This is a genomic window from Qipengyuania sp. (assembly GCF_048550555.1).
Classification (GTDB): domain Bacteria; phylum Pseudomonadota; class Alphaproteobacteria; order Sphingomonadales; family Sphingomonadaceae; genus Qipengyuania.
In genome coordinates, this window is sequence record NZ_JBLYYF010000046.1 from 1 (window position 1) to 56,956 (window position 56,956).

50 protein-coding genes, 1 tRNA gene and 1 pseudogene (1 of these 52 cut by a window edge) are annotated in these 56,956 nt (G+C 64.4%); 28 read left to right on the plus strand and 24 right to left on the minus strand.

Annotation, left to right across the window (positions count from 1 at the left end):
- Window positions 1–1,353: pseudogene (locus ACN4E0_RS12865) on the minus strand (exoprotein); the annotation flags it as partial.
- A 99-nt stretch (window positions 1,354–1,452) separates the two neighbouring features.
- Here ACN4E0_RS12865 and radC point away from each other — a divergent pair.
- Window positions 1,453–2,124 (plus strand): RadC family protein, encoded by a 672-nt coding sequence (gene radC / locus ACN4E0_RS12870; RefSeq protein WP_419568430.1) that lies wholly within the window; start codon window positions 1,453–1,455, stop codon window positions 2,122–2,124.
- Between the two features lie 9 nt (window positions 2,125–2,133).
- Here the strand turns inward: radC and ACN4E0_RS12875 are convergent, their stop codons facing one another.
- The gene (locus ACN4E0_RS12875; RefSeq protein ID WP_419568431.1) at window positions 2,134–4,917 is read right to left on the minus strand and encodes a DUF3857 domain-containing protein; all 2,784 of its coding nucleotides are present in this window, start codon (window positions 4,915–4,917) and stop codon (window positions 2,134–2,136) included.
- Between the two features lie 209 nt (window positions 4,918–5,126).
- On the opposite strand from ACN4E0_RS12875, the gene purB reads away from it, so the two are divergent.
- From purB to ACN4E0_RS12925, 10 genes are all read left to right on the plus strand, one after another.
- The gene (gene purB, locus ACN4E0_RS12880; protein ID WP_419568433.1) at window positions 5,127–6,437 is read left to right on the plus strand and encodes an adenylosuccinate lyase; all 1,311 of its coding nucleotides are present in this window, start codon (window positions 5,127–5,129) and stop codon (window positions 6,435–6,437) included.
- A gap of 60 nt (window positions 6,438–6,497) precedes the next feature.
- Window positions 6,498–6,845: a DUF1049 domain-containing protein gene (locus ACN4E0_RS12885; RefSeq protein ID WP_419568435.1), complete on the plus strand. Its 348-nt coding sequence runs from the start codon at window positions 6,498–6,500 to the stop codon at window positions 6,843–6,845.
- Window positions 6,842–7,516 (plus strand): orotidine-5'-phosphate decarboxylase, encoded by a 675-nt coding sequence (gene pyrF, locus ACN4E0_RS12890; RefSeq protein WP_419568437.1) that lies wholly within the window; start codon window positions 6,842–6,844, stop codon window positions 7,514–7,516. The genes ACN4E0_RS12885 and pyrF overlap by 4 nt, the downstream gene beginning before the upstream one ends.
- Window positions 7,513–8,022, plus strand: coding sequence for a GNAT family N-acetyltransferase (locus tag ACN4E0_RS12895; RefSeq protein ID WP_419568439.1), 510 nt, complete (start codon window positions 7,513–7,515; stop codon window positions 8,020–8,022). Before pyrF ends, ACN4E0_RS12895 begins: the two co-directional genes overlap by 4 nt.
- Window positions 8,023–8,033: 11 nt before the next feature.
- Window positions 8,034–8,678, plus strand: coding sequence for a phosphoribosylanthranilate isomerase (locus tag ACN4E0_RS12900; protein WP_419568441.1), 645 nt, complete (start codon window positions 8,034–8,036; stop codon window positions 8,676–8,678).
- 75 nt (window positions 8,679–8,753) lie between these two features.
- Complete coding sequence (gene trpB, locus ACN4E0_RS12905) at window positions 8,754–9,971, plus strand: tryptophan synthase subunit beta (RefSeq protein ID WP_419568443.1); 1,218 nt, start codon at window positions 8,754–8,756, stop codon at window positions 9,969–9,971.
- Window positions 9,968–10,168 (plus strand): hypothetical protein, encoded by a 201-nt coding sequence (locus tag ACN4E0_RS12910; RefSeq protein ID WP_419568445.1) that lies wholly within the window; start codon window positions 9,968–9,970, stop codon window positions 10,166–10,168. Before trpB ends, ACN4E0_RS12910 begins: the two co-directional genes overlap by 4 nt.
- Window positions 10,165–10,944, plus strand: a complete 780-nt coding sequence (trpA, locus tag ACN4E0_RS12915) for a tryptophan synthase subunit alpha (RefSeq protein ID WP_419568447.1) — start codon at window positions 10,165–10,167, stop codon at window positions 10,942–10,944. The genes ACN4E0_RS12910 and trpA overlap by 4 nt, the downstream gene beginning before the upstream one ends.
- A gap of 129 nt (window positions 10,945–11,073) precedes the next feature.
- A complete protein-coding gene (gene accD / locus ACN4E0_RS12920; RefSeq protein WP_419568449.1) occupies window positions 11,074–11,922 on the plus strand; it encodes an acetyl-CoA carboxylase, carboxyltransferase subunit beta in 849 nt (282 codons plus the stop codon).
- A gap of 8 nt (window positions 11,923–11,930) precedes the next feature.
- Window positions 11,931–13,220 (plus strand): bifunctional folylpolyglutamate synthase/dihydrofolate synthase, encoded by a 1,290-nt coding sequence (locus ACN4E0_RS12925; RefSeq protein ID WP_419568451.1) that lies wholly within the window; start codon window positions 11,931–11,933, stop codon window positions 13,218–13,220.
- Here ACN4E0_RS12925 and ACN4E0_RS12930 read toward each other — a convergent pair whose 3' ends face one another.
- Complete coding sequence (locus ACN4E0_RS12930; RefSeq protein WP_419568453.1) at window positions 13,221–14,948, minus strand: AmpG family muropeptide MFS transporter; 1,728 nt, start codon at window positions 14,946–14,948, stop codon at window positions 13,221–13,223. It abuts the gene before it with no gap.
- Between the two features lie 73 nt (window positions 14,949–15,021).
- On the opposite strand from ACN4E0_RS12930, the gene ACN4E0_RS12935 reads away from it, so the two are divergent.
- Genes ACN4E0_RS12935 through rsmD form a run of 3 tightly spaced genes read left to right on the plus strand, consistent with a single transcriptional unit; the run spans window position 15,022 to window position 17,522 of the window.
- Window positions 15,022–16,185 carry an aromatic ring-hydroxylating oxygenase subunit alpha gene (locus ACN4E0_RS12935; RefSeq protein ID WP_419568454.1) on the plus strand — a complete coding sequence of 388 codons (1,164 nt, stop codon included), beginning with the start codon at window positions 15,022–15,024 and terminating at the stop codon, window positions 16,183–16,185.
- Window positions 16,186–16,203: 18 nt separating this feature from the next.
- The gene (locus tag ACN4E0_RS12940; protein ID WP_419568455.1) at window positions 16,204–16,971 is read left to right on the plus strand and encodes a pseudouridine synthase; all 768 of its coding nucleotides are present in this window, start codon (window positions 16,204–16,206) and stop codon (window positions 16,969–16,971) included.
- On the plus strand, window positions 16,968–17,522 hold the full coding sequence (gene rsmD, locus ACN4E0_RS12945) for a 16S rRNA (guanine(966)-N(2))-methyltransferase RsmD (RefSeq protein WP_419568457.1): 555 nt from the start codon (window positions 16,968–16,970) through the stop codon (window positions 17,520–17,522). Before ACN4E0_RS12940 ends, rsmD begins: the two co-directional genes overlap by 4 nt.
- 10 nt (window positions 17,523–17,532) lie before the next feature.
- On the opposite strand, the gene ACN4E0_RS12950 is transcribed toward rsmD, so the two are convergent.
- Window positions 17,533–17,940 carry a hypothetical protein gene (locus ACN4E0_RS12950; RefSeq protein WP_419568459.1) on the minus strand — a complete coding sequence of 136 codons (408 nt, stop codon included), beginning with the start codon at window positions 17,938–17,940 and terminating at the stop codon, window positions 17,533–17,535.
- Between the two features lie 265 nt (window positions 17,941–18,205).
- The gene (locus ACN4E0_RS12955; RefSeq protein WP_419568460.1) at window positions 18,206–18,796 is read right to left on the minus strand and encodes a hypothetical protein; all 591 of its coding nucleotides are present in this window, start codon (window positions 18,794–18,796) and stop codon (window positions 18,206–18,208) included.
- A 125-nt stretch (window positions 18,797–18,921) separates the two neighbouring features.
- On the opposite strand from ACN4E0_RS12955, the gene ACN4E0_RS12960 reads away from it, so the two are divergent.
- Both ACN4E0_RS12960 and ACN4E0_RS12965 read left to right on the plus strand, forming a co-directional pair.
- The gene (locus tag ACN4E0_RS12960) at window positions 18,922–21,234 is read left to right on the plus strand and encodes an ATP-dependent helicase (RefSeq protein WP_419568462.1); all 2,313 of its coding nucleotides are present in this window, start codon (window positions 18,922–18,924) and stop codon (window positions 21,232–21,234) included.
- 283 nt (window positions 21,235–21,517) lie between these two features.
- Window positions 21,518–23,050, plus strand: a complete 1,533-nt coding sequence (locus ACN4E0_RS12965; protein ID WP_419568464.1) for a M20/M25/M40 family metallo-hydrolase — start codon at window positions 21,518–21,520, stop codon at window positions 23,048–23,050.
- On the opposite strand, the gene ACN4E0_RS12970 is transcribed toward ACN4E0_RS12965, so the two are convergent.
- The 3 genes from ACN4E0_RS12970 to ACN4E0_RS12980 form a co-directional block, all read right to left on the minus strand.
- A complete protein-coding gene (locus tag ACN4E0_RS12970) occupies window positions 23,022–23,858 on the minus strand; it encodes a sterol desaturase family protein (protein WP_419568466.1) in 837 nt (278 codons plus the stop codon). The two genes, ACN4E0_RS12965 and ACN4E0_RS12970, sit on opposite strands and share 29 nt — an antisense overlap.
- A gap of 42 nt (window positions 23,859–23,900) precedes the next feature.
- Entirely contained in the window at window positions 23,901–25,241 is a 1,341-nt protein-coding gene (locus ACN4E0_RS12975) for a DEAD/DEAH box helicase (RefSeq protein ID WP_419568467.1), read from the minus strand.
- A gap of 119 nt (window positions 25,242–25,360) precedes the next feature.
- Window positions 25,361–25,930, minus strand: a complete 570-nt coding sequence (locus ACN4E0_RS12980) for a hypothetical protein (protein WP_419568469.1) — start codon at window positions 25,928–25,930, stop codon at window positions 25,361–25,363.
- A gap of 158 nt (window positions 25,931–26,088) precedes the next feature.
- On the opposite strand from ACN4E0_RS12980, the gene ACN4E0_RS12985 reads away from it, so the two are divergent.
- From ACN4E0_RS12985 to ACN4E0_RS13005, 5 genes are all read left to right on the plus strand, one after another.
- The gene (locus ACN4E0_RS12985; protein ID WP_419568470.1) at window positions 26,089–27,537 is read left to right on the plus strand and encodes an FAD-binding oxidoreductase; all 1,449 of its coding nucleotides are present in this window, start codon (window positions 26,089–26,091) and stop codon (window positions 27,535–27,537) included.
- A gap of 66 nt (window positions 27,538–27,603) precedes the next feature.
- The gene (locus ACN4E0_RS12990) at window positions 27,604–28,392 is read left to right on the plus strand and encodes a SapC family protein (protein ID WP_419568472.1); all 789 of its coding nucleotides are present in this window, start codon (window positions 27,604–27,606) and stop codon (window positions 28,390–28,392) included.
- Window positions 28,376–29,422 (plus strand): PDZ domain-containing protein, encoded by a 1,047-nt coding sequence (locus tag ACN4E0_RS12995; protein ID WP_419568473.1) that lies wholly within the window; start codon window positions 28,376–28,378, stop codon window positions 29,420–29,422. Before ACN4E0_RS12990 ends, ACN4E0_RS12995 begins: the two co-directional genes overlap by 17 nt.
- A gap of 56 nt (window positions 29,423–29,478) precedes the next feature.
- Window positions 29,479–30,516 carry a mannose-1-phosphate guanylyltransferase gene (locus tag ACN4E0_RS13000; protein ID WP_419568475.1) on the plus strand — a complete coding sequence of 346 codons (1,038 nt, stop codon included), beginning with the start codon at window positions 29,479–29,481 and terminating at the stop codon, window positions 30,514–30,516.
- Window positions 30,513–31,316, plus strand: coding sequence for a class I mannose-6-phosphate isomerase (locus ACN4E0_RS13005; protein ID WP_419568477.1), 804 nt, complete (start codon window positions 30,513–30,515; stop codon window positions 31,314–31,316). The genes ACN4E0_RS13000 and ACN4E0_RS13005 overlap by 4 nt, the downstream gene beginning before the upstream one ends.
- Before the next feature lie 203 nt (window positions 31,317–31,519).
- Here ACN4E0_RS13005 and ACN4E0_RS13010 read toward each other — a convergent pair whose 3' ends face one another.
- The gene (locus tag ACN4E0_RS13010; protein ID WP_419568479.1) at window positions 31,520–32,470 is read right to left on the minus strand and encodes an N-formylglutamate amidohydrolase; all 951 of its coding nucleotides are present in this window, start codon (window positions 32,468–32,470) and stop codon (window positions 31,520–31,522) included.
- Window positions 32,471–32,653: 183 nt separating this feature from the next.
- On the opposite strand from ACN4E0_RS13010, the gene cpdR reads away from it, so the two are divergent.
- Together cpdR and ACN4E0_RS13020 are read left to right on the plus strand one after the other, a co-directional pair.
- Complete coding sequence (cpdR, locus tag ACN4E0_RS13015; RefSeq protein ID WP_419568481.1) at window positions 32,654–33,046, plus strand: cell cycle two-component system response regulator CpdR; 393 nt, start codon at window positions 32,654–32,656, stop codon at window positions 33,044–33,046.
- Window positions 33,047–33,124: 78 nt separating this feature from the next.
- Window positions 33,125–33,199 (plus strand) — tRNA-Val (locus tag ACN4E0_RS13020).
- A gap of 63 nt (window positions 33,200–33,262) precedes the next feature.
- On the opposite strand, the gene ACN4E0_RS13025 is transcribed toward ACN4E0_RS13020, so the two are convergent.
- Together ACN4E0_RS13025 and ACN4E0_RS13030 are read right to left on the minus strand one after the other, a co-directional pair.
- Window positions 33,263–34,369: a DUF1972 domain-containing protein gene (locus tag ACN4E0_RS13025; protein WP_419568482.1), complete on the minus strand. Its 1,107-nt coding sequence runs from the start codon at window positions 34,367–34,369 to the stop codon at window positions 33,263–33,265.
- A gap of 4 nt (window positions 34,370–34,373) precedes the next feature.
- On the minus strand, window positions 34,374–35,666 hold the full coding sequence (locus tag ACN4E0_RS13030; protein ID WP_419568484.1) for a glycosyltransferase family 4 protein: 1,293 nt from the start codon (window positions 35,664–35,666) through the stop codon (window positions 34,374–34,376).
- Window positions 35,667–35,981: 315 nt separating this feature from the next.
- On the opposite strand from ACN4E0_RS13030, the gene ACN4E0_RS13035 reads away from it, so the two are divergent.
- Window positions 35,982–37,271, plus strand: coding sequence for an O-antigen ligase family protein (locus ACN4E0_RS13035; RefSeq protein ID WP_419568486.1), 1,290 nt, complete (start codon window positions 35,982–35,984; stop codon window positions 37,269–37,271).
- A gap of 75 nt (window positions 37,272–37,346) precedes the next feature.
- On the opposite strand, the gene ACN4E0_RS13040 is transcribed toward ACN4E0_RS13035, so the two are convergent.
- From ACN4E0_RS13040 to ACN4E0_RS13100, 13 genes are all read right to left on the minus strand, one after another.
- Entirely contained in the window at window positions 37,347–38,372 is a 1,026-nt protein-coding gene (locus tag ACN4E0_RS13040) for a sulfotransferase family protein (RefSeq protein ID WP_419568488.1), read from the minus strand.
- Between the two features lie 36 nt (window positions 38,373–38,408).
- Window positions 38,409–39,755, minus strand: a complete 1,347-nt coding sequence (locus ACN4E0_RS13045; protein ID WP_419568490.1) for a lipopolysaccharide biosynthesis protein — start codon at window positions 39,753–39,755, stop codon at window positions 38,409–38,411.
- Window positions 39,752–40,768 carry a sulfotransferase family protein gene (locus tag ACN4E0_RS13050; protein ID WP_419568491.1) on the minus strand — a complete coding sequence of 339 codons (1,017 nt, stop codon included), beginning with the start codon at window positions 40,766–40,768 and terminating at the stop codon, window positions 39,752–39,754. The genes ACN4E0_RS13045 and ACN4E0_RS13050 overlap by 4 nt, the downstream gene beginning before the upstream one ends.
- A gap of 17 nt (window positions 40,769–40,785) precedes the next feature.
- Window positions 40,786–41,658, minus strand: a complete 873-nt coding sequence (gene rfbA / locus ACN4E0_RS13055) for a glucose-1-phosphate thymidylyltransferase RfbA (protein WP_419568493.1) — start codon at window positions 41,656–41,658, stop codon at window positions 40,786–40,788.
- Window positions 41,655–42,500, minus strand: a complete 846-nt coding sequence (gene rfbD, locus ACN4E0_RS13060) for a dTDP-4-dehydrorhamnose reductase (RefSeq protein ID WP_419568495.1) — start codon at window positions 42,498–42,500, stop codon at window positions 41,655–41,657. The genes rfbA and rfbD overlap by 4 nt, the downstream gene beginning before the upstream one ends.
- The gene (rfbB, locus tag ACN4E0_RS13065) at window positions 42,497–43,540 is read right to left on the minus strand and encodes a dTDP-glucose 4,6-dehydratase (RefSeq protein ID WP_419568497.1); all 1,044 of its coding nucleotides are present in this window, start codon (window positions 43,538–43,540) and stop codon (window positions 42,497–42,499) included. Before rfbB ends, rfbD begins: the two co-directional genes overlap by 4 nt.
- Window positions 43,541–43,543: 3 nt before the next feature.
- Window positions 43,544–44,101, minus strand: a complete 558-nt coding sequence (gene rfbC, locus ACN4E0_RS13070) for a dTDP-4-dehydrorhamnose 3,5-epimerase (RefSeq protein ID WP_419568499.1) — start codon at window positions 44,099–44,101, stop codon at window positions 43,544–43,546.
- Window positions 44,098–45,336, minus strand: a complete 1,239-nt coding sequence (locus ACN4E0_RS13075; protein WP_419568501.1) for a hypothetical protein — start codon at window positions 45,334–45,336, stop codon at window positions 44,098–44,100. Before ACN4E0_RS13075 ends, rfbC begins: the two co-directional genes overlap by 4 nt.
- Window positions 45,333–47,552, minus strand: coding sequence for a GumC family protein (locus ACN4E0_RS13080; RefSeq protein ID WP_419568503.1), 2,220 nt, complete (start codon window positions 47,550–47,552; stop codon window positions 45,333–45,335). The genes ACN4E0_RS13075 and ACN4E0_RS13080 overlap by 4 nt, the downstream gene beginning before the upstream one ends.
- Before the next feature lie 4 nt (window positions 47,553–47,556).
- Entirely contained in the window at window positions 47,557–48,246 is a 690-nt protein-coding gene (locus ACN4E0_RS13085; RefSeq protein ID WP_419568505.1) for a polysaccharide biosynthesis/export family protein, read from the minus strand.
- On the minus strand, window positions 48,230–49,579 hold the full coding sequence (locus tag ACN4E0_RS13090) for an O-antigen ligase family protein (protein WP_419568507.1): 1,350 nt from the start codon (window positions 49,577–49,579) through the stop codon (window positions 48,230–48,232). The genes ACN4E0_RS13085 and ACN4E0_RS13090 overlap by 17 nt, the downstream gene beginning before the upstream one ends.
- Window positions 49,580–49,659: 80 nt before the next feature.
- Window positions 49,660–49,941, minus strand: coding sequence for a hypothetical protein (locus ACN4E0_RS13095; protein WP_221600010.1), 282 nt, complete (start codon window positions 49,939–49,941; stop codon window positions 49,660–49,662).
- Between the two features lie 163 nt (window positions 49,942–50,104).
- Window positions 50,105–51,445 carry an exopolysaccharide biosynthesis polyprenyl glycosylphosphotransferase gene (locus tag ACN4E0_RS13100; protein WP_419568509.1) on the minus strand — a complete coding sequence of 447 codons (1,341 nt, stop codon included), beginning with the start codon at window positions 51,443–51,445 and terminating at the stop codon, window positions 50,105–50,107.
- Between the two features lie 301 nt (window positions 51,446–51,746).
- On the opposite strand from ACN4E0_RS13100, the gene ACN4E0_RS13105 reads away from it, so the two are divergent.
- The 4 genes from ACN4E0_RS13105 to ACN4E0_RS13120 form a co-directional block, all read left to right on the plus strand.
- Complete coding sequence (locus ACN4E0_RS13105) at window positions 51,747–52,967, plus strand: NADP-dependent isocitrate dehydrogenase (protein WP_419568511.1); 1,221 nt, start codon at window positions 51,747–51,749, stop codon at window positions 52,965–52,967.
- Between the two features lie 105 nt (window positions 52,968–53,072).
- The gene (locus ACN4E0_RS13110; protein WP_419568513.1) at window positions 53,073–54,728 is read left to right on the plus strand and encodes a GNAT family N-acetyltransferase; all 1,656 of its coding nucleotides are present in this window, start codon (window positions 53,073–53,075) and stop codon (window positions 54,726–54,728) included.
- A 50-nt stretch (window positions 54,729–54,778) separates the two neighbouring features.
- Complete coding sequence (locus ACN4E0_RS13115) at window positions 54,779–56,539, plus strand: cation:proton antiporter (protein WP_419568515.1); 1,761 nt, start codon at window positions 54,779–54,781, stop codon at window positions 56,537–56,539.
- A gap of 2 nt (window positions 56,540–56,541) precedes the next feature.
- Window positions 56,542–56,956, plus strand: the 5' portion of a protein-coding gene (locus tag ACN4E0_RS13120) for a hypothetical protein (protein ID WP_419568517.1). It continues 98 nt past the right edge of the window; the window shows 415 of its 513 coding nt (coding positions 1–415); the start codon lies at window positions 56,542–56,544; its stop codon lies off the right edge, out of view.

A 56,956-nucleotide genomic window follows, 5' to 3' on the forward strand; every position in this document is an offset into this window, starting at 1 on the left:
CGATTCGCTGCGCTCCATCCGCCCGGTGATCCGCGGCATCCCGGCTCCGCCGGTGGCGATATTACCCGAAATGCGCGGCATCTGGCCGCCCAGCGTGCCGATCTCGACGCGTGAGAGCGACACCAGCCGGGCGCCGCTCCCGCCCCGCAGTTCGGCCCGCGGAGCCAGCAGCGAGTATCCGGCGGGATCGCTCCGCCAGCGGATGTCCGCTGCGAGCGAACTACCCCGCGCTTCCGCCTGCAGCGCGGCGGCCAGCTTGCGCGTGAGCGGTGCGAGCAGCGTCCCTTCCCCGCTCCGAGCCAGCGATTCTACCGCTGCGACGGCCGATTGCCCGAGACGCAGGCCGTTGCCTTCGAGATTGCCGTCGAGCTGGATACGCTCGAAACCGTCGTTTGCCCGCAACTGGCCTTCCGCAGTCAGCACCGCTGCGAGCGCCTGGGGCGTGCGCACCCCTCGCGCCGCCAGGGTGAAGCGGGCGGTGGCAAGGCGGTCGCGCAGCTGCGCCCGGACCGTGCCGAGAAGCGCCGCCGCCGAATTGCTTCCATAACGGCTCTCGCCGCCCTCGAGCCGCGCCTCGATCGAGGGATTGGCAAGATGCGTATCCGCGCCGAGTTTCAGGTCCACCGCATAATCGGCAAGAGCCAGTTCCTGCCCCGGACAGGCAAGCGAGGCGAGCCGAAGCGGCCCGGAAAACTGCGGTTCGCCCGAAACCGTCGTGACTTTACCATAGGCGGTGGTCCGCGCCGCCGTGCATCCCGGCAGCGCGAGTTGCGGCGCTACCGCCGCGAGCGTGCCGTTCCAGCCATGGCTGACCAGTCCGGAGCCGACGAGGCTGAGCCCGACCGGGCCGTAATCGGTTTCGATCAGCCCACGCCCATCGCGAATGGCCAGCTTGAGATTGGGCAGCGTGGCGGGCTCCTCGCTTGGCCCGAACACGAGCGGATCGAGGCTCCCGAGGCTGACTTTGCCGTCGTGGAAGCTGCCGTAAAGCCGCGGTTCGACCAGCGTCACGCCGCCGATTTCAGGCATGCCGAACCGATGGCGCAAGGTCACGATGACGCGCTGAGCGGTGAAATCGGGTCTCTCGGGATCGCCGATCACGACATGGGACAGCACCTGGGTCCGTGCGCCGACGCGCTCGATCGTGTAGCTTGCCGGGACACCGCTCGCCTCGAGCTGGCGCTGGATGATGTCGTCGACGATCCGCTCGCGCGAGAGCCATGCCGCGAGGGCGGCGATGCCGAGCACGCCGACGATCGCCAGCACCACCAGCCACCGTTTGCGACGTTGCCCTACAGGCTCACCGGGACCGCCTTCGACCACCAAGCCCTTGTCGTTCGCGACCCGTTCCATCGATCCCACGCTTGCGCCTTATGCCTTCCAAAGGCAATGCAAGTGGCTGAAACGCCGTCCACGGGGGATTGGTTGCCGGGGGAAGCAAATAAATCGGCGGTGCGAGCTGGTGCCGGCCACCGCGAGCGACTGCGACAGCGGCTGCTGTCGGGCGGCGCCGAGGCGCTGGCCGATTACGAACTGCTCGAGTTCCTGCTCTTCGCCGCCATCCGGCAGGGCGACACCAAGCCGCTGGCCAAGGCGCTGATCGCCCGCTTCGGGTCGTTTTCCGCCGTGCTCGCGGCCGATCCGCAGGCGCTGCGCCAGGTCAAGGGAATGGGCGAGGCGAGCGCGGCCGCGCTCCACGCCTGCAGTCTCGCTGCGCGGCGCATGGCGCGTGGGGCGGTGCAGGACCGGCCGGTGCTCGGTAGCTGGCAGGCGCTGCTCGACTATCTCGCGATCGACATGGCGCATCTCGCTCACGAGCGTGTGCGGGTGCTCTATCTCAATGCGCAGAACCGGCTGATCCTCGACCACCTGCTCGGCGAAGGGTCGATCGACGAGGCGGCGATCCACCCGCGCGAGGTCATCCGCAAGGCCTTCGACGTCGGCGCCACCGCCCTCATCCTGGTGCACAACCATCCGAGCGGCAATCCCGAGCCGAGCCGCGCCGACATCGCGATCACCTCCCGCATTGCCGAAGCCGGCCGGCTGCTGGGGGTGACCGTCCACGATCACGTGATTATCGGCCGCGAGGGCCATGTTTCGCTCCGCGCCAAGGGACTGATCTGAGCGCCGGGATCAGCGCGCCGGACTGATCCCGTAGCGTTCGTAGCGGGCCGCGATATCGGGCGCCAGGCGCAGCGCCTCGAGGATGTCGGTCCGGCCCTCGCTCTCGCCCCGACCCAGCCGGATGATGCCGCGCAGATAGCGGCTGGCGGCCTGCGCGGGTTCCTTCTTCAGTGCGGCATCGAGGTCCGCCAGCGCTTCATCCTCGCGTCCGAGCCGATGGAACACCAGCGCCCGGCTGTCGAGCGCGGCCGCGCTGTAGCTGGCGGCCTTGACCGCGCGGTCGCACAGCTCGGCACCATCGTCGAGATGGTAGCTCCAGGTCCCCACGAACCAGCATTGCGAATTGAGCAGCGAATCGTCGCCCGGACGCTCGGCCAAGGCGTCGGCCAGCATGGCCCAGCCCTCGTCGCTGCGATCCGTGGTCCCGGCGATCTCGGCGAAGATTTGCGCCACGGTCGAACGGTCCTCACCGCTCACGTCGATCGAATCGAGCAATTCCAGCCCCTCGTCGGCCCGGCCGTCCAGCGCCAGTGCGTGCGCATAGGCGGTGGCGTCGGCAAGGTCTCCGGTAAGTTCGAAAGCGGTGCGTGTGGCCGCCACCGCCTCGTCGAACCGCCCCATGCGGGTCAGAATATCCGCGCGGCCGGTATAGGCTGCTGCCGTGCCTTCGAGCGCGATCGCCTTGTCGATATCGGCGAGCGCCGCCGGATAGTCGCGGCCGAGCGTCTTGAGTGCGCTGCGCAGCATGAGGAAATTGCCCTCGTCCGGCCACAGATCGACCAGATTGTTCGCCGGCGCGATGAGACCCTTCACACGCTGCGCAACCTCCTTGTCCGACAGCTCCCACACGCGGCGCGGCGCGGAGATGCGGATTTCGGGGTCGGCACTGTTCATCGCGCGCATCGCGGCCTTGGTGGCGGGGATATCGGCCGCGGCGATCTCGCCCGGGACATAGCTGGCCGAATCGGTCACGCGAACCACGCCGTCATCGAAGCTGAGCGAGCGCTCGAAGCGCGTTCCCGCGACCGTCCGTTCGGCAAGATCGCCCGATCCGCTGATCGTCGCGCCCTTGCCGTCGTCGGGCAGGCGATAGGTCGCTTCCTCGACCGAGGTCATCGGCCCGGTGACGCTGTAGGGAATGTCGCGCCAGGCGGCGCGTCCGCGGTCGGGGTCGAATTTCCAGTTGGTCGTTGCGGTGTAGATTTTGTGGGTCGCGGTATCGCGATCGAGGGCGAAGGCCTCGCTCAGCACGCCTTTTGCGCGCAAATGCCCGATCCCCGATTCCGGATCGTAGCTGTAGGAGGCTTCGTAGACGAAACCGTCGAACAGATCGTCGGTGAATTTCTGGGCATGACCCAGCACTTCCTTGGGGTCGGTGGCGCTGGCCTGGGCTTCCATCTGCGCCGCCAGCACACCGCGCGTTTCGACATCGAGATCGTACAGCGCCGGCAAGTCGACACCGCGGGAAAGGTCGTAGGTCACGCGCATCGTGCGATCGGCATAGCCCGGCCAGCGCTGCTCCAGCTTGACCAGTTCGGCCCCGCTGGCGCGGAGCGGCAGGGCGTAGCCGAAATTCGGCACTTCGCGGATCGTCGCGAGGCGCGAGCCCGCCGAGGTCCCGTCGAGCCAGTATTCGGTCCCGTCGATGGTCGCGCGAACCACGACATGGTCGAACGCCCCGGGCAGCGGCTTCCACAGCTGGACCGCGTCGCCCCTCTCCGAATTGACCAGCATCGCCTCGGCCTCGACATCCAGTTCGTGCAGCATGGCGAGCAGCAGCACCGACTTGGCCTTGCAATCGCCATAGCCGAGCGTCCAGGTTTCCATCGGCGACTGGGGCAGGTAATTGCCGCCGTCCATGCCGTTGAGGAGATAGTTGATCTGGTCCTGCACCGTCCGCAGCGCCAGCGCCGCGCGCTCGAGCGGGTCGGCGGTGGCGGCGCGAATGCGGTCGACCTCCCCTGCCAGCGCGCTGCCGGGCTCGATCGTGTTGTCGACGGCGTAGTGCGGCGCCATGACCGCCGCGACATCGCCCCAGGTGGCGAAGCTCCCGGCCATCAGCGCCGGCGGCACCTTGAACCGCGCCGGCGCGTCCTCGGGCATCTCTTCCAGCTTGTCGACCGGCAGGATCAGCTCGACCGTACGATAGCCCTTGGCATCGCTCACGCTCGGCTCTGGGGCCTGGCCCAGCATGGCATAGGAAATGCCCGAATCCTCGGGCCACGACATGCGCAGCCGCCCATATCCCAATCGCGTGGGCTTGGTGGTCAGCCCCTCGGTCGCCTGCATCGCGCCGGCGAGCGCTTGGTCGCGGTTGGTCGTGCTACTGGAGAAGCGCAGGATGTCTCCGACCTTGAGCCCGGGAATCTTGAACAGCGCCGTCAGCGCGCCATTGACCGTACGCCGTTCCAGCTCGGTCTCGCGCCGGATGACCTCATGACCGATGCCATCGGCAAGGAGATCGATGACCTGCCCATCGCGCACGATCTCGATCCGGTGGACCGTCAGATCACCCTTGTCGGGCAGCCAGCCGAACTGGAGCGTCCCCAGCCTGGAGAGGATCTCCGAATTGCGCACGGCGTAGGCGATATCGGTGAACCGGTGGACGGCCCCGCCGTCGAGCCGCAATTGGCGGTCGAACAGCACGATCTCCTCGCCTTCCTCGACCGCAGCGTCGAAATCGGCCGGTACGACCCATTCGGGCGCGTCGGCGAAGACGACTGCGTCGCCGGCCCATGCCGGCGCAGCGAGAATGGCGAGTGGTGCGACCGCGCCAAGATAAACGGCTCTCAAGACTAAATCCCCCAAGTGAAATCGGATACAGAGAGTAATTGGGAAGCGCGCCAACGCAAACAGAATATCGCTGGTCGTGAACAGTTCGTCGCAGCCGGATCATTTTCGACACGCTCGTTTCGCTACCGTCTGGGGGTTGCGGTTTGCCCGTCCCCCGCCTAGCGGCAGCGCCACGTTCCCGCAGCAATCGAACCGGAGTGTCGTCCGCCATGGTCCCCCGCTATGCCCGTCCCGAAATGACCGCCCTGTGGGAGCCCGAGGCGAAGTATCGCATCTGGTTCGAGATCGAGGCGCATGCGACCGAGAAGCTCGGCGAGCTGGGCGTGGTGCCGGAGAGCGCCGCCAAGGCGCTGTGGGACTGGTGGGCGACCGATCCGAAGATCGACGTCGAGGCGATCGACGCGATCGAGGCCGTAACCAAGCACGATGTGATCGCCTTCCTCACCTGGGTGGCCGAAAACGTGGGCGACGAAGCGCGCTTCATGCATCAGGGCATGACTTCCAGCGACGTGCTCGACACCACGCTGGCGGTGCAGCTCGCGCGCGCGACCGATATCCTGCTCGCCGATCTCGATGCGCTGCTCGCCGCGATCCAGCGCCGCGCCGAGGAGCACAAATACACCCCGACCATCGGCCGCAGCCACGGCATCCATGCCGAGCCGGTGACATTCGGCCTCAAGCTGGCGCAGGCCTATGCCGAATTCGATCGCTGCCGGAAGCGCCTGGTCGCCGCGCGCGAGGAAATCGCCACCTGCGCCATTTCGGGCGCGGTCGGGACCTTCGCCAATATCGACCCGCGCGTCGAGGAACACGTCGCCGAGAAGCTGGGCCTGTCGGTCGAGCCCGTCTCGACGCAGGTCATCCCGCGCGATCGCCACGCGATGTTCTTCTCGACGCTGGCGGTGATCGCCGGCTCGATCGAACGCCTCGCGGTGGAAGTGCGTCATCTCCAGCGCACCGAGGTGCTCGAGGCGGAGGAATATTTCTCGCCGGGCCAGAAGGGTTCGAGCGCGATGCCGCACAAGCGCAACCCGATCCTGACCGAAAACCTTACCGGCCAGGCGCGCATGATCCGCGCCTATGCCCTGCCCGCGCTCGAAAACGTGGCGCTGTGGCACGAACGCGATATCTCGCACAGCTCGGTCGAGCGCTTCATCGGGCCCGACGCCTGCATCACGCTCGATTTCGCGCTGGCGCGGCTGACCGGCGTGGTCGACAAGCTGCTCGTCTATCCGGAGCGCATGCAGGCGAACATGGACCGCATGGGCGGGCTGATCCATTCGCAGCGCGTGCTGCTGGCGCTGACGCAGGCGGGGGTGAGCCGCGAAGACGCTTACCGCCTCGTCCAGCGCAATGCGATGAAGGTCTGGGAATCGGACGGAAGGCTGATGCTGCTCGATCTGCTCAAGCAGGACGAGGAAGTCACCGCGGCGCTGTCGGTCGAACAGCTCGAGGAGAAGTTCGACCTCGAATACCACTTCAAGCACGTCGATACGATTTTCGCGCGGGTCTTCGGCTAGACGCGCGCCGCGCGGCGGCCTAGCATCGCACCATAGGTACAAAAAGAGGGGGTAGCCTTCATGCAGATCGTGCGCACCATCGTCTGGGTCCTGCTGCTGTTTTCGCTGCTTGCCTTCAGTTTCTTCAACTGGAAGCCGGTCGAAGTGCAGATCTGGTCCAATCTCGTGCTCGAAACCAAGCTCCCGGCGCTGGTGATCATCTCCTTCCTGCTCGGACTGGTGCCGATGTGGCTGATCCACCGCACCAGCAAGTGGCGCGCCACGCGCCGTATCAACGCGCTCGAGACCGCGACCACGCGCCTGGCCACTCCCTCGCCCGTACCCGCGACCGCCGAGCAGGAGCAGATCGCGGATTCGCCTCCCGAACCGGACAATCCGGTCGCAACCGAGCCCTCAAAACCCGCATGACCAATCCGATCTATCTCGCCCTCGACGTCCCCCACCTGCGCGACGGGCTCGACCTTGCAAAGAAGGTCAAGGGCCATGTCGGCGGGATCAAGCTGGGGCTCGAATTCTTCTGCGCGCACGGCGCGCACGGGGTCCACATGATCGGGCAGCTCGGGCTGCCGGTCTTCCTCGACCTGAAGCTCTACGACATTCCCAACACGGTCGCCGGCGCGATGCAGGCGATCCACGTGCTCGAGCCGAGCATCGTCACGGTGCACGCCAGCGGCGGACGCGCCATGCTCGAGGATGCCAAGGCGGCTGCCGGCGAGAACACCAGGGTCGTCGGCGTCACCATGCTCACCAGCATGGACGATCGCGATCTCCAGCGCACCGGGATCGAAGGCAGCGCGCACGACCATGTCATGCGGCTGGCGGAGCTTTCCCGCGAGGCGGGGCTCGACGGCATCGTCTGCTCGGGCCAGGAAGTGAAGGCGGTACACGACCAGTGGAAGGACGGGTTCTTCGTCGTTCCCGGCCTGCGTCCGGCTGGCAGCGCGTCGGGCGACCAGAAGCGCGTCGTCACCCCGCGCCAGGCGCGTGACGACGGGGCCAGCGTACTCGTGATCGGCCGTCCGATCAGCCGCGCCGAGGATCCCGCCAGGGCCGCGCGCGAGATCGAGGCGACGCTTTGACGCAAATCGCGGCGGCGAAACCCGCCGACGCCGACGCTCTCAAACTGCTGATCGAAAGCGCCTATCGCGGCGACAGCGCGCGCCAGGGCTGGAATCACGAGGCCGACATCCTCGACGACGAGCGCATCTCGCTCGCGGAAGTCGAAGCGATGCTCGCGGACCCGGCGGTCGGCCTGCTTGTCGCGCGGGACGACGACGGCAGGCTGACGGGCTGCGTCGCCGTGACGCGGAAGGACGATACCCTCGGCTATCTCGGCACTTTCTGTGTCGACCCGCAGCTGCAGTCGGCCGGTCTCGGGCGGAAGCTCCTCGATGCGGCGGAAAACGAAGCGCGGTCCTTGGGCCTGCGTGCAATGGAAATGACGGTCATCACCCAGCGCGAGGTGCTGATCGCTTGGTACGAACGGCGCGGCTATCGCAGGACCGGCGAGACACGACCATTCCCCGTACTGCGCGACCCGCCGCTCCACTTCGCGGTGCTGGAAAAGCCGCTGACCGGGGCCTAGGACACGCGGCCATGGCGACTGCCCGGATCAAGATCTGCGGGATTTCGACTCCCGACACGCTCGACGCGGTGCTCGCGGCGCGGGCTGACTATGTCGGCTTCAATTTCTTCCCGCCCAGCCCGCGCCATGTCGATCCCTCTGCGGCAGCGGCGCTCGCCGCTCGGGCGGGATCCAAGATTGGCAAGGTCGGCGTGTTCGTCGATCCCGACGACGGTCTGCTGCGGGAGGCCGTGGCTGCGGGCCGGCTCGATGCGATCCAGCTCCATGGCGAGGAAGCCCCCGAACGCTGCGCCGCGCTGCGGTCGCGGTTCGACCTGCCAGTGTGGAAGGTGATCGCGGTCAGCAATGCCGCCGACGTCGCGCGCGCCGACGCCTATCACCAGGCCGCCGATTTCATCCTGTTCGATGCCAAGACGCCGAAGGATGCCGCGCTTCCGGGCGGGATGGGCCTGCGGTTCGACTGGTCGCTGCTGGCGGGCCTGCGCATGGCCCTGCCCTGGGGCCTCGCCGGGGGGCTCTCCGCGGCCAATGTGCGCGATGCGATCGAAGCCACGGGTGCACCGCTGGTCGATACGTCGAGCGGCGTCGAAAGCGCGCCAGGCGTCAAGGATTCGGACAGGATCGCAAGCTTCTGCGCGGCCGTCCGCAGCGCCTGACGAAAGAACCGCTTCGAGACGGCTTGCCTAAGGTGTCTCGACTTCGGGCGGTGGCATCGGCATGGGAGGGCCGCGATGACCGATTCCAACCTCAATACCTTCCGCAACCAGCCCGACGAGCGCGGCCATTTCGGCGATTACGGCGGCCGCTACGTCGCCGAGACGCTGATGCCGCTCGTTCTCGAACTCGAGCGCGAATACCGCGCGGCAAAGGCCGACCCGGCATTCCAGGCGCAGTTCGACGATCTGCTCGAACACTACGTCGGCCGCCCCAGCCCGCTCTATTTCGCCGAGCGGCTGACCGAGGCGCTCGGCGGGGCGCAGGTGTGGTTGAAGCGCGACGAGCTCAATCACACCGGCGCGCACAAGATCAACAATTGCATCGGGCAGATCCTGCTCGCAATGCGCATGGGCAAAACGCGCATCATCGCCGAGACCGGCGCGGGCCAGCACGGCGTGGCCACCGCCACCGTCTGCGCGCGCTTCGGCCTGCCCTGCGTGGTGTTCATGGGCGCCGAAGACGTGCGCCGGCAGTCGCCCAACGTGTTCCGCATGAAGCTGCTCGGCGCCGAGGTCCGCCCCGTCACCAGCGGCCGCGGCACGCTCAAGGATGCGATGAACGAGGCGCTGCGCGACTGGGTCGCGAATGTCGACGACACCTTCTACATTATCGGCACCGCGGCGGGCCCGCATCCCTATCCCGAGCTGGTCCGCGACTTCCAGAGCGTGATCGGCAAGGAAGCGCGCCAGCAGATGCAGGACCGCATCGGCCGCCTGCCCGACCTGCTCGTGGCGGCGATCGGCGGCGGCTCGAACGCGCTCGGCCTGTTCCACCCTTTCCTTGACGATCCGGACGTCAAGATGCTCGGTGTCGAAGCAGCGGGCTACGGCCTCGATGGCGACCAGCATGCCGCATCGCTGCTCGGCGGCTTCCCCGGCGTGCTGCACGGCAATAAGACCTATCTGCTGCAGGACGAGGACGGCCAGATCACCGAGGGGCACTCGATCAGCGCCGGTCTCGACTATCCCGGCATCGGTCCCGAACACGCCTGGCTCAAGGATATGGGCCGGGTCGAATACACCGCCGTCACCGACGACGAGGCGCTCGAGGCCTTCCAGCTGCTCTGCCGCACCGAGGGCATCATCCCCGCATTGGAACCCAGCCACGCCATCGCGGCGGTGGCCAAGCGCGCGAAGGAGATGCCGAAGGACAGCGTGATCCTCGCGAACCTGTGCGGACGCGGCGACAAGGACATCTTCACCGTGGCGGAGAAGCTGGGAGTGGAGATGTGACGTGGACCCTGCTTCGGCGCTGCGTGCTCACAGGGCTGATCGCCATCATTCTCTCTCTGGCACTCAAGTTCATGCTCATGCTGACGCTAGGCCGACCGCTGACGTTGAACCAGGACTTTTGGATTGAAACGGTGCCGGTGATGTTTTTGGTTGGGTTCTTCATCCCGCTAGCACCGCGAAATCTCGAGAAAAAATGACCCGCCTCTCTTCCACCTTCGCCAAGCCCCACCCCTCGCTGGTCTGCTTCCTCACGGCGGGCGATGGCGACACCGCCGCCAATCTCGACGCGCTGGTCGCGGGCGGCGCCGATGTGATCGAGCTGGGCATGCCCTTCACCGATCCGATGGCCGACGGGCCTGCGATCCAGAAGGCCAATATCCGCTCGCTCGGCGCGGGCACCACCACGGCCGATGTCCTGAACATTGCGACCGGCTTCCGCCAGCGCCATCCCGACGTCCCGCTGGTGCTGATGGGCTATGCCAACCCGATGGTCCGGCGCGGCCCCGAATGGTTCGCCTCCGCCGCCAAGGACGCGGGCGTCGACGGCGTGATCTGCGTGGACATCCCGCCCGAGGAGGACGACGCGCTCGGCCCGGCCTTGCGCGATGCCGGGATCGCCCCGATCCGCCTCGCCACGCCCACCACCGACGACAAGCGCCTGCCCGCCGTGGTCGATGGCAGCCAGGGCTTCCTCTACTACGTCGCGGTCGCCGGGATCACCGGCATGCAGCAGGCGGCGATCGAATCGATCGAGGCCAATGTCACCCGCATCAAGGCCGCGACCGACATTCCCGTGGCAGTCGGCTTCGGCGTGCGCACCCCCGAGCAGGCGGGCGAGATCGCGCGCGTGGCCGATGGCGTGGTGGTCGGTTCGGCGCTGGTCGAGCTCGTGGCCGAGCATGGAGCGGAGGCGCCGGCCAAGCTTCGCGAGCTGACTTCGGCGCTGTCGCAGGCCGTTCACGCCGCCCGGTGAGACAGTAGACGGTCATTGCGAGCGTAGCGAAGCAATCCAGTCCCACGCTATCTGGATTGCCGCGTCGCCCACGGCTCCTCGCAATGACTGGGCTTTTTTTAGCCGCGAATGGAGACTAAGGCCGCAGCCATGAACTGGTTCACCCGCGTCCGCAATTCGATCACCTCGCTGTCCAAGCGCAGCACCGACAAGGATCTGTGGGTCAAGTGCCCCAGCTGCCAGCAGATGGTCTTCGCGCAGGAGTACGAGGAGAACGCCTTCGTCTGCCCACGCTGCGGCCATCACGGCCGGATCGGCGCCGACGAGCGCCTGCGCCAGCTGCTCGACGAAGGCTATGAGGTCCTCCCGATCCCCGAGGTGAAGGAAGACCCGCTCAAGTTCCGCGACACCGCGAAATACGCCGACCGCCTCAAAAAGGCGCGCGCCAAGAGCCCGCACAAGGACGCCTTCCTCGTCGGTTCGGGCGCGATCGAGGGCAAGCCCGCGGTGGTCGGCGTGCAGGATTTCAGCTTCATGGGCGGATCGATGGGCATGGCGGTGGGGACCGCCTTCTGCCAGGGCGCCGAGCGCGCGCTGACGCGCCACTGCCCCTATATCGTCGTCACCGCCGCAGGCGGCGCGCGGATGCAGGAAGGCATCCTCAGCCTGATGCAGATGCCCAAGGCGACCGTGATGACTCGCCGCCTGAAGGAAGCCAGGCTGCCCTATATCGTGGTGCTGACCGACCCGACCACGGGCGGCGTCACTGCGAGCTACGCCATGCTCGGCGATGTGCATATCGCCGAACCGGGCGCGCTGATCGGCTTCGCCGGCCAGCGCGTGATCCAGGACACCATCCGCGAACAGCTGCCCGACGGCTTCCAGCGCGCCGAGTATCTCCACAAGCACGGCATGGTCGACATGGTGGTGCATCGGCACGACCTGAAGGACACGCTGGCGACGCTGCTCGACTATCTGGCGCCCGCCAGGGCGGCCTGAGGCCCACGATGCGGGACTTCGCCCGGTCCGAGAGTCCCGCGGTGCAGGAACAGCTCGACCGGCTCGGGCGCCTCTCGGTGCCCGACGGCAGGCTCGGCCTGGACACGATCCGCGCGCTGCTCGAACGGCTCGGCAATCCGCATCACCGACTCCCGCCCGTTTTCCATGTCGCCGGGACCAACGGCAAGGGATCGACCTGCGCCTTCCTCCACGCGATGCTCGAGGCGCAGGGGTACAAGGTCCATGTCACCACCAGCCCGCATCTCGTCCGCTACAACGAGCGCATCCGCGTCGCCGGCAAGCTGATCGAGGACGAACGCCTCGCCGAATTGCTCGCGCAGGTGCTCGATGCGGGCGAAGACCTCAATCCGAGCTTCTTCGAAGTCACCATCGCCGCGGCCTTCACCGAATTCGCCCGCGTCCCGGCCGACGCCTGCGTGGTCGAGGTCGGCCTCGGTGGACGGTTCGATGCCACCAATGTGATCGAACGGCCCGCCGCCTGCGGCATCGCCGCACTCGGCATCGACCACGAACGCTTCCTCCTCGCACCCGAGGCCGGCACGCCCGAGCAACCTCTGGCCCGGATCGCCTTCGAGAAAGCCGGCATTGCAAAGCAGGGCCGCCCTCTGGTCACGCTGCATTACCCGGATGAAGCCGCCGAGGAGATCGAGAGGATCGCGAGCGACTGCGGGGCCATCCTTGCGGTGCGCGGCAGGGACTGGACCTCGGATTCGCTCGGCAATATCCTGCACTACTCCGACCCGAGCGGCGAAGTGCATCTGCCCGTGCCCTCGCTGGTCGGTGCGCATCAGGCGGAAAACGCCGCCCTGGCCGTGGCCATGCTGCGCCACCAGAGCCTGGTACGGATTTCGGAGGAAGCCATCGTGACCGGGCTGCGCACCGCGCACTGGCCCGCCCGGCTGCAGCGTCTGCACGCGGGACCGCTCACCGAGGAGCACGAGGTCTGGCTCGACGGCGGGCACAATCGCAGCGCGGGCGATGCGCTGGCGCAGCATTTCGAGGGCCAGCGGCTGCACCTCGTCATCGGCATGCTCAAAGGCAAGGACCCGGCGTCGATCATCCGCCCGCTCAAGGCGAACCTCGCCAGCGTGACCGCGGTGCCCGTGCCCGATCACGACTATCACCCGGCCAAGGCTTTCGGCCGGGGAACGCAGGCCGCCGCTTCGGTGCCCGAGGCGCTCGCAGCGATACCTGTGGGGCGCGTCCCGGTACTGGTCGCCGGCTCGCTCTATCTCGCGGGCGAGGTGCTGCGCCTCAACGGCGAATTCCCCGACTGACTATTCCGCCGGAGCCACTTCTCCAGCCTCGGGTGAGAGCACGCCGGCAGCGGCCTTGCCGCGGCGTTCGCGATACCATTCGAGGCACACCAGCACCGATGCGGCAAGCCCGATCCAGGTGGTGAGGATGAAGACATCGTAGAAGCCCTGCTTCTCGATCATCTCGCCCAGCGCGCCGCGCCCGAGCGTGCCGACGAGCAGCGTCAGCGAGGACAGCAGCGCATATTGCACCGCGCTGAATTGCTTCGACACGATCGACGATAGCCAGGCAACATAGGCCGCCCCGGCAATCCCGATGGCGAGGTTCTCGAAGCCGATGGTGATGGTCAGCCTGGCGAGGTCGGCATCGCCGATGCCGGGCACCTGCTCGATCAGATAGGTGAAGCCCACGGCATCGCTGAAAGCCTGCATATGCGCCCCGCCCAGCGCCATGTCGGCGTAGAGCAAATTGGTCAGCGCGGCGAGGATGCCGCCGATCAACAGCGTCGCCATGCGGCCGAGCACGGTCAGCATGAAGCCCCCGAGCGCCAGCCCCGCGATGATCGCGCCGACACCGAAGAACTTCGAGGCGAAGGCTACGTCGTCGTTGGTGTACTGCAGCTCGCCGAGGTAGAACGGGTAGGCGAAGGTGCCCCAGATCGCATCGCAGATGCGATAGGTCAGCACCACAGCGAGGATCAGCACCAGCGACCAGCCCATCCGGCCGACGAATTCGACCAGCGGCAGCACCAGAGCCCGATAGAGATGGTCGAGCGCGTAGGCGCCGCCGGTGGCTTGCGGCGCGTCTTCGGCGAGCAGGTGCCTGCCCTGCTTCTTCTGCCCCGCCAGCCAGCCCGCGATCAGTGCGGGCAGGATGATCGTCGCGACGATGATCCACGGCCCCCAGGTCAGCGTGAAATCGGTCGGGTTGGGCCGGTCCTCGGGCGCATTGGTCAGCGACAGGATCATGAAGGTCAGCACGGCACCGATCGCCACCGCCCACAGCAGCCCGACCGCAGCGAGCGCGCGGTTGCGGATCGCGGGCGCCAGTTCGCCCGCGCGGCGCAGCGCGCGGACCTGCTCGTCGCCCTCGCTCGCTTCGGCGCTGCCCGTCGCATTGGGCGCCCACAGGCCGACCGCGCCGACGGCGAGCAGGATCCCGCCCATCATCATGTAGGTTTCGGGCCAGCCGATGCGCGCGGCGATGATCAGGCCGAGCGCGCCGCCGACGAGCGAGGAGAGACGGTATCCCATCTGGTAGACGGTCGAGAGGATGTCGATCGTCGCCCGCTCGTCCGCGACGTCGATACGCCAGGCGTTGATCGCGATGTCCTGCGTCGCGCTGGCGAAAGCGCCGATCCCGGCGAGGAGCGAGAACATGCCGAGCTGGGTGCGCGGTTCGAGAACGCTCATGGTGATGAGGATCGCGCCGAGCAGGAGCTGCATCGGGACGATCCACTGCTTGCGCTTGCCGAGCCTGCGCAGGAGCGGCAGGTCGACCTTGTCGATCAGCGGCGACCACAGGAACTGGAAGGCATAGGCGAGCCCGATGAGCGAGAAGATGCCCATCGTCTCGAGATCGACCTCGGCCTCGGTCAGCCAGGCGAACAGCGTCCCCAGGAACAGCGCGAAGGGAAGCCCGCTGGCGAAACCGAACAGCAGCATGAAGCCGGTCTTGCGATTGCCCAGCGCCATGCCGAGCGCGCGCCAGGCTGAAATCTTTCGTGTCTCTTCCGCGACCTCGGCCATGCCCTAGCGTCCTTCCGTTTGCGCCATTTTTTTGCGACACTAGCGACGAGAGAGAGCGAGAGGAACAGCGCAAATGGGCGATGTCGACACCAAACCCACTGAACGTCGGCCAACCGACGGGATGCTGGCACTGGCCCGTGATATTGCCGCCGGGCACAAGCGCGACGCAAGCGACGTGAGCACGGTCCCCGCCAGCGTCTATGTCGACCCCGACTACTGGGCGCGCGAGAAGGCCGCGATCTACGATCGCCTGCCGCAGATCCTGTGTCCCTCGGCGCTGCTGCCCGATGCCGGGATGGCGGTGCCGCACGATGCCACCGGGCGCCCGCTGCTGATCACGCGCGATACGGAGGGGAAGGCGCATGTCTTCCTCAATGTCTGCCGCCACCGCGGCACCCGGCTGGTCGAGGGCAGCGAGGTCCACTGCACCAAGAAGCTGGTCTGCCCCTATCACGCCTGGACCTATGCGGTGGACGGGCGGTTGCTCGCCCTGCCCCGCCCCGACACCTTCCCGGGGCTCGACAAGGACGACCATGGCCTCGTCGAACTGCCCAGCCGGGAGACCGGTGGGCTGATCTGGTTCTGCCCCAAAGCCGAAACGGCGGACTTCTCGCTGGCCGAGCGGCTCGGCGAGGATTTCGACGCGCTCGGAATGGGCGACCAGGTGCTCTTCCGCCGCAAGACGCACGAGGTTGCGGGCAACTGGAAGCTCATCATGGATGCCTTCCTCGAAAGCTATCACGTCACCCGGCTCCACGCGAAGACGATCGGACCCTTCTTCAAGGACGGCGTCACCAGCGGCGACATGATCGGGCCGCACTCGCGCGCCGCGGTCGGGCGGCTCGAAGAGATGGAGGGCATCGACCTCGAGGACATGGCGGCGCTGCGCCGCGTGGTGACCTTCGCCTATCAGCTGCTGCCCGGCGCGCTCATCATTCCCAGCCCCGACTACATCAACGTGATGGTGATGATGCCGCAGGCGCATGATCGCACGCTGGTCGAGGACTTCATGCTGATCCCCGAACATCCCGCGACCGACAAGGCGCGCGACCACTGGGAACGCAGCTGGGCTCTGCTCGACGGCGGCGTTTTCGCAAGCGAGGATTTCCGCGCCGCCGAGCTCGGCCAGCAGGGCCTGGCGACGGGCGCGGTGCCGCATCTCACGCTCGGCACGATGGAGGGCGGCATCCGCCGCTATCACGAGACCGTCGAAGAAGCCTTGCGGGCGGCCAATTGAAGGCCTAGCTGCGCGGCCATGGCCGACAATCGACTACCCGAACAAGGCGACCGGATCGCCAAGCTGCTCGCGCGCGCGGGCGTCGCCAGCCGGCGCGAGATCGAGCGCATGATCGCCGACGGGCGCGTGGCGATTAACGGCAAGGTGCTCGATACGCCGGCGGTCAAGCTGACCGACCTGCGCGGCGTGACGGTCGACGGCAAACCCGTCGGCACGGTCGAGGAAACGCGCCTGTTCGCCTTTCACAAGCCCGCCGGAATGCTGACCACCGAGCACGACCCCAAGGGCCGGACGACGATCTACGCCGCGCTGCGCAACGCCCTGCCCAGGGATGCGGGGCGCGTGATGCCGGTCGGGCGCCTCGACTACAACACCGAAGGCCTGCTGCTGCTGACCAATGACGGCGAGATGAAGCGCGCGATGGAACTGCCCTCGAGCGGCGTGCCGCGGACCTATCGCGCGCGGGCATTCGGTGATGTCACCCAGGCCGTTCTCGACAAGCTGATCGAAGGCATCGAGGTCGACGGCGTGCGTTACGGCCGGATCGAGGCCGACCTCGAGCGCGGATCGGGCAAGAATCGCTGGATCGTGCTGACCCTGCGCGAGGGCAAGAACCGCGAGGTCCGCCGGGTGCTCGAACATCTCGGGCTCGAAGTGAACCGCCTGCTGCGGATCGGCTACGGCCCGTTCCACATCGGCGACCTCCCGCGCGGTCAGGCGCTCGAGATCAAGCGGGGCGATGTCATGGCGTTCAAGCGCGATCTTGCCCGCGGTGGCCGCCAGTGAGAATCGTCGCGGGCGAGTGGCGCGGCCGCAAGCTGGTCGCGCCCAAGGGCGAACTGACCCGGCCGACCGCCGACCGCACGCGCGAGACCCTGTTCAGCATGCTCGCGAGCCGGCTGGGCAGTTTCGAAGGGCTGAGCGTGGCCGACCTCTTTGCCGGATCGGGCGCACTCGGGCTCGAAGCACTGTCGCGGGGGGCGGCCTCGTGCCTGTTCGTCGAGCAGGACAGCGCGGCGATCAAGGCCATCCGAACCAATACCGAGGCCTTCGACGTGCGGGCGCGCTCCACCGTGCAGCAGGCCTCGGTAATGTCGCTCGGGCCGGCCAAGCTGCCGCATGATCTCATCCTGCTCGACCCGCCCTATGATACCGGGGCGGGGCAGGTCGCGCTCGACCGCATGCTGCGGCTTGGCTGGATCGGCCCGGCAAGCTGGATAGCGCTGGAAACCGGGGCCAAGGAGACGGTCTCGGTGAAAGGCCTCGCCATCGATGCCGAACGCAAGATCGGCAAGGCCAAGCTGACGCTCCTTCGCCTCGCCGCCGACACGGCCTGACGGGAAGCCTCTAGCCCGGGCCCGGCTCTTCCCCGAGCGCGGGCGCCTCGCTCTCCGGCGGCGGCACGGCCGCACGGCTTTCGATCATGGCCCAGGCCTCGGCCCGTCCGGCCTCGTCCATCGTCAGCAGCGTGAGCCTGTCGGTATCGCGCAGGCGGAAGAACAGCGCCTTGCGCTCGGGGGTGAGCCTCCAGAAATAGTCCTGCGCCTCGACCGGCCAGGCGTCATAGGCCTGCCGCTGATCGGCCGGCCAGCCGGCCATCTCCGCCGCGTCGGCGGCATTGCTGCCTGTCGAAGGCGCCGGTGCGGGCTCGACCTGCGCGTCCGACGCCGGATCCATGGGCGCATCCTGCGCCATGGCGGGAATGCTGATCGTGGCCAACTGGCCACCGACGATGTACCAAAATGTCTTACGCATGAGATCCTCCACGGAATCGTACATGCGTGACGAACGCGACCCTTGCGGCCCGACCCTGCCGCGTCGCAAATCCTGTGGCGAAAGCGCCATCGAGGCAAGAGGACCATGGGGCACCGTCGTGTCGCCGCCACGCTCGGGCGTGGGGCGTGGCGATTTCGCGACGAGTATGCATGCACGAAAAAGGGCGGGGCCGCCATGGCAGCCCCGCCCCCTCCAAGCGTCGCACTCACGGCTCATCGAGCGGAGCGCGAGCGGAAAGCGGATTTTACTCGCCGGGTTTCTCGGCCGGCAGCTTCCCGTCCATCTCGCTGGCGGGCTTACCCGGCCAGTATTCGAGCGGACGATTGCCGGTCTTGTTCTTGGCCCAGCTGTTGATGCAGCCATCCTGCTGATCGCCCTTGCAGACCGGAAGGTCGTCGCCCGAGGCCGACTTGTAGGCGGCCGGGGTCGTCTGCGTGACTTCCTTGCTCACGAAGCGCGGATCAGCGGTGCTGGCCGAGGCCGAGGCAGTGGTCGCGGCAGCGGCTGTTGCGTTCGGCACCTGCGCCTGAACCTGCGTCCAGGCCTGCGCACGCGCTTCGGGCGTCATCTCGTAGATCCGGACGCGCTGGTCGTCGGTGAGCAGCCACCAGCCTTCCACCTGCATCGGCGTCAGCGTCCAGTAATACTCCTGAACGGCATCGGGCCATGCGTCATAGGCGGTCTGGCGATCGGCGGGCCATGCGTCGTACATGCCCTGCTGGTCGTCGCTCATCGCATAGACCTTGCCTTCCGCGTCGACGGCCATATCCTGGGCCGCGGCGGGTACCGTAGTGAAAGCCAGTGCGGCAGCACCGGCAAGAATGATATTACGCATTGGAGAATACTCCATTTGTCGTTGTCATTGCCCGTCCTACGCTGGAAACGCCGCGTCGGTTCCGGCACCGATCGGCCTACGGGGCTTGTCTTGCGGGCACGCGTTCCCTAGCTGTTCCGTACTGCATGACCGAGCTTCCCACCCCGTCCGACGCGCCCGAAAAAGCGCAGATTCCCGCCTATGCCGCGCGTCTGAACGCACCCCAACGCGAGGCGGTGCTGACCACCGAGGGACCGGTGCTGATGCTGGCGGGCGCCGGAACGGGCAAGACGGCGGCGCTTACCGCACGGTTGGCACATCTCATCGCAATGCGGCGCGCCTGGCCGAGCGAAATCCTGTGCGTCACCTTCACCAACAAGGCTGCGCGCGAGATGCGCGAACGGGTTGGTCGGCATATCGGCGATGCGGTGGAAGGCATGCCCTGGCTCGGGACCTTCCACGCGATCGGTGCCCGCATGCTGCGCCGCCATGCCGAGCTGGTGGGGCTCGAAAGCAACTACACGATAATCGACACCGACGACCAGTTGCGTCTGCTCAAGCAGCTGATCCAGGAAAACGACCTCGACGAAAAGCGCTGGCCCGCGCGCCAGCTCGCCGGGCTGATCGATCGATGGAAGAATCGCGGGCTCAACCCGGGCGACCTCGATGCGGTCGAGAACGAGGCCTATGCCAATGGCCGCGGCGCGCAGTTCTACGAGCTCTACCAGGAGCGCCTCAAATCGCTCAACGCCTGCGATTTCGGCGATTTGCTGCTGCACATGCTCAACATCTTCCGCCAGCATCGCGACGTGCTCGAGCAATACCAGCAGCGCTTCAAATACATCCTGGTCGACGAATATCAGGATACCAACCAGGTCCAGTATCTGTGGCTGCGCCTGCTCGCCCAGACGCGCAAGAACATCTGCGTCGTCGGCGACGACGACCAGTCGATCTATTCATGGCGTGGCGCAGAAGTGGCCAATATCCTCAAGTTCGAAAAGGACTTTCCCGGCGCGGCAGTGATCAAGCTGGAGCAGAACTATCGCTCCACCCCGCAAATCCTCGCCGCCGCCTCCGGACTGATCGATGCCAATAGCGAGAGGCTCGGCAAGACGCTCTGGACCGAGCTTCCGGCGGGCGACAAGGTCCGCGTCATCGGCGTGTGGGATGCCCCCGAAGAAGCGCGCCGCGTGGGCGAGGAGATCGAACGGCTCGAAGCCGAGGGGGCACCGCTCGACCAGGTCGCCATCCTCGTGCGCGCGCAATACCAGACCCGCGAATTCGAGGACCGCTTCATCCAGATCGGCCTCAACTACCGCATCGTCGGTGGCTTCCGCTTCTACGAGCGCGCCGAAATCCGCGATGCGCTGGCGTACCTGCGGACCATCGCCCAGCCCGCCGACGATCTCGCCTTCGAGCGCATCTACAACCAGCCCAAGCGCGGCCTCGGGGCGAAGACGCTCGAGGCGATGCGCCGTCATGCCCGCCGCACGCAGGCGCCGCTCGCCGCCGCGAGCCTCGACCTGTGCGATACCGACGAACTTCCCGCGCGGGCGAAGAACAATCTGGTCGGGCTGCTCGGCCAGTTCGTCCACTGGCGCGAGCTTGCGGAAACGGTCACCCCGTCCGAACTGCTGCGTACGGTGCTCGCCGAGAGCGGCTATGACGAGATGCTCCAGAAGGAACGCAGCGCGGAAAGCGCCGGCCGGCTCGAAAACCTCACCGAACTCGCCCGTGCGATGGAGGAATATGAAACGCTGGGCGACTTCCTCGAGCATGTCAGCCTGGTGATGGACAACGACCGCGCCGATGACGGCGAGAAGGTCACCATCATGACCATGCACGCCGCCAAGGGGCTCGAGTTCGACCAGGTCTTTCTGCCCGGCTGGGAGGAAGGCGTCTTCCCAAGTCAGCGCGCGATCGACGAAGGCGGGCTCGCCAGCCTCGAGGAGGAGCGCCGCCTCGCCTATGTCGCGATCACCCGCGCCAAGCGCCGCTGCACCATCCTCCACGCCGCCAACCGGCGCATCTACGGCCAGTGGACCAGCTCGATCCCCAGCCGCTTCATCGCGGAACTGCCCGAGGAGCATGTCCGGAGCGAGACCACCATGACCGGCGGTGCCTCGCTGTGGCGCGCCAACTGGAGCGAAACCGACGATCCCTTCGCGCATGTCTCGCGCGATGCGCCCAACAGGTCCGGCGCGCGCGGGCCGGGCTGGCAACGCGCGCTGTCGACCGGTTACGACTCGACCCCCAAGCGGCTCGCCGAACCGGGTCGCAGCGCCGCCAGCTTCGCCGCCAGGCCGCGCAGCGACATCGCCGTCGGCGCGCGCGTATTCCACGACAAGTTCGGCTATGGCTGCGTCACCGACCAGGAAGGCAACAAGCTGACGATCGAGTTCGAGAAGGCGGGCGAGAAACGCGTGCTCGACAGCTTCGTGAAGCTCGCGGCGGACTGACGCGCGTCGCCGCGCCGCCGGGATTTTCCTACACGGGCGCAAGCTGGCATGATCGCGCGATGATCACTCGCCGCATCCACGCTGCCCCCACTGTGTCTTTCACGCATGGCGAAAGCCACAGCGCCAGGCCGATCCGTGCGCGCAAGGTGCTGAAATCGGGCAGGGAAATGCGAAGGCCACGGTTTTCGCGAGACGTGGCGAGCGGTCCAACAAAGGCCACACCCTCCATCTTGCGCCCATTCCCCTGCACCGTCATGATTGCCCCGTACCAAGGGGGACTATCATGAACCGACTGCTCGCTTCCGATACCAGCCGCCGCAGCCTGCTGCGCTCGTCCATGCTCCTTGGCGCCGGGGCGGCGCTGTTCCCCCGGGTCGGTTTCGCGCAAAGCGATGCCCGCGCCGCGATCCAGGCGGCAGCGACCGCTAACCGGGCGGCCGATATCAAGCGGATCCAGGACTGGATTGCGCTGCCCACCATCGCCGCGGAAAACCGCAACGTCCCCGAGGGCGCGGCCTATATGGAAGAGCTTGCGCGCGCGGCGGGCTTTACCGGGGTCAGGCAGGTGCCGACCGACGGCGTGCCCGGCGTGGTCGGCTTCATGGACAATGGCGCGCCGCAGACGCTCGGCATCTACTTCATGTACGACGTCAAGCAGTTCGATCCGGCCGAGTGGCGCTCACCCCCGCTCGAGGCTGCGATCGTCGACATGCCCGAATGGGGCAAGGCGATCATGGGCCGCGGCGCGGTCAACCAGAAAGGGCCGGAGGCGATCTTCCTCGCCGCGCTCCACGCGATGAAGGCGGCGGGCGTGACGCCGCCGGTCAATATCGCACTGATCTGCGAAGGCGAGGAGGAGATCGGCAGCCCGCACTTTCGCCAGATCGCCGAGACGCCCGACGTGCTCGCCGCGCTCAAAAAATGCGCCGGCATCTTCATTCCGGCGAGCTGGCAGGGGCCGACCGGAGCGGTGAACGTCAATCTGGGCTCGAAGGGCGTGGTCGAGCTCGAACTGGTGGCAAGCGGCGAGAGCTGGGGCCGCGGTCCCAAGGGCGATATCCATTCGAGCCAGAAGGCCGCGGTCGATTCGCCCGTCTGGCGGCTGGTCCATGCGCTCAACACGCTGGTCACGCCCGACGGCAATACGGTCGCGATCGACGGCTGGTTCGAGAACGTGCGCCCACTGACCGAGCGCGAGAAGACATTGGTCAGGCAGGCCGCTGCCGCCGGAAACGAGGAACTGACCAAGGCCAGCCTCGGCGTCACCCACTGGATCGATGATTTGTCGTTCGAGGACGCGTTGATCCGCCTCGCCGAGCAGCCGACGGTCAATATCGAGGGGCTCGTCGCAGGCTACACCGGCCCCGGCGGCAAGACGGTGCTGCCCGGGCGCGGCGTGGCCAAGCTCGACTTGCGCCTGGTGCCCAACCAGACCCGCGACGAAGCGGTCCGCAAACTGCGCGCGCATCTCGACGCGCAGGGGTTTCCCGATGTCGAGGTCAATGTTTCGGGTGGTTACGATCCGACCGAAACGGCGGAGGACAGCGCGCTCATTCGCGCCGAGCTGGCCGCCTACGAGGCGCTCGGGGTCGAGGCGAGGCTCAATCCGCGCCTTGCCGGCTCGTGGCCGGGCGCGACCTTCACCGCCCCGCCGGTGAGCATCCCCGCCGGCCATTTCGGTCTCGGGCATGGTTCGGGCGCGCATGCGCCGGACGAATATTATGTCGTGGAATCGACCAATCCCAAGGTCGCCGGGATCACCGGTGCGACCATGGGCTATGTCGAGATCATGTACCAGCTCGCGGCGCTGGCGTAGCGGCTGCCGCCTCCGCTGCCGCGCGGGGGCGGTAGCGTCGTTCGAACGGTCGCCCGAGTTCGCCGAGGAAGCCGCGCGTTCCCTCGGCGATCCCCGTCTCGCAATCGAGATAGGGCTCCGGATCGACATAGGTCCCGAAGAGCTTGTCCCACAGCGTCACGGTGTTGCCGTAATTGCTTCCCATCAGCGCCTCGTCGCGAATGTGGTGCAGGCGGTGCGCAGCGGGCGAAATCAGAACCTTGCCGAAGATTCCCAGAGTCCATGGCACGTCGGCATGGATGAAGAAGCCCCACCAGCTGCGCAGGAAGGCCGCGCCGGCGATGGCCCATTCCGGGAAGCCGAGCAGGAACAGCAGCCAGATATCGACCAGCATGCTGAGCAGCTTGCTGAGCGGATGCTTGCGATGGACCGAGAGCCAGTGCAGCGCCGTATCCGCATGGTGGGTCGCATGGATCGGCCACAGCCATCTGTGGTGCTCGGCGCGATGCCGCCAATAGACCACGAAATCGTAGACCAGGATGGCACAGAGCAGCACGGCAGTTTCGTTGAGACCGCTCCAGAAGCGGCCCAGCGCCGGAAGCGCGACGAGGCGGTCGCGAATGGCGCCTTCGGGTAGGGCGAAGAGCGGCCCGAACAGCACGGCATTGAACAGCAGCAGGCCGAGATTGGTGGTGAACTCGCCATGCACCCGCGCCAGCGCCGCGCCGATCGCCCGCCGCTTTACCAGCAGCGCCAGCAGGCCGAATGCCGTGCCGGTCATGACCAGCATGGCCAGCGTCACCTGCGCGTGATGGGCGAAGATTTCCATTGCGCCACCACATGGCGCGGACGTGGTTAGAAAGCCGTTAAATCAGGTCGCCGAAATGTCGAGGAATCCGGGACGAGGACCGTTCCATTCGCCCGCTGCGACCGGCGCATCGTCCGAGTCGCGCTTGCGCCGCGGCTCGCTTTTCGCCTTCGGCTTGCTGCGGGCCGGCTTTTCGTCCCGCGGCTCGTCCTCCTCGCGCTTCTTGTGCGCACGCTTGGGCTTTTCCTCCGCCCGCTCGGTCGGCCGTTCCACCAGTTCGACGCGGACGTCTTCCTTGCCGAACACCTTGATCTTCGCGCCCGTCAGCTTCTCGACATTGTCGATCGCCTCGGCATCTTCCTTCGCGACGAAGGTGAAGGCGCGGCCCTTGGCCCCTGCCCGGCCCGTACGGCCGATACGGTGGACGTAATCGTCCGGGTGCCAGGGCGTGTCGAAATTGAACACGTGGCTGACGCCCTTGATGTCGAGACCGCGGGCGGCGACGTCGGAGGCGACGAGGATGTTCACCTCGCCGGCCTTGAACCGCTCGAGTTCCTTGATCCGGCTCGACTGGTCCATGTCGCCGTGAATCTCGCTGCTGCGGAAGCCGTGGCTCTGCAGGCTCTTGTTGAGCTCGCGGACGGTAGTCTTGCGGTTGGCGAAGATGATCGCGGTTTCCACGTGGTCGTGGTCGAGCAGCCAGCGCAGCGTTTCCCGCTTCTTGCGGCTTTCCACCGGCACCTTGAAGGCGGTGATGTCCTTGTTCGTCGTCGCCGCGCGACTCACTTCGATCCGCTTGGGATTGTTGAGAAACTTCTTGGCCAGCTTCTCGATCGGCGGCGGCATGGTGGCCGAGAACAGCATTGTCTGGCGCGCTTCGGGAAGCTTGGAGCAGATGAACTCGATATCCGGGATGAAGCCCATGTCGAGCATGCGGTCGGCCTCGTCGATGACGAGCAGCTCGCAGCCGTTGAGCAGGATCTTGCCGCGTTCGAACAGGTCCATCAGGCGACCGGGCGTGGCGATCAGCACGTCGACGCCTTCGTTCAGCGCCTTGACCTGGTCGCCCATCTGCACGCCGCCGATAAGCAGCGCGAGCTTGAGGTCGTGGTTCTTGCCGTATTTCTCGAAATTCTCGGCGACCTGCGCCGCGAGTTCGCGCGTCGGCGCAAGGATCAGCGAGCGCGGCATCAGCGCGCGGCGACGGCCGCTTGCCAGGACGTCGATCATCGGCAGCACGAAGCTTGCGGTTTTGCCCGTGCCGGTCTGCGCGATGCCGATGATGTCCTTCATCATCAGCACAGGCGGAATCGCCTCGCGCTGGATATCGGTCGGCGTCGTGTAGCCGGCGTCGCTTACTGCCTTGAGCAAGTCTTCGGAAAGGCCGAGATCGGCGAAAGTCATGCGGTTCGAAACTGTCCCTGGAACAAAGGCCGAAGAAAAGCCGCGCGGGCGCGGCATCGGCTAGGCGCGCCCTTCGCCGGAATTGGTCGAAAAGTCAAGAAATCGGCGCGACGACCGCTTCAGTCGTCCGCGCTGCCCGCAACCAGGCGGCTCATATTGGAGATGCGGCACTTGGCCCCGGCGCGCGAAAGCAGCCGATCGCGCCCGACGCACAGCTTCCCGTCGGAGTTCTTTTCGACATAGAAGCCGAGGTAGAAATCGCGCGGGCTGCAGGCATCTTCGAGCTCGGCCGAGATGATCTGGCGGTTGCGCATATACATCAGCAGGCGCGTGCCGCGATCGGCCACGCCGACGATGTCGCCCACGCTGAGGCACTTCCCGTAAGGACGCTCGACGAGCCGCGTCGGCAGCGGCTGGCGCGGCAGGTCGGCGAGGAAATCGCGCCGCAACCGGCCGGGCTGCGGACTGATTCGCAGAATCACGCGCTGCTCGATCCGGACCTGGTTGGCGACCGGATCGCCGTTTTCGTCGAGCACGCCGAACCATAGCGGATCCTGCTCCGCCAGGGCTTGAGAACCTGCCGACCCATTCCCGCTTGCGCCTGCCTGTTCCACGTCGACGCCCGTCGCTGCGCTTTCCGGAGCGCCCAGTGCCAACAGCATGGCGATCAGGGGAGAAAGCAGGGACATTGTCTAGCTACGAACGGTCCTCGGCCGAAAGTCTGGTTACCCGCGGGAAACAAACGGAATTGCCACTTGCTCCCCGGCGCTTGAATGCGGGCTTAATTGTTCTGCGACCGATGGCAAGTGGTGGCAATCGCCGGCCGGGATGTGGCAGGATGTCCGCGATGACCGATATCGAATCCTTTCGTCGCGCCACCACCGAACTGCTCGGCGAACGCGGTTTCACCTGCGATCCCGAACTGGTCGAGCCCTGGCTCACCGACTGGCGCGGGCGCTATACCGGCAAGGCGCTGGGCATCGCCTCCCCCGCCTCGACCCGCGAAGTGGCCGATTTCGTCGGGCTCTGCGCCGAGCACCGCGTCCCGATAGTCCCGCAGGGCGGCAACAGCGGCATGTCGGGCGGCGCCACGCCCGACGAAACCGGTGCCAGCGTGGTCCTCTCGCTCCGCCGGATGGACGCCATCCGCGACTTCGATCCCGCCGCGCGGCAGATCACCTGCGATGCCGGTGTCATCCTGCAGACCCTGCACGACAGGGTCGAGGCCAAAGGCCTGCGTTTTCCGCTGACGCTGGGCGGCAAGGGTTCGGCGACCGTCGGCGGGCTCATTTCGACCAATGCCGGCGGCACGCAGGTGCTGCGGCACGGCACCATGCGCGCGCAGGTGCTCGGGATCGAAGCGGTGCTCGCCGATGGAGCGATCTTCTCGGGCCTGGTCCCGCTGAAGAAGGACAATCGCGGCTTCGACCTCAAGCAGCTGCTGATCGGCTCAGAGGGTACGCTGGGGATCGTCACTGCGGCCACGTTGCGCCTGCTCCCGGCGATCGGCGAGCGCCGGGTCGTCTGGGTTGGTCTCCAGAGCATCGCGGCGGCGCGGCGGCTCCTGCTCCATTGCGAGGAAGCCGCGGGAGACGCGCTCGAAGGGTTCGAAGTGCTTCCCGCGCATTGCCTGCAGGCGGTGCTCGCCCACCTCCCCGACGCGCGCAGCCCGCTTTCGGGAGAGCATGCCTGGCATGCGCTGGTCGAGCTGGTCGGCACGAACGACGAGGCGGAGAAGCTCGACGACCTGGTCGAAACCGTGTTTGCGAGCGCGATGGATCGCGGCCTCGTCGAGGACGCGGTGATCGCCGCCAGCGAAACGCAGGCCGAAGCCTTCTGGCAGCTGCGCGACAGCATCGCCCCGGCGGAGCGCGCCATCGGCCCGGCGATGCAGCACGACATATCGGTGCCGGTCGCCCGGATGGCCGAGTTCGTCGAAATCGTTGCGCCTCAGGTGGAAGACCGATTCCCCGGTACGCAGGCATTCGGGTTCGGGCATCTCGGCGACGGCAACATCCATTTCCACGTGCTCGCCCCGCGCGGCGCGACGCGCGGCGAATGGGAGGCAAGCGACGGCAAGGCGATCAGCGCCTATGTCCACGACCGCGTCACCGAATTCGGCGGTTCGATCAGCGCCGAACACGGAATCGGTCAGGTCAAGCGCGACGAACTCGCCCGGCTGGGCGACCCGGTGAAGCTCGCTCTGATGCGCTCCATCAAACGAACGCTCGACCCGTTGGGGATACTCAATCCGGGCAAGCTCGTGCCGCTTGCACCCCACGGCGCAACGCCGTAAAGCCCGCGCTTCGCGCGTGTGCCTCCCGGGCATATCGCCCAACCCAATCGAATTTCGGAGAGATCCATGGCCAGCGCGCCGCAGCCCAACTTGCCCCTTTTCTTCAAAGATCTGATGCCGCTCAACCGCAAGGACCACGCGAACTATCGCTCGCGTCCGATGACCAAGGCTCCCTGGCTCGCCAAGCAGCACGCAGTGCCGCTCACGGTCGACGAATTCGTCCAGGCCCAGCGCGACATGCCGATCGTCTTCTCGACCGGCCCGGACGCCGTTCCGCTCGCCCTGATGGGCCTCAACGATGGCGTGAACACCTTCGTCGACGAGGAAGGCTCCGTCACCGAGCAGATCTACATCCCGGCCTATGTCCGCCGCTATCCCTTCATGCTCGCCCGTCTCAAGCCCGACAGCGACGACCTGTCGCTGTGCTTCGATCCGACCGCCGACAACATCGGTGAGTTCGAAGACGGCCAGCCGCTGTTCCAGAACGATGAACCCAGCGACGGCACCAAGCAGATCCTCGAATTCTGCGAGCAGTTCGAGCAGGCCGGCCAGCGCACGCAGGCCTTCATGAAAGAACTGAAGGATCACGACCTGCTGATGGAAGGCGAAATCGCCATCACTCAGGAAGGCAATGATAAGCCCTTCGTCTATCGCGGCTTCCAGATGATCAATCAGGAAAAGCTGCGCGAACTGCGCGGCGACCAGTTGCGCAAATGGACCGAAAACGGCCTGCTGCCGCTGATCTGGGCGCAGATCTTCTCGATGGACATGATGCGCACCATCTTCGGCCGCCAGCTCCAGCAGGGCAAGGTTCCCCTGCCCGACGCCGCGACCGCCGGTGTCCCCACTGCCTGATCCGGTACCCAGACGCGCGCGGATCAGGACGATTCGCGCGCGCCTGGCCCTTTGCCCGCTGCTGCTGCCCGCGCTCCTGGCGGCGGCCGGTCCGGCATGGGCCGAAGGGACCATCGAGACGGCAGACCGCGCACCGGTGCCGCTCGAAATCTTTCAGCAAAGCGAAACGCGGCTATTCCAGGTCGGCTATCGCCTGGCGACCGCCAATGCCCCCTTCTGCGAACGGGCGATCCGGGTGTCCGGCCTGCTGATCCATGACGCCGACAGCTACGGCAATCCCGCCGCCGTGCGCACGCTGTTCCATCTGAGCGGTGACATCGGCGCGCAGGCCGTCGCGCCACAATCGCCGGCCGCGCGGGCGGGCATGCTCCAGAACGACACCATCCTGGCCATCGACGGCAAGGAAATCGCCGATCACTGGCCGAAGACCGACCCGCGGTGGAAGCGGTCCTTCGCCTTGCGCGACGCTATCGACGAGGCGCTGGCGCGCGGCCCGGTCGAGATCGGCTGGCAATCCGCAGGCATGCCGGCGCAAAGCGCGACGATCGAGGGGGTCCCCGCCTGTCCGACCCGCTTCGAACTGGTCGATTCCAAGGACAGCGCGGCGGCCGACGGCGACCGCGTGCTCGTGGGCGAGAAATTCCCCGGCCTCGCCTATGAGGAAGCCGACTTTGCCGCGGCCATCGCCCACGAGATGGCGCACAATATCCTGCGCCACCCGCAGACCTTCGACAAGACGGGCTGGAAACGAAAGCTGGTTCGCCTGTCCGAACGCGATGCCGATCGCCTGATGCCCTGGATACTGCAGAACGCCGGCTACGATCCGCGAGCGGCGGTCCATTTCATGCGCACCTGGGGCCCCCGGCATGGCGGATGGATCTTCCGTTCGCGCGACCACGACGGCTGGGATGAGCGCGTCGAGTTCATCGAGGCGGAACTGCCGAAGATCGAGGCCGCTCTCGACGCGAATGGCAAAGCCGACTGGAAAACGCACTTCACGCAATTGCTGCCGGTGCGTCCGACCAACTAAGCCCTGTCTCCAGGCTGCGAATCCCGATATGGCAGTGACTTGGCAGGGAGAAGAGGATGGGCCGGATCGTCCCGGTGATTTTGTGCGGTGGTAGCGGGACGCGGCTCTGGCCGCGCAGCCGGGCCGCCAAGCCCAAGCCGTTCCTGCCCCTTCTCGGCGAACGCACGCTCTATCAGGACACTCTCGCCCGCTGCTCCGATCGCGGAGAATTTGCCGCTCCCATCGTGGTGATCGGCGAAAAGCACCTCGACCATGCGCGCGCTCAGGCGGCCGACATTGCTCCCGATGCGACCTTCATCGTGGAACCCACCGGACGCAACACCGCACCTGCCGTGGCGCTGGCGGCCCATTCCGTCGATCCCGACGACGTCATGCTGGTCTGCCCGAGCGACCATTTCATCGCCGATGCCGAGGGCTTTCGCGATACCGCAGTCGCGGCAGCGAAGCTGGCGGACGCCGGCTGGCTGGTCTGCTTCGGGATTTCGGCGACAGCGCCGGAGACCGGCTACGGATATCTGCGCCGCGGCGAAGCTCTGGAAGGCGGCTATCGGGTACGGAAATTCGTCGAGAAACCCGAGCTCGAAACCGCCATGGGGTTCCTGGCTGACGGGGGATATGCCTGGAACGGCGGTATCTTCGCCCTCCCCGCGGGCCAATTCCTCGACGAACTGGCCACTCACCGCCCGGACATGGCACGCCGGGTCGAAGAGGCCCATGCCGCGGCCCAACGCTCCGGCTCCTGCCTGCGGCCCGATCACGAGGCCTTTGCGGCGATCGCAGGCGAATCGATCGACTACGCGATCATGGAAAATACCGATCGAGCCGCGATGGTCGACGCGACGTTCGGCTGGTCCGACATCGGCAACTGGAATGCGATCTACGATCACAGGAAACCCGCCGACGGGGCGAACGTCATCGCGGGACAAGGGGAAATCATCGATTCCCAAGGAACGATGATCGATAGCGACGGCCCCTTCGTGACCGTGGTCGGAGTCAGCGACGTGGTGGTGGTGGTCGATGGCGACGACGTCCTCGTCGCCTCCCGCGATGCCGCCCAGCAGGTGGGCAATGCCCGCAGAAGCCGGCACCAATGACCGAAAAGCTCTCGCGGAAATTCGTCCAGAAGGTCTGGGGCGTCGATCGCCTCCCGCCCGAATTCGGTGCCGGGCATGAAGCGCGGATCGGCGAAGTCTGGTTCAAGCCGCCCGCGCAACTCCCCGAACTGCTCGCAAAATACATTTTCACCAGCGAGCGCCTGTCGGTCCAGAACCATCCGAACGACGACCTGGCGCGCGCTCTGCGGCTGGGGCCCAGCGGCAAAAGCGAATGCTGGATCATCCTCGACAGCGAGGCCGATGCGGAAATCGCGGTGGGATTCACGCGCGAAGTCGCGATCGAGGACGCCAGAAAAGCCGCGCTGGACGGATCGATCGTCGAGCTGCTCGCCTGGCACAAGGTTTCGCAGGGCGATGTGTTCTATATTCCGCCGGGGACCGTCCACGCGATCGGGGGCGGGGTGAACCTGGTCGAAATCCAGCAGAACTCCGACATCACTTTCCGGCTGTACGACTACGGCAGGCCCCGCCCGCTCCATCTCGACGAGGCGCTCGAGGCGGCCGTCACCACGCCCTATCCCCCACACCTGCGCTCCAGGCTGGAAGACTCAGGGCCCGTCCTGGTCGAGGGCGAGCACTTCACGCTCTTCTGCATCCGCGCCGACGAGACGCCCACGATGGATGCATGCGGCCCGGCCCTCGCCCTGCCATTGACCGGCGAGCCTTCGGTCGATGGAGGGATCCTGGCGCTGGGCGAATGCGTTCTGCTCGAGAATGTCGCCGATGCGCGCTTCTCGGGTTCGGGCATCGTGCTGCTGGCCCAGCCTACCCCGCGATAGCCGACCAAACGGGCAATAGGTGCGATGGGTCACAGCGGTTTGTGTGCTGCTCTCATCTTGAAAGCCCGAGAAGCGACAACTATTTCGACATTGCCGGTCGGGCCTCCCCTCATGGCCCGCTCGGCAGATGCACGCGAGTGCATTTCCTCCCTGAACCTTGGCCACCTCGCGCTTCTTGCGCGAGGTGGTTTTTTCTTGGGCGGTTACTCCGCTGCCTGGGCGATCGGCCCGCGGCGCGCCATGGTCGCGGCCTCGGCACCCAGAGTGCGGACCAGGCCTCCCAGAAGCTTCACGATCGCGGTCAGGCGCGCGCTGGGCTGGTCGAGCCGCGCATCGAGATAGGTGCTGCGGCACACTTCGATCTGCAGCGCATGGATGCCGCGCGCGGTCTGGCCGTAGCGGTCGAGCACATAGCCCCCCGAATAGGGCCGGTTGTGCGCCACGCGGCGGCCGTGGGTGGCGAGATAGCGCAGCGCGAGGTCGACCAGCCCGGGATCGCAGGAGGCGCCGAAACGGTCGCCGATCACGAATTCCGCGGGCCGGTCCTGCGGATGGCTTCGCTTCAGCGGCGGCATCGAGTGGAGGTCGATCAGCAGCGCGACGCCCCAGCGATCGCGTAAACGCTCGAGCTCGCTTCCCAGCGCCGCGTGATAGGGGGTGTAAATGCCGGCTATCCAGGCGTCGAGTTCGGCCTTCGTCAGCGGCCTGCGCCAGATTTCCCCCATCCCCGGGATGCGCCGGGGAACGAGGCCCAAGCCACTGCGCGACCGGCGGTTCGCGAGGCTGTGCCGCACGGGCTTGGGCTTCGCGCCCTGGACCATGCCCCAGTCGATATCATCGACCGATCGATTGAGGTCGATCATCGCGCGCGGTGCCTGCGCCAGCAGGAGCGAGGCCGCATTGGCACTCGCGACCGGCGCAGCAACCGCATCGATGTGCCGGTCTTCGAGACGCAAACGCGCGTCCTCGGGTTCTCGCAGCGATGCCAGCATGTCGTCTGGATAGGAACGGCCGCAATGCGGTGCGGCGATCATCACGGGGATCGCGGATTCGCCGAACCGCCAGAGACGATACGAAGGTAAATTCAGGCCGGGGATTTTACCGCCGGACAAATGCTCGGCGCCAGCCCATGGTTCTGCCCGCGTGTGGTCCATCGCATCATCGTCGGGCGCATGCCCGCATTAATCAAGTCCGGAATCGCTCGCGCGCGCCGCCCGGTGTTTCGTATGCCCCCTGGCGGCGCGCCTTTCGCCCCCACCCCAACCGCCCTGCCATCGCGTTAACAATGATCGTTTTGGATACATGCTTTTTTAAAACCCGCGCGCTAGAGATGCGCAATGACGCAAAACCAGCCTCCGCGCATTCTGCTGGCCGAAGACGACGACGCCATGCGCGTGTACCTCGAACGTGCCCTGGCCAAGGCCGGCTACGCGGTCGATTCTGTCGATCGGGGCACCGATGCCCTTCCCCTTCTTGAAGAGGCCAATTACGATCTCCTGCTCTCGGATATCGTGATGCCCGAGATGGACGGGATCGAACTGGCCCAGCGCTGCAACGAGGTCAGCCCCGACACCAAGGTGATGTTCATTACCGGCTTCGCCGCGGTCACGCTCAAGGCCAGCCGCGAGCAGCCGCACGCGAAGGTGCTGTCGAAACCCTTCCATTTACGCGATCTCGTGCTCGAGGTGGAGCGCGTGTTGGAGGACCCGGTGAGCGCGCGCCTGTATTAAGTGCGATTAGGGCCTTGCGCGGTTTTCCAAGCCTCGCTAAAGGGCCCGCCTGCCCCGCAAGGGCGCACTCGATGGTGCGGGCGTATAGCTCAGTGGTAGAGCACTATGTTGACATCGTAGGGGTCCCAAGTTCGAACCTTGGTACGCCCACCATCGAAGCCTCTCGAGGCATGAAAAAGCCCGCCGGATCGGCGGGCTTTTTTGTTTCCTGCGAAGCTAGGCCCGTTCGGCCAGATCGATCAGGACCCGCTCATAGGCCTCGTGAATGATATCGAACCGGAACGCCTCGGCATGGCGCTTGCGTGCCCCAGCCCTCGCCTGCTCGAGCTTCGCTGAGCCATCGTCGACCGAGACGAGGATATTTTCCAACGAGACTGCGTCGCCGAAGTAGAACTGCTCCGCCCCCGCGACCCACCGATTGAATCGATTGTCATGCGCGATGACGGCATTTCCGGCCCCCAACGCCTCGACGAGCGACGGGTTCGTACCCCCCACGGTATGGCCATGGAGATAGGCGCGCGCATGGTAGCGAAGTGCCTGCACCGTCGGCAAGTCGTAGATAGCGCCCGGAAACAGGACCTGGTCGCCCCCCGCGGCCTTGACCCGGTTGTGATAGGCGTTGTCCGGATCAAACTTGCCCAGCACGACCAGCTTCATCTTGCGCGGCCTGGCGGAGAATGCCTCTACGATCTGGAGAATGGAGTTCTCGGGCTCGATGCGGGCGATCGAAACGCAATAGCCATCGGGCTCGATACCGAGGCCGGCGATGAGTTCGGCCGGTGCATCGTCGATCCTGTCCGAGCCATAGGGAATCATGACCGGCTTGCGGAGGCTGCGACGGGCGGTGTGCTTCGCGATCTCGGGGTGGTCGCAAATCGGAACGTCGCACAGGTTTGCGCCGGCGACCTCGTTGAGGAAGAACCACGCCTTGGCAGGCAGGCTCCACTTGTCGCGCTTCCACTCGATGCCGTCCATGTTCATGGCGATCTTCCGGCCACGCAGCCGTTCGGGGGAATTGAACAGCGCGGTGTTGTAACCGAGCACGAGGTCGATGCCCGGTCGCTTGAGGACGTCTCGCACGCATGCGGCGTCGAATTCCATGGTGCCTACCGCGCCAGAACGCTTGGGCACGAAGTGCACGCGATGGATGCCCTCCCACTCGTCTTCCCATTGCGACAGCCCGTTGTTGGGAGCGTCGGCCTGGCAGTAGACGAGCACAGAATGGCCTCGGTCACGCATGTAGGGTGCGAACTTCGCTGCGAAACTTTCAAAGCCACCATGCGCGGCGGGAATACCGCGGATGCCCAAGATATTCAGATGCAAGATCTTAGCCCCCGGTGGCAGGAAGAAGGACGCCCGAGGTTTCGTAAAGGTCGGAGACTGCCCGGTAGTAGGACTCCTTGTCGAAACGATCGAGCGCGAGCGCCCGGCCCGCCTGCCCGCGAACACGCAACTCGCTATCGTCGGCATCTGCGACCATGGCCAATGTCTTCGCGAGGTCTCCGGCGTCGCCCGAACGGAATAGCCAGCCGCAAGCGTCGTGTTCGGGCGGCTCGATCAGTTCCGGGATACCGCCTATCCGTGCCCCGATCGCCGGCTTTTCCAACTGGAAGGCCTCAAGCAGAGCCAACGGTGCGTTTTCATAACATTCGCTCGGCAGGACGACCGCCCGGGCCCGACCGACAAATTGCCACAACTTGTCTCCGTCCTGGCGGCCATGGAAAGCAACCGGCGCACCGATCCGGAGGGCACGCGCCCGCAATTCCTGCTCGTGGGGACCGGAGCCGACGATATCCACCGGGACGTTCGCGAGCTTCGCCGCTTCAATTAGCGTATCGATTCCCTTCTCGACCGATAAGCGTCCAAAGAACAGGATGGGCGCCTGGTACCCTTTGGCGAACACCGGGTCGATCTTGCGCGTGAAGTTCGGAATGTAGTGGATGCGCTCTGCGGGGAAGCCCCATTCCGCCAGCTTCGCTGCGTGGAAGCGGCTCGGGGCGATGACGCCCGCAAGATGCTTCGCATAGGATTTGCGACGGTCGTGCACATAGGCTTCGAGCGCGACCACGCCGCTCGCCATGCGCGATCCCTTGGTGCAGCGATTCTTCAACGCGTTGTAGTAGCGCCCACCCTTGCATTGCTCGCAAATCTCTCCCTGGCCGTTTCGCATGGTGTAAGCCGGACAAGCGATCTTCAGATCGTGTGCAGTCAGGAAGATCGGGATACCGGCCTCGGCGAGCGGTTCCAGGACGGACGGCGTCAGGTGGTGATAGATGCAGTGCACATGCGCGACGTCGATCGGGGTTTGCCTGATCATGTCGGCCGCCTTCCGCTTTGCCTCTGTATTGTAGACGCTCGCTTGCGCAATACGCAGCTTGTCCGCGAGACCCTCGGCGAATTCGTGATCGACCATTCGGGCAAAAAACGCGTCATCGTCGCACGGGAGATTGCGCGGATGGTGCATCGACAGGAAACGCGTTTCCCAGCCGTTTTCGGCGAACAATTCCGCATGGTCGAAGTAGACCGCATCGGATCCGCCGCGACGATAGTGATAGCTATTGAGCGACAGCAGGGCAGGCAAAGACAGTGACCTCGAGAATGTCGCCGTGCTGCGCGACATGCGACCGTCTAAGGTGAGGTAAACCAAAGGTCAACCAACCCCCCGCAAGCCCAATATCCATGCCGATTGACTTGGCGCCATCGACCATTAATGCGTCCTCGATGGATCGGTCGGCACATCATGGATAGCCTTGACTTGGGAAATTCCGCGAGGAAAGCCAGCACTCGTGCCGGATGCCCGACCCAGGTCTCGAGCCGGTCTCGCTTGTCGTCACACGGGCCGCGAGGCGGCTCCACGCATGGCAAGCGCTTCTGCAGTGTGGCTTCCAAGACCGAAACAGTTTAGATTGCACCAAGCCAACGAAACGTAGGTCCGATGCCGACTCCCAATAATCCACCTTTTGCACGCGCGGCGACGCCGTCGGCCTATCATGCGCAGAGAACCCAATTGCTGTCGCGCGGTGCTATCCAGGCGATGTTCGCCTTGCTCTACCTGCGCATCCTGGGTGCTCTGATCGACACACTGGGATATGACGTCGCCTCGAAGGCGACGACCTTCCTGATTGTCGGCTTTGTCTTTATCGCATTCCTGCTCATGCTGCGCTGGCCGCGAGAATTCTCCCTATGGCTCCTGGGCTGGTTCGTCGTCATCGGCGCATGCTTTGTGTCGATGTTTGCCAACGATCTCCTGTCTAACGCCCAGGCATGGTCCTTCATCGTGCAGATGGCACTCTACACCTGCTTCCTGCCCGTCTTTTTCCTCATGGCGCAAAGTGAGCCACGTTTCGTTCTGCGCCACGCTGACATGTTCATCAAATTTTTCATCGTGGTGGGCCTTTTGGCTTCGCTCTATCAGATCGCGTCCGGAAACGTGTTCGTCACTCAGACCGCCGCAGCTACCGAGCGAGTCTACGGAACGGCGGGCCACCCGGTCTCCTTCTCCCTGCAACTTACCTCCGCGGTGGTTATCCTCGAGGTGGTCAGGCAGCGGCTGAACAAGCCTCTGCCTTGGTTGTTCTATGGCATCGCACTTTTCACAATCGTGCTGACCCAGTCGCGCACTGCCTGGCTGGTGGTCGCATTGATCGGAGTTTTCTACGGGATCTCGCGCGTCGGCTCGACGATGAAGCCGATCTATCTCCTTATTTTGGCTGTGTTTGCCGTCGCGGTTGTCCACTTTACCGGCAGATTCGACGACCTTTCGACCTTGCCTCAATTTTTCGAGAATACCGATTTCGAAGCCGATTCGTACCAGTACCAATATGTGAACAATTCGCTGGAATGGCGAATTGCCAACTGGGCTTTGAGTTTGAATGCCGCTCTGCTCAAACCGCTCTTGGGTTACGGGCCGGGCCAGACGACCTCCGTCAGCCTCTTCGATCTCCAGATGCATAACGTCATGCTGGAGATCTTCGTCCAACTCGGCTTCATCGGCCTGTTTGGCTTCTGCCTGATGCTGTTTGGGCACTTTCCGATATTGCGCATGATTACAAGCCAGGGCGGGATCAAGCGCCTTACCGCTGTGTATCTCGGGGTGCTCCTTCTGGCGGCGACCTTCGGGACATCGATGATCTACCAAACGGTGACGATCATATTCTATCTGATGGCGTTGGGACTTGCCTGCGCCAAACCTCCGCCAACGACGGCAAGGCACCTGCCCAGCTGAGCGAATATCAAGTCGGGGTAAATGCCCCGATCTCAGTAATATTCTTTCCAAGCGGAGCCTATCACCGCGAGCCGCTTACTTACGCACCACCACTCGATCCTTGCTGGCGCCGTAGCCCATTTCCGCAAGGGTATTGCGAAACGGTTCGACCAGTTCGGGCATGAGTTCCAAGGGAGCGTACTGTTCGGTCTGCGACAGGATCGTTGTGGCATAGTTCTCGAAGACCGGATCGGGCGACAGGCCCGCATGTTGCAACATTTCGGTCAATATGGCTTCGGTCTTCACGCAAAGGTCTTCGTAGCGGATCGCCAGCACTTCGTCAGGATATTCACGACCGACTGCGGCGACTTCCCGCATGGATAGGATCCATTCGACCGCTGCCCGGTCGCGATGGTCGTCCGCCATCGTCAACTGCCTCACGAGCGGGGCGAGATCGGGATGTTCGGGCACTATCTGTTCAACCAGCAAGCGCCACTTGCGAGAGTTCCTCCCCCACCAGTCGTGAACCTGATCGCCCTCTAGATCGGTGTTGCGACGCGACCAATTCGTGACCGAAGAACAGGTATCAACTCCGTCGCGCATAATCGCGATGAAACGCGCCTTCGGAAACAGCTCTTTCACGAAAGATATGCGGAAGACGAGTTCCGGATACTTGTCGACCACGCGACGTGCCATCCCCCATCGCATGGCCCAACTGTAAATGTGCGCCAGCTGCTTTGCCATTCTCGGCTCTGCATCGCCTGAATCGAGTCGCACACGGGCCGCACCAGTCGAATAAGATCCCGCGATATCCTCTTCGCCATGAATGAAATGCCAGGCAGCCTTGGGTTCGTTCAGAAAAACGGTTTCGCCATGCATGGCAAAAAGCTTGCCGAGAACTGTCGTCCCGCTCCGCCCGGTTCCGATGACGATGATCGGTGCATCGCTCCCCTTCCGGCGAGGAAAGACCTGCGCGGCCCGGTACAGCGCGAAGACGAGGGGATTGATCCATTGGCCCCTGGTTGTCAGCGGCCGTCCTTCGATCAATGCCCAGGATACAACACGGCCTAGCAATTTACCCTTCCGTCTGGCGATCATCTCCTTGTCGATTTGCGCGAACATGGCTTTAATTCCTGAAGAGCGAATATGGATGAGGAATCATCTGGCTGCGCGAGAGCGTGTCCGGCCCAATAGGACGATGGTCGCGGAGATGATATCGCCCGAAAATCCGAGCACACGACGCGCGGTAAGCCAAGCGAATCCTCGCATAACACACTGCGCAAAGAACACGCCGAGCGCCACAGCTTCCGCCGTCTGCCAGATCGTCGATATGAGTATCGATAGCGCCCCGATAATGGTCGACCAAACTGCGATGCGCATCGCGGCAGCCTCCTGTCCACACATCGTAAGGACAAGCTCGTTCGGCCCGAAGGCGACCGCCAGTACGCCGGATGCAAGCAGGATGTACAGAGGATCGCGCGCCGCACCGAATTCGCTCCCGAATAACGAGAGCGCCGGACCGGCAAGGACTGCAAGGAGCGCTGCGGTGCAAAGCGTCGGTACGAAGGTGAACAGCGATGCCTTGACCACGTCACGGTGGACCCGGTCCATCTGGCCCGATGCGTAATGCATCGAGAACGCAGGCCCGAGGGCAATATTCTGGCTGACCAGAAATAACACTGGGATCATCGCAATCCTGTTGGCTGCGAAATACAAAGCGGCGGTTTCCGACCCGAGGAACAAGCCGACCACGATCACGTCGAGATTGCTGAACGCCACACCGGCCACAGATGCGATCCACAGAGGTGTGCGCGCGTTCCGCCAGTCCGAACCCGGCTCTGGACGCTCCTTCGCAAACGCGGCCGCGAATGCAGACGGAATCCGGTAGCGCGCCCCCATCAGTAAACCCTGCAGGATAATCAGGCTCGCGAGCACGCCTACGAGAATCGACAGCACCATCGCCAATGTCAGCGGCTTCTGGCCCCACATGAAGAACAGGGCCACCAGAATGGTCCCGCTGATAAACCTCCAGAGGATATCCTTGGGAACAAGCGCCAGAACGACATGGCGATAGGCCCGCGCCAAATGCGCCTGCATGTCGATAATTCCTGTCAGCGGCACGACAAGCAGGCCCCAGGCGATGGCGGCCCAGTGCTCCAGCCGGCCCATCAGGCCCGCAAGCACCACGCAACCCGCGAGGAGCAGGTACATCAGTGTATTACCGAATAGCGCGACGCGGAAGGAGGCACTGGTTACGCCTCCCAATCGTTGGTGGTCCCCCTTGGCGAGCGGACCGGGTACGAACCGCAAAAGGGCTATACGCTGTCCGGCGCTGGCAATGATCGAAAACAGCAGGCTCGCCGAAATGATGGTGCCCACGATACCGAAGTCGGCCGTGTCAGTCGTCCGCGCCAAGGCGATCAGGAAGAGGTACGTGACACCTGCACTGATCGCTCTCAAGGCGAGGCTGACAACCGAAGTTCGAAGGATACGCTCGGCTTTCATGCTTTCGCAAACCGCCTGCTGGCCCAGCTGCCGAGGCTACGGATGCGGCGTAGGTTCAAGGCCAGCGCCAGGCTCAGCTTGATCGGCAAGATGGCCCACCACATCCATTTGTACAGCAGGTTTGTCCCAAGCTGGCTTGGTTCGTAACCCGAGGCGATCAGTTCTTCGCCCACCGCAGCTTCGCAAATACTGATTTCGGCGGGCGACAGCGATCGCTTCCATCCACCGGTTTTGGTGGGATCGACTCCCCTAGCATCCGAAGCATCCCTTGCGTTGGACGACCCCACCTGCTGGATCTCGAGCATCGCCGGGTCGAACGCGATTTCGCAATGCTCGCAAATTATCGCCACCTGTGTTTTTGGGTCCCCGAGTACGTCCTCGAAGCGAACGGTCAGAATGCGCTCGTCATTCGCCATCGTTCGACCGAAAGCCACCCCGCTGCGCCAAATCTTCGAAATGATCAGCGGATGGTAGTTGGCCCAGCTACGCAAGGATTCCCAGAGAGGAAAATGTTCTTTCCCTCCCAGTCGCCGCCGCTTCCACTTGCCCTTTTGCGACGCCAGGACATCGCGCGGATCGCGTACCATGTTGACGATGCGGCTGTCGGGAAACCGGTCCAGAATTTCCGTCATGTAGAACAGATTGCGCGGCGTTTGATCGATGGGAACGGCTTTGCCCATGCGCGCGGCTTCTGCCCGGGTGACGTGATCGTAGACATCGGCATGGGTCACGTCGCCACGATCGGGCAGGATCGCCCGCACATCGTCATCATATTCGGGCTTTTCCCGGGCGAAGAAGTAGCCGTCGCGGAAGGTCGAAATCAGCTTGTTGGCCAGTTGCGCGGCCTTTTCGCGAGGGATTGGAGCATCGGAAACGAATTCCGCTCCCGTTACCATCTGCTCGATATAGTGCAGTTCGCGCAAATCCGCCGCATCACTGCCACCTGCGATGATGCGCGCCATCATCGTCGTGCCGCTGCGACTGTTCCCAACAATAAAAATCCGGGAGGCCATGCCTGGCTTGCCCTCCCTTAGGAAATCATGGCGCGCAAATACCGACCATAGTCGGATTTGCCAAAAAGGTCGGCCCGAGCAGTCAGGGCCTCGTCGTCGATCCAGCCATTGAGAAAGGCGATTTCATCGGGTGAAGAGACCTGGACACCCTGACGCATGACAAGGGTGCGTACGAAATTCGATGCGTCGAGCAACGAGTTGTGGGTCCCGGTATCGAGCCAGGCAAAGCCCCGGCCCATCGTCTCGACCGAGAGGGAGCCCTCGTCGAGGTAGGTTTCCAGCAGGGTGGTGATTTCCAGTTCGCCGCGGTCGGAAGGCTTCACCTGCTTCGCGCGCGCTGCGGCTTCACCGTCGAGGAAATAGAGGCCGGTCACGGCATAGTTCGAGGGCGCCACCTGGGGCTTCTCGACGATCTGGTTCGCCCTGCCCGCTTCGTCGAAGCCGACCACGCCGTAGCGTTCGGGATCGGAGACGCGGTAACCGAAGACGGTGCCACCGCTCTCGCGCTCGCTGGCCGCCTTCAAAAGGTCCGGCAGGCCGTGGCCGAAGAAGATGTTGTCTCCGAGAACCATGACCGACGGGTCGCCGGCGAGAAACTCCTCTGCCAGAATGTAAGCCTGGGCCAGCCCGTCGGGCGACGGCTGCACTATGTACTCGAGACGCATGCCCCACTGGCTGCCATCGCCCAAAAGGCGGATGAACTGCGCCTGGTCCTCGGGCGTCGTAATGATCGCGACTTCCCGGACGCCCGAGAGCATCAGGACGCTGAGCGGATAGTAGATCATCGGCTTGTCGTAGATCGGGACAAGCTGTTTCGAGATAGCCATCGTGATCGGGTAGAGCCGGGTACCCGAGCCACCGGCGAGGATGATACCCTTGCGCTGGGTCATGATTTCTCCATCAGATCGAGTGTTTCTTTCAGCGACGTACGCCAATCAGGCCGCGCGATCCCAAGGACGGCAATGTCGGAGCAATCGAGGCGGCTGTTTGCCGGCCGCGTTGCAGGTGTGGGGAATTCGTGTGTCGCAATGTCGTGCACACGCACATCCATGTTGGAAAGCCTGAATATCTCGCGCGCGAAATCGGCCCAGCTGACGTCGGGCTCGCCCGCAAAATGATAGGTTCCGCTGCACTCCCGATTTTCCACCAACTTTCCGGCCATGGCAAGACAGGCTTCGGCAATGGCCTTCGCCGGGGTCGGGCCGCCGACCTGATCCGCAACTATCCGCAGGTCCTCGCGCTCCCCGCCCAGTCGCACCATCGTCCGGACGAAATTTGAGCCATAAGGCGAGAACACCCAACTGGTCCTCAGGATGGCATGCGTGGCCCCCGCCTCGCGGATTCTGCGCTCACCGAGTTCCTTCGTCCGGCCGTAGCTGTTGACGGGAGCCACCGGATCGGACGGTTTGCGCGCATCATCGCCCGTGCCGTCGAAGACGTAGTCGGTCGAGATATGCACCAGCGGGATCGACAAGCGAGCGCAGGCCTCGGCCATCGCCCCCGGAGCGTCCCCGTTGACGACCGTGGCGAGCTCGACCTCCTCCTCCGCGCGATCAACGGCCGTGTAGGCGGCGGCGTTGATCACCACCTCTGGACGATAGTCCGCGATCACTCTCGCGCAGCCCGCCGGGTCGGACAGATCGGCGTCCGCGCGACCCAGGAACTGCGCTTCGGGCGCCAGTTCCTGCAGCTCGCACGCGACCTGACCGGTTTGCCCGAATACGAGGATCATGCCTTGGTGCCGAGCCTCTCGCCGACCCCCTTGCGGTCCTGCAGCGCGCGCCACCAGGTCTCATTGTCGAGATACCACTGGACGGTCTTCTCGAGCCCTTCTTCGACGGTAACCGACGGGCGCCAGCCCAGCTCTTCGCGAATACGGGTCGGATCGATCGCATAGCGCTGATCATGCCCCGGCCGATCGGCGACGAAGGTGATCTGTTCCTTGTACGAACCCTGGGACTTGGGACGCTTCTCATCGAGGATGGTCAGCAACGTCTCCACCAGCTGGAGGTTGGTCCGCTCGTTCTCGCCGCCGATGTTATAGCTCCGGCCGAGTTTACCCTTTTCGAGAACCAAGAGCAGCGCGTCGGCGTGGTCTTCGACGTAGAGCCAGTCGCGAATGTTGTCGCCCTTGCCGTAAATCGGAATGTCCTTACCCGCGAGCGCATTCAGGATGACCACAGGCACGAGCTTTTCGGGGAAGTGAAACGGTCCGTAATTGTTCGAGCAATTGGTCAGCACCACGGGCAGGCCGAATGTCTCGTGCCAGGCGTTAACCAGATGATCGGATGCGGCCTTGCTCGCCGAATAGGGCGAACGGGGATCATAGGGCGTTTCTTCGGTGAACATGCCCTCTGCGCCCAGCGATCCGTAAACCTCGTCGGTCGAGATGTGATGGAACCGAAATGTTTCGGGCTTGCCCGCCTTGGTCCAGTACGACCGCGCGGCTTCCAGCATGTTGAATGTGCCGGTGATATTGGTCTCGATGAAATCCGAGGGGCCGTCGATCGAACGGTCGACATGGCTCTCGGCGGCGAGATGCATGACCGCATCGGGTTTGTGTCGTTCGAAAACCGCATCGAGCGCCGCGCGGTCGCGAATGTCCACATGCTCGAAGGCGTAGGATTCGCTGCCGGACACCTCGGCCACATTGTCGAGGCAGGCCGCATAGGTCAGCGCATCGCAATTGACGATTTCATGCCCCCTGCACGCTGCAAGTCGGACGACTGCGGAACCAATAAAGCCAGCGCCGCCGGTGACGAGGATTTTCATGGGTCAGCCTTTGTATTCGAATGGGCTCGCAAAGTCGGAAAATGCGACCGCATTGCGGTCTTTTTCCGAGATCGCAGGCGTGGTGGTGTCAAGCGGCCAGTCGATCCCGACAGAATCCCACCGGACCGCGCCATCGCATTCGGGCGAATAATAGTCGGTGCACTTGTAGATGATCTCGCTGTCGGGCTCCAAGGTCATGAAGCCATGCAGGAAGCCGGCAGGAATCCAAAGCTGTCTGCCATTTTCGAAGCTCAGTTCTTCGGCGTGCCACTTACCGTGGGTCGGGGACCCAGTGCGAATGTCCACTGCAACGTCGAATATGCGCCCCCGGCCGCATCGCACCAGCTTTCCCTGCGCATGGGGAGGCGCCTGGTAATGGAGGCCACGGACGGTCCCTTCACTATGGGACAGCGAATGGTTGTCCTGCACAAACTCGGGCAAATCGAGGCCCGCTTGGGCAAGCTTGCGCCGGTTCCAGCTTTCGCTGAAGAAGCCGCGATCATCGCCGAAACGCGGCGGGACGATGACCACGAGGTCGGGAATGTCCGTTGCGGAGATCATCGGCGTGCGATCCGTTGAAGCTGGTCGCCGGCAGGCGAGGTCACCGGCGCTCGCGTGACCGGCGCGAACGAGGTCCTGACGCTGGGCTTTACTTCGACCTTCACGTTCTCCGCCGTTCCGCGCGAAACCGACAGAACCATCGACTGGATGGGACAATCTTGAGCGATCCTGACGCGGTAGGTGCCTTCTTCTTCGGCATGGAAGATGCGAGGGCGATTTTCGACGTCAGGAGTGATGCAATGAATGTCGAGCGCGACCGTCGCCTGCCGAAAGCCCGGCGTATTGGTCTGACCTGCCTTCGTGCTGACGGCAACGGCGTAAAGTCCCGGCTCGAGCACGTGCGAGCTGTGAGCGAACGACCGTCGGATCGGGTCGCGATTGGTCACCGTCAAAGTGCCCTCTTCCGTCCCCGACCTGGTAGAGAGACCCGCGCTGCGGATCAGCTTCCATGCGAATGGCTCCCAGTCCTTTTCCTCCTTCGTCCCATCGAAAGCGAAATCCCCGGTCGGGCTCTTGGCGCAGCGTGCCGGCCAGACACGCTCGAGGAAACCGGCCTTGCCACTGTTGAGCACCACCGACGCCATTTCGCCGTGGGTATGGCAACTCAGGTCGGGCTTTTCTCGCGCGACCATGGCGAAGGTGTCGATCACATCCGGGCCCAGCGGCCGGGCACTTCGTGCAAAGTGGACGAAACGACGCAAGAGATAGTCGCTCTCGGAAATGCGCGACGCGACCGCCTGCCGCCCTTCCTCGCTCTGCACGAGATAGGACAGCGCCATGTCGATCGACTGCTGGTCGAGCTTGAGCCGAGCCAGGGCATCGAGCCGGGCAGCCGCAACATCGACTTTGCCTTCCGCCACCGCACTCGCGAGAACGACCATCTGGGTATAGCGATCGCGCCAGCCACGCTTGGCGGCCGATGACAAGGCCGGGCCCGCTCGCGGATCGTCCTCTTCGGCGGCCCAAACAGCGAAATTGCTGAGGTGCGCCGCCTCCATGGGACGATGCTTGAGCAATTCCTCCAACCTTGCCCCTGCCTTCGCATGATCGGATTCGAGCGTGCTCGCGGCCACCTTGGCATCCGCGAACCCTCCCAAGCCGGCAGGCACGAGATTCGCTACGGAGCCGTTCTGCTCCGAAGCCTTGTCGAGCTGAAGAACGGCCAGGGCTGCCGCGAGAATCAGGAAAACGAGAAGCCTAAGGCCATCCGCGATCCTGCCCCCCCGCTGCGTCACCGCTCCGACCCGTAGTCGTAATAGTCGTATCCGTAGTAGGAATAGGCACCGCTGATCTTCGACGCGTCGAACTTGGTGAGAACGACACCCGAGACCGGCGCCCCGACCATGTTGAGGCGGCGCATCGACGTCTTCACCGAACCGCGCTTACCTGCAGAGGCATCGACCACGAACAGGACGCTATCGACGTGGACCGCGATTGTGGGCGCATCGGACAGACCCAAGACCGGGGGAGAGTCGAAGACCACATGATCGTAGGTCTCGCGCAACTCTTTGATGATGCCTTCGAGATCCGCCGTGGCGAGCAGCCCCGACGGTGCCGGAGGGATCGGCAATGCAGTCATGTAGAACAGGTTCGGTACCGGGCCCGGCGTTACGACGTCGCTTACCGCCATCTCGCCCGCCAGGATCGAGGTGAAGCCCGGGCGGTCCCTCTGTTCCATACGACGATGGAGGGTCGGACGGCGCAAGTCGGCATCGACCAGCAGGGTACGGCGGTTGTTGTTCGCCAGTTCGCGAGCGAGCGTGTGGGCCGTGGTCGACTTACCTTCGCTTGCCGTTGCCGAAACCACGGTCAGCGTTGCGGGCAAGCCCTCACCCGAGCTGTACCGCAAGTTTGTCAGGAGCGACTGATAGGCCTCGCTGATCGGGCTCTTCGGATCCGAAAGCTCGTCCGAAATCCTGTCTTCCTCGACCTTCGGGATCAGCGCGAGCATGGGAACGCCGAGTTTGCGCTCGACGTCGTCCGGGCTGCGCAGAACATCATCCAGCTGCTCGCGCAGGAACACGAACAACCCTGCAACGCCAAGTCCGGCGAGGAGCGCGACCAGCATATTGATTACCGGCTTCGGCGAATCCGGTGAACGCGGCGGCTCGGCGAGGTCCACGATCGAAACATTGTTCGAGGCAGCACCGGCCGTGGCGCTCAGCTGGTTGTACCGCGTCAGAAGAGCGTCGTAGAGCGCACGCGCCGTTTCGGCTTCGCGACGCAGGACGTTGTACTGCACGCCGCGATCCTGTTCGCTGAGCGCCTCCGACCTCAGGCCCGCGACGCGGCCCTGCAGCGATTCTTCCCGTTCCTTCGCCGCCTCGTATTCAAGGCGGATCGAGCGCTTGATCGAATTTCCGAGCGATTCGATCTGCTCATCAACCCGAGCGACCTGGGATTCGAGCGCCTGGACGTTCGGGTGGTCGTTGAGGTGCCGCACCCGCTCTTCTGCCAGAGCGGAGGCCACCCTCGAGCGTTCCGAGATCAACGACTGGACCGCCGAATTGCTCAGGACCTGGGGGATACTGAGAATGGGCTGGCTACGAATGCTCTCCCAGCGGTCCTGCGCCGCCACACGTTCCGAAGCAGCTTGCGAGGCGGCCTGGTTCAGCTGGACGAGCGATTCATTGGTGACCGACAGAGTGGTTTCCCGATCCGCGTTCTGGCCCTGTCCGCCGACACGGATAAGGCCCGCTTCGCGCGAATACTGGTTCAGGTCGCGCTCGCTCTGTTCGAGGTTCTTGCGCGCATCGCCAAGCTGCTGCGACAGGAATTCCCTCGCATAGGCCGAGCTGTCGAACTTTCGGGCGAGATTGCTCTCGATATAGTTGGTTGCGACCGAATTCGCGATCCGTGCGGAAATCGTCGGACTGGCACTGCCGAACGAGATCGACACGAGACGGGAATCGATCGGAAGGTCCACCTGAAGGTTTTCCTGCAACAGTTCGACAGCGAGTTCGCGGCGCAATTCCGGGAGGCCATCCTTGTCGAGCGATGCGGGATCGACATCCTCTTCGGTAGGCAACTCATGACCAAGCGCATCGAAGAACGCCGCATCGTCGGCCAGCCCTTCGCTTTCGACGACGCGCAGGGCGAGCGAGCGTGAGCGGATCACATCGGTCTGCGTGCGAAGAAACAGCTCGGCGTCCTTCGGGCTGTTATAGCTCACCGGATCCATTTCGATGATCTGGTCTTCCTGCTGCTCGATGAGCACCCGCGAACTCGCGACATAGCGCGGCACGGTTAGCAGCGTGATCACCACGCCTAGGATGAGAGCGACACCGACAATACCGACAATCGGCCAGAGGTTGCGCTGCACCGCGACATAAATCGAGCGCAGGTCAACATTGAAGAGCGCATCGTTTTCGGCCGGAGTTTCCGGCGCCCCGTGCGGCTGTCCGGCGCTGGGCGCCACCAGTGCGCCTGCCCCCGTGCTGTCAGCAACCATTGACCTAGAACCTTGTGAAAATGTTGAAAATGGGAGCGGCGCGCAAGAAGTCCTGATAGATTCCCCTCACGGCGCTGAAACCGACGACGATCCGGTCTCCCCCGAGAATTTCGGGATCCGGAACGCGCCCTTCCCTGATATGACGGAGATTGAAGACGGCGCCATACTGCTCGCCATCGATCTGCCGGAAAACGATAACTTCGTCGTCCACCGCGGTGATGGTCGGGCCCTTGGCACGGGCGATGGCTTCGAGCAACGAGGATGTCCCGGCAATCTCGTAAACCCCGGGTTCGGTAACGCTGCCTTCGACAACGACGCGTTGCGCCGCAGAACTCACCACGCCCACGACGACTTGAGGATCGCGGATGAAACGCGCACCGAGGCCGGTTTCAAGCAGTTCGCTCAACTCGATGGCGGTCTTGCCGGCGGCATCGACTTCGCCAACCAGCGGAAAGTTGATCGTTCCCGACGCGTCGACCTGCAGCGTTTCGAATGTCAGCTCGGGCTCCTGGAAAACGCGGACCGAGAGCGTGTCCAGCACGCCGATACGGTAGTCGGGCGGGCCGCGCTCGGGGTCCTGCGGAGGAATAATTTCGTAGGCGGCATCACCTCGCGCGAGGTCCGCCCCGGGATTGAAACAGCCCGCAAGCAGCCCAAGGCAGAGCAACGGGAAGAGACTACGGATTTTTGGCAAGATTCAGACCCCGAGAATTTACATTCGCTGTTGCTAACACAGCGGCGAAACAGGCAACAAGACTCCACATGGCATAATTGCGCAGGGGATAGTCAATCAGTGACTGGAGCGCGATACACAGCAGCGCCAGCGCGGAGAAGCCGGCAAGCTTGCCTCCATCGCTCCCTCGGGTTCGCCACCATGCAACACCCAGCCACGCGAGCCAGATAAGGACAATCAAAATCCCCGGCAATCCTGCCTCCAGCGAGATTTCCAGGAAATCATTGTGCGCCCGCCCGGCTTTCGGCGCAACGAGCGTTTCGAGGGACTCGTCAATTTGGAACACTTCGTCAAAAGTTCCCATCCCGCTCCCCACCGGCCAGTAGCGCCCCGCCGCAATGAGCGTGTCGGCCCACATAGCAGGCCGCGTATCCTCGAGATTCTCGAACCGCTCGAAGGTCTGCAACGTCCGCGCGTTCGTGGCCAGCAATCCGATGGCCAGGGCGAGCGCAATCGCGAAGGCACCCATGAGTGCCGGCTTGGGGCGCCGCGGAGACAAACGCCGGTACCAGAGAGTTCTGGCGCCCAAAACGAGCAGAACCAGAAGCAGAAGCGCCAAGCTCGAGCGCGATTGGGTAAGCACACAGCCGAGGCTCAAGAGCACGCCCGCCACCCACATCATCCACTTCCGGCGAACGAAGAATTCGCTATCCGCCACTGCGGCCAGCGCACAAAGCGAGAGAACGAAGAACAGTCCGGCAGAATTGTGGTTGGCGAAGAAACCGTAGAGCTGACCATACACCAGATTCGGATAACCGAAGAAGGAGACGTTCCCGAGAATGATCTGAAGGCCGCCGACGAGGAAATGCGCGAGCCCCAGGCCCACCACTACCAGAAGCAGCGACTCCCTCTTGCGCTTTCGGTCGAGATCGAGTGCAAGGAACACTCCCAGCGGAACGAGAAGCGCTGCAAGCGCGCCCAGAGTACGCCCCCTGTCCAGCGACAGAGCGAACCACTGATCGCCTGCCGCGACCAGACCTCGCGCCTCGACCGCCAGATCGCGCCCGGGCAGCGCTTGCCAGAGGACCGCGGGAAGAGGAACCAGCTGGAGCAGGGGAAGCGCGATCGTCGCCGCGACCAGGATCGCAAACACACCGCCATAGCGACGAGACAGCGGGTCGCCACGGAAAGCGAACCAGCAGACGGCCAGCAAGGCACCCAGGCCGACGAGCAAATTGCCAAACGCGGCATGACTGCCGCCACCGCCGAAAACCACGGCTACAACCAACAGGAAAAGCGCCGCCCATCCGAAAGGAAAGCGCCGCCCGCCTCTAAGCTCCGACCGGTTTTTCAACGCCGAGCTCCGCATGCATCAGGCAAATAAAACCCCGCCAATCACCGATTGGCGGGGCCTTATTTTAGATTGGATCTAGCTTATGCGCCCGACGAACGGTCGTCGTCGCTCGCTGCGGCGATAACGCCACCGATCACTGCCAGACCGGCGATGATCGCGATAACGAGGCCGGTACCACCGAGCTCGCTCTTGTTCTTCTTGGTCAGCGTCGAACGTGCAACGTCACCACTGACGCTCGAAAGCTTAACCGGCTGAACAGCGACGTTGGAAGCGTCGGCTGCACGGGTACCGGCAGTGGCAGCAACCGAGGTGGTCGCCATGGCGACGGCACCGAGGCCGGCAAGAAGGCGGCTGGTCTTCATTTTTAGTCTCCTAAGTGTTCTTCTTCGCGAGAATTCAATGTCTGGCTAGCAGCGATTCGAATAAGGCGCAACCGGTTAATTCCTTGTTACACCGTATTTTTACAACCTCTGCATGCAACGGCCCGTCTCTTTGGAAAGTACCTTACGCCACCCGCCCCGCAGGTCAATACGCATTTGGATGCACCAGAACCTTGGCAGTTGCGAAGATGATCGTCACGTCCCGCCAGATCGACCAGCTCCGGATATACTCGAGATCGGCCTCGAGGCGGTCCTTCAGGTGATCTTCGGTTTCGGTGGCGCCGCGGTGACCGCGAATTTGGGCCAGCCCGGTCAGCCCCGGCTTGAGCGCATGGCGCTGCCAGTAATCCCGATGGACTTCCCAGAAGAGCTTTTCGCCGGCCTGCGAGCCCAATGCATGCGGGCGAGGACCGACAATACTCATTTCCGAACGCAGAACATTGAATAGTTGCGGCAGTTCGTCGATCGAGGTCTTGCGGATGAAGGCCCCCACCCGCGTGATGCGATCGTCATCGCGCGAGGTCGAGCGCGCACCCTTGCGATCGCCCCTTTCATGTCGCATCGACCGGAACTTGAGCATGTCGAACAGGCAATTGTGTGCCCCCATCCGCTGCTGGACAAAGAATACCGGCCCGCCGTCCTCGAGCTTGATCAGCAAGGCGACCAGCAGCATGACCGGGCTCAGCACGATGAGCGCCGGTACCGTAATGGCCAGATCCATGACCCGTTTGATGATGCGCGCATGAAGCGCGAGCGGCCCGGTCGATACCACCAAGAACGACTGCCCGCCCTCGCGCTCGAGCGCGATGGCGCCCAGTTCCTGCAGCGCGTAGGAAATGACTTCACCGCGAACGCCCGCCCCGCGCATCACGCTGGCCCATTGCGATCGCTGATCGACCGCACAGCTGACGACGACGCGGTCCATGCCGCGCATCAGCCGCCCGATTCGATCGAGACTGTCGGGCGATGTGTGGGCGCCCGAGATGTCGAAGTCTTCCGCATGGACGACCTGAGCCCCGCGAAACTCCACCTGCGGGCCGCCGTCCATCACCACCAGCACCGAACTCACGCTCGGCCCATAGACGCGGCGCAGGCCATAATGCAGCCCGGCACGGAACAGCGACATGCCGGAAAAGGCCAGGATAAGCGCCAGCGACAGCATGACGCGCGAGAATTCGGTAGCCGCCTTGGCATAGAAGATCATCACCATGCACAGCATGGCCGAAAGCACCAGGGCCACGCCGACCTGGCCGATCGCATAGCGGATCTCGTCGAGCGCGCGGATCGAATAGCACCGCTGATGTACTGCGATCACCAGGAAGATCGGAAGGAACGCCCAGCCCATCGCCATGGCCAGTTCGTGCGGCCACTGATTGCGATACAGGCCGCCCGCGGCAACGAAGCTGCCGAGCAGGATCAGCGTATCGGCCAGCAGCATCAACAGATACAACTGGATCCGCCGCCCCTCCATGGCCGGCCGGCTCATCGCATGGGAAACATTCTCGAGATACACGTTCTTCGCTCCGCCCTTCTCTATCCCGGGGGGTATGGACGATCATGCGACGTCGCAGTTTTCGTTCGACGCAAGCTCCGCGCGGGACGTCCTTAATCCTCATTAGTCATTCCGTGCAACGCGAATTGGCAATTTGCGTCAAAGTGAGACTGTTGCATCGACACGACGTGGCTTCGAGCTGCCGGCCCCCGCTCGACTTGGGCGACGCTCCCTTGCTCCCTCCTGCCTGTCTGCTATGGCGCGCCCAACTCACCTACGAACGAACAGGAAACCCATGGCGAAGATCAAGGTTGCGAACCCGGTCGTCGAGCTCGACGGCGACGAAATGACCAAAATCATCTGGCAGTGGATCCGCGAGCGGCTGATCCTGCCCTATCTCGACGTCGACCTTAAATATTACGACTTGTCGATCGAGAAGCGCGACGAGACCGACGACCAGATTACCATCGATGCGGCGAATGCCATCAAGCAGTACGGCGTCGGCGTGAAATGCGCCACCATCACGCCCGATGAAGCGCGCGTCGAGGAATTCGGCCTCAAGAAGATGTGGGTCAGCCCCAACGGCACGATCCGCAACATCCTCGGTGGCGTCGTCTTCCGCGAGCCCATCGTGATCGACAACGTCCCCCGCCTCGTGCCTGGCTGGACCGACCCGATCGTCGTCGGCCGCCACGCCTTTGGCGACCAGTATCGCGCCAAGGACACGCTGATCCCCGGCAAGGGCAAGCTGCGCCTCGTCTTCGAAGGCGAGGATGGCGAGAATATCGACATCGACGTGTTCGAATTCCCGAGCCCGGGCGTCGCGATGGCGATGTACAATCTGGACGACTCGATCCGCGACTTCGCGCGCGCCAGCTTCCAGTACGGCCTCGACCGCAAGTGGCCGGTGTACCTGAGCACCAAGAACACCATTCTCAAGAAGTACGATGGCCGCTTCAAGGACCTGTTCCAGGAAGTGTTCGACGCCGAGTTCAAGGCCGATTTCGACAAGGTCGGGATCACCTACGAACACCGCCTGATCGACGACATGGTCGCTGCCGCGCTCAAGTGGAGCGGCAAGTTCGTCTGGGCCTGCAAGAACTACGACGGCGACGTCCAGTCGGACATCGTGGCGCAGGGCTTCGGCTCGCTCGGTCTGATGACCAGCGTGCTGATGACGCCCGACGGCAAGACCGTCGAAGCCGAAGCGGCGCACGGCACTGTCACCCGCCACTATCGCCAGCACCAGCAGGGCAAGGCGACCAGCACCAATCCGATCGCGAGCATCTTCGCCTGGACGCGCGGCCTCATCTATCGCGGTCGCTTCGACAACACGCCCGACGTGGTCAAGTTCGCCGAAACGCTCGAGCGGGTCTGCATCAAGACCGTCGAAAGCGGCAAGATGACCAAGGATCTCGCGCTGCTGATCGGCCCGGACCAGAGCTGGATGACCACCGAGCAGTTCTTCGAGGCGATCGTCGAGAACCTCGAGAAGGAAATGCAGGCCTGGGCCTGAAACCCTTCGACTGCTGGGTCATTACCCAGATAAGCCAGATCAGCGGGGTCGGCGAAAGCCGACCCCGCATTTGTTTGGGGTCACACAAAAATAGGCGGGGTTGGAATGGCCAAGCAGGCAGCAAAGAAGCGCAGCATCCGTCGCAAGGGCGCGGAAAAGTTCGGCCAACGCCGGCTCGAAGTGCGCAATGCGATGATCAAGGACATCCGCGGCATCGCCGATCTGGTGCGCCGGGTCTACGAGGACATGCCCGCCTATACGCACGGCGAGATCCGTGGACAGATCAACAATTTCCGCGATGGTTGCTTCGTCGCGCTGCTCGATGACGAAGTGGTCGGCTATTGCGCCACCATGCAGTTGGCGGAGGCGCTCGCCTTCCAGCCGCACGACTGGGACGAGATCACCGGCAACGGCTACGGCAGTCGCCACGACCCCACCGGCGACTGGCTCTACGGCTACGAGATGTGCGTCGATCCGCAGGTGCGCGGTGTGCGGATCGGACGGCGCCTTTACGAAGAACGCCGCGCGCTCGCCGAGGAGAAGGACCTGACCGGCATCGTCTTCGCCGGTCGCATGCCCAACTACCGTCGGCTCCGTCGCCGCGTCGACAACCCGCAGGATTATCTCGATAAGGTCGTCGAAGGTAAGCTCCACGACCCCGTGCTGCGCTTCCAGCTCGCCAACGGCTTCGAGCCCGAGCGGATCATGGAAGGCTATCTGCCCGAGGACAAGGCCTCGATGTCCAACGCGGTGATGATGGTCTGGCGCAACCCCTATGTCGAGCGCGACCAGCCGGTGAAGAAGCGCCTGCCGCGCGGCGTCGAATCGGTCCGCGTAGCGACCTGCCAGCTCCAGGCGCGCGCCGTAGCCGATTACGGCGAATTCCTGCGAACCGTGCAATATTTCGTCGACGTAGCAAGCGATTACGAGGCAGACTTCATCCTCTTTCCCGAACTCTTCACGCTGATGCTGCTGAGCTTCGAAGAGAAGGAACTCTCGCCCGTCGAGGCGATCGAGCGCCTGTCCGAATATACGCCGCGCATACGCACGGACATTTCCGAAATGGCGATGCGCTACAACATCAACGTCATCGCCGGTTCGCACCCGACGCGGATGGAGGACGGCGACATCCACAATGTCGCCTATGTCTGTCTGCGCGACGGATCGATCCATGCGCAGGAGAAGATCCACCCGACGCCCAACGAGCGATACTGGTGGAACATCAAGGGCGGCGACAAGGTCGAGGTCATCCAGACCGACTGCGGCCCGATCGGTGTGCAGATCTGCTACGACAGCGAATTTCCCGAACTCTCCCGCCGCCTGGCCGACGAGGGCGCACGGATCATCTTCGTCCCCTTCTGCACCGACAGCCGCCAGGGCTATCTTCGTGTGCGCTACTGCGGGCAGGCGCGTGCGATCGAGAACCAGTGCTTCGTCGTGCTGTCCGGGAATGTCGGCAATTTGCCGAACGTCGGCAATATGGACATCCAGTATGCCCAAAGCTGCATCCTCACGCCCTGCGACTTCCCCTTCGCGCGGGACGGCGTGGCGGCCGAGGCGAGCGAGAATGTCGAGACGCTGACCATCAGCGACATCAACCTCGCCGATCTCAGCTGGGCGCGCGCCGAAGGCACGGTGCGCAATCTCGCCGACCGGAGATTCGATCTCTACCGCATCGAATGGGACGAAGACGGCAAGCATCCGGGCAAGCCTCGCCCGCGGCGCGAGCCCCTGGGTCCTTCGCATGCCGGTGGCGGTTAGGCTGCGCATGCGTCGTGACAGCGCGACGTCGCGCGGTTACGGGTCACAACATGGCATCGGCTGAACTCGCAAGCCCCGCAATCTCGGACGCGCTCGTCATTCTCGGCGCGGCGGGGCTCGTCATCCCCGTCTTCACGCGCTTTCGCGTAACGCCGATCATCGGCTTCATCCTGATCGGCATCGCCGTCGGGCCCTATGGCCTCGGGCGGCTGGTCTTCGAGCACCCCTGGCTGAACTACATAACCATTTCCGATCCCGAGGCGCTGGATCCCTTCGCCGAGTTCGGGATCATCCTGCTGCTCTTCACAATCGGTCTCGAACTCAGCTTCAACCGTCTGTGGAAAATGCGAAAACTGGTCTTCGGGCTCGGGGCCATGGAGCTGTTGGTGATCGGCTCCTGCCTCGCCATCGCGCTGTCGATGATGGGCCAGTACTGGACCGGCGCCCTCGCCCTCGGCTTTGCCCTCGCCTTCTCTTCGACCGCGATCGTGCTGCCGATCGCCGGCACCCATTCGCCCGTGGGCCGTGCGGCGCTCTCGATGCTGCTCTTCGAGGACATCATGATCGTTCCGATCATCTTCGTCCTCGGCGCGATGGCGCCCAATGCGGGGGGCGAAGGCTGGGAAGGCATGCTCACCACACTGTGGCAGGGCGGGCTGGTGATTGCGGCGATGATGATCCTCGGACGCTTTGCCCTCCCCCGCCTGTTCGGGCAGGCTGCGCGCACCAAGAGCCCCGAGCTTTTCCTCGCGGCATCGCTGCTGGTGGTGATCGGCGCCAGCCTGGCTACTGCGGCCGTCGGACTCTCGCCGATCGTCGGCGCACTCATCGCCGGGCTGCTGATCGCGGAAACCGAGTATCACGGCGAAGTCGAGACGATCATGGAGCCCTTCAAGGGGCTTGCTCTGGGGATATTCCTGATCACGGTCGGCATGAGCATCGACCTCGCGACGATCTGGAACAATTTCGGTCTTATCGCCACCGCGGTACTCCTGATCCTGCCCTTCAAGGCGCTCGTGACCGGCGTGCTTCTGCGGCTGATGGGTGCCCGGCGGAGCACGGCGGCTGAAACCGGCATCCTGATGGCGAGCCCGTCGGAAACCACCCTCATCATCCTCACAGCTGCCAGTTCGGCCCTGCTGATCCAGCCGGGTACGGCGCAATTCTGGCAGATCGTTACCGCCATCGGGCTGACGGTGACTCCCCTGCTCGCCCGTCTCGGACGAGTGATAGCGCGGCGCGTCGAACCGATCCCAGACGTTCCCGAGGCCGTTGGCAACGAGCCGCGAGTGATCGTCGTCGGCGCCGGTCGCGTCGGCCTGCTGATCGCGCAAATGCTCGACGCACACGACAAGGATTACGTGGCGCTCGACGCCGATCCCGACCTGATCGAGAGCGCCAAGCGCCGCGGTTTCCGCGCGGTCTTCGGCGATGCGGCACGCGGCGATTCGATGGATCGCCTGGGCGTGGAAAATGCGCTTGCGGTAGTCCTGACGATGGACGAACCGGTCCTCGTGCAGCGCCTCGTCACCAAGCTGCGCAAGGAATACCCGGATCTCCTCATCGTCTGCCGCGCACGCGACATCCAGCATGCCGCCGAGCTCTATCGCGCGGGTGCGAGCCATGCCGTCCCCGAAACGCTCGAGAGTTCGCTGCAACTCTCGGAGGCGGTGCTGGTCGATATCGGCGTCGCGATGGGGCCGGTGATTGCTTCGATCCACGAGAAGCGCGACGAGTTCCGCGAGCAGATCGAGCAGGAGGGAGCGCTGTCCTACAAGCCCAAGCTGCGGACCAGCACAGCCGAGGCCTGACCATGGCGCCGGTCCTCGAAACGCGCTCGGACTGCAGCCGCTGCGCCGCGCTGTGCTGTATCGCCTACCCTTCCGAGGAGATGCCAGGCTTTTCCGCTGCCAAGGAAGCCGGCCAACCCTGCCCAAAGCTCGGGGCGGACGGGTGGTGCACGATCTACGCGCGGCGGGCCGAGGAGGGCTTTGCAGGCTGCATTCGCTTCGAGTGTTTCGGCGCGGGCCAGCATGTGGTCCAGACGCTGTTCGACGGTCGCGACTGGCGCGATGACGAGGCGCTGCTCGGTCCGATGGTCGATGCCTTCCTCGCCATGCGGCCGGTGAGCGACCTTGCCTATCTCGTCGATCGGGCGCTTGGGGTCTCGCCGGCCGACCCCACCCTGTCAGAGTTGAAAGAGGAACTGGCGGATATCGCTCGTTCGC

Bases quoted from the DNA above. Each gene is read 5' to 3' on its own strand.
- purB (WP_419568433.1), top strand. From the start codon at position 5,127: ATGGTCCCCCGCTATGCCCGTCCCGAAATGACCGCCCTGTGGGAGCCC.
- ACN4E0_RS12885 (WP_419568435.1), top strand. From the start codon at position 6,498: ATGCAGATCGTGCGCACCATCGTCTGGGTCCTGCTGCTGTTTTCGCTG.
- pyrF (WP_419568437.1), top strand. From the start codon at position 6,842: ATGACCAATCCGATCTATCTCGCCCTCGACGTCCCCCACCTGCGCGAC.
- ACN4E0_RS12900 (WP_419568441.1), top strand. From the start codon at position 8,034: ATGGCGACTGCCCGGATCAAGATCTGCGGGATTTCGACTCCCGACACG.
- trpB (WP_419568443.1), top strand. From the start codon at position 8,754: ATGACCGATTCCAACCTCAATACCTTCCGCAACCAGCCCGACGAGCGC.
- trpA (WP_419568447.1), top strand. From the start codon at position 10,165: ATGACCCGCCTCTCTTCCACCTTCGCCAAGCCCCACCCCTCGCTGGTC.
- accD (WP_419568449.1), top strand. From the start codon at position 11,074: ATGAACTGGTTCACCCGCGTCCGCAATTCGATCACCTCGCTGTCCAAG.
- ACN4E0_RS12925 (WP_419568451.1), top strand. From the start codon at position 11,931: ATGCGGGACTTCGCCCGGTCCGAGAGTCCCGCGGTGCAGGAACAGCTC.
- ACN4E0_RS12930 (WP_419568453.1), bottom strand. From the start codon at position 14,948: ATGGCCGAGGTCGCGGAAGAGACACGAAAGATTTCAGCCTGGCGCGCG.
- ACN4E0_RS12935 (WP_419568454.1), top strand. From the start codon at position 15,022: ATGGGCGATGTCGACACCAAACCCACTGAACGTCGGCCAACCGACGGG.
- ACN4E0_RS12940 (WP_419568455.1), top strand. From the start codon at position 16,204: ATGGCCGACAATCGACTACCCGAACAAGGCGACCGGATCGCCAAGCTG.
- ACN4E0_RS12950 (WP_419568459.1), bottom strand. From the start codon at position 17,940: ATGCGTAAGACATTTTGGTACATCGTCGGTGGCCAGTTGGCCACGATC.
- ACN4E0_RS12955 (WP_419568460.1), bottom strand. From the start codon at position 18,796: ATGCGTAATATCATTCTTGCCGGTGCTGCCGCACTGGCTTTCACTACG.
- ACN4E0_RS12960 (WP_419568462.1), top strand. From the start codon at position 18,922: ATGACCGAGCTTCCCACCCCGTCCGACGCGCCCGAAAAAGCGCAGATT.
- ACN4E0_RS12965 (WP_419568464.1), top strand. From the start codon at position 21,518: ATGAACCGACTGCTCGCTTCCGATACCAGCCGCCGCAGCCTGCTGCGC.
- ACN4E0_RS12970 (WP_419568466.1), bottom strand. From the start codon at position 23,858: ATGGAAATCTTCGCCCATCACGCGCAGGTGACGCTGGCCATGCTGGTC.
- ACN4E0_RS12975 (WP_419568467.1), bottom strand. From the start codon at position 25,241: ATGACTTTCGCCGATCTCGGCCTTTCCGAAGACTTGCTCAAGGCAGTA.
- ACN4E0_RS12980 (WP_419568469.1), bottom strand. From the start codon at position 25,930: ATGTCCCTGCTTTCTCCCCTGATCGCCATGCTGTTGGCACTGGGCGCT.
- ACN4E0_RS12985 (WP_419568470.1), top strand. From the start codon at position 26,089: ATGACCGATATCGAATCCTTTCGTCGCGCCACCACCGAACTGCTCGGC.
- ACN4E0_RS12990 (WP_419568472.1), top strand. From the start codon at position 27,604: ATGGCCAGCGCGCCGCAGCCCAACTTGCCCCTTTTCTTCAAAGATCTG.
- ACN4E0_RS13000 (WP_419568475.1), top strand. From the start codon at position 29,479: ATGGGCCGGATCGTCCCGGTGATTTTGTGCGGTGGTAGCGGGACGCGG.
- ACN4E0_RS13005 (WP_419568477.1), top strand. From the start codon at position 30,513: ATGACCGAAAAGCTCTCGCGGAAATTCGTCCAGAAGGTCTGGGGCGTC.
- ACN4E0_RS13010 (WP_419568479.1), bottom strand. From the start codon at position 32,470: ATGGACCACACGCGGGCAGAACCATGGGCTGGCGCCGAGCATTTGTCC.
- cpdR (WP_419568481.1), top strand. From the start codon at position 32,654: ATGACGCAAAACCAGCCTCCGCGCATTCTGCTGGCCGAAGACGACGAC.
- ACN4E0_RS13030 (WP_419568484.1), bottom strand. From the start codon at position 35,666: ATGTCGCGCAGCACGGCGACATTCTCGAGGTCACTGTCTTTGCCTGCC.
- ACN4E0_RS13035 (WP_419568486.1), top strand. From the start codon at position 35,982: ATGCCGACTCCCAATAATCCACCTTTTGCACGCGCGGCGACGCCGTCG.
- ACN4E0_RS13040 (WP_419568488.1), bottom strand. From the start codon at position 38,372: ATGTTCGCGCAAATCGACAAGGAGATGATCGCCAGACGGAAGGGTAAA.
- ACN4E0_RS13045 (WP_419568490.1), bottom strand. From the start codon at position 39,755: ATGAAAGCCGAGCGTATCCTTCGAACTTCGGTTGTCAGCCTCGCCTTG.
- ACN4E0_RS13050 (WP_419568491.1), bottom strand. From the start codon at position 40,768: ATGGCCTCCCGGATTTTTATTGTTGGGAACAGTCGCAGCGGCACGACG.
- rfbA (WP_419568493.1), bottom strand. From the start codon at position 41,658: ATGACCCAGCGCAAGGGTATCATCCTCGCCGGTGGCTCGGGTACCCGG.
- rfbD (WP_419568495.1), bottom strand. From the start codon at position 42,500: ATGATCCTCGTATTCGGGCAAACCGGTCAGGTCGCGTGCGAGCTGCAG.
- rfbB (WP_419568497.1), bottom strand. From the start codon at position 43,540: ATGAAAATCCTCGTCACCGGCGGCGCTGGCTTTATTGGTTCCGCAGTC.
- rfbC (WP_419568499.1), bottom strand. From the start codon at position 44,101: ATGATCTCCGCAACGGACATTCCCGACCTCGTGGTCATCGTCCCGCCG.
- ACN4E0_RS13080 (WP_419568503.1), bottom strand. From the start codon at position 47,552: ATGGTTGCTGACAGCACGGGGGCAGGCGCACTGGTGGCGCCCAGCGCC.
- ACN4E0_RS13095 (WP_221600010.1), bottom strand. From the start codon at position 49,941: ATGAAGACCAGCCGCCTTCTTGCCGGCCTCGGTGCCGTCGCCATGGCG.
- ACN4E0_RS13100 (WP_419568509.1), bottom strand. From the start codon at position 51,445: ATGAGCCGGCCGGCCATGGAGGGGCGGCGGATCCAGTTGTATCTGTTG.
- ACN4E0_RS13105 (WP_419568511.1), top strand. From the start codon at position 51,747: ATGGCGAAGATCAAGGTTGCGAACCCGGTCGTCGAGCTCGACGGCGAC.
- ACN4E0_RS13110 (WP_419568513.1), top strand. From the start codon at position 53,073: ATGGCCAAGCAGGCAGCAAAGAAGCGCAGCATCCGTCGCAAGGGCGCG.
- ACN4E0_RS13115 (WP_419568515.1), top strand. From the start codon at position 54,779: ATGGCATCGGCTGAACTCGCAAGCCCCGCAATCTCGGACGCGCTCGTC.